Annotated in this window: 47 protein-coding genes and 3 tRNA genes (1 of these 50 cut by a window edge); 34 read left to right on the top strand and 16 right to left on the bottom strand. The window is 65.5% G+C overall.

Annotated elements, in window-relative coordinates:
• Both fdxA and mutS read right to left on the bottom strand, forming a co-directional pair.
• Positions 1 to 75, bottom strand: partial view of a ferredoxin FdxA gene (fdxA, locus tag BUA41_RS04090; RefSeq protein WP_072819963.1) — the start only. The gene continues 249 nt to the left of window position 1, outside the view; the window shows 75 of its 324 coding nt (coding positions 1-75); its start codon is at positions 73 to 75; its stop codon lies off the left edge, out of view.
• Positions 76 to 166: 91 nt separating this feature from the next.
• Positions 167 to 2761, bottom strand: coding sequence for a DNA mismatch repair protein MutS (mutS, locus tag BUA41_RS04085; RefSeq protein WP_072819961.1), 2595 nt, complete (start codon positions 2759 to 2761; stop codon positions 167 to 169).
• 176 nt (positions 2762 to 2937) lie between these two features.
• On the opposite strand from mutS, the gene BUA41_RS04080 reads away from it, so the two are divergent.
• The 10 genes from BUA41_RS04080 to BUA41_RS04035 all read left to right on the top strand — a co-directional run bounded on the left by BUA41_RS04080 (position 2938) and on the right by BUA41_RS04035 (position 12761).
• Entirely contained in the window at positions 2938 to 5550 is a 2613-nt protein-coding gene (locus tag BUA41_RS04080; RefSeq protein ID WP_139249048.1) for an AsmA family protein, read from the top strand.
• Between the two features lie 95 nt (positions 5551 to 5645).
• On the top strand, positions 5646 to 6137 hold the full coding sequence (locus tag BUA41_RS04075; protein ID WP_072819958.1) for a CinA family protein: 492 nt from the start codon (positions 5646 to 5648) through the stop codon (positions 6135 to 6137).
• Between the two features lie 106 nt (positions 6138 to 6243).
• Positions 6244 to 7314, top strand: coding sequence for a recombinase RecA (gene recA, locus BUA41_RS04070; protein ID WP_072819956.1), 1071 nt, complete (start codon positions 6244 to 6246; stop codon positions 7312 to 7314).
• A gap of 3 nt (positions 7315 to 7317) precedes the next feature.
• Positions 7318 to 7800, top strand: coding sequence for a regulatory protein RecX (locus BUA41_RS04065; RefSeq protein ID WP_072819954.1), 483 nt, complete (start codon positions 7318 to 7320; stop codon positions 7798 to 7800).
• 175 nt (positions 7801 to 7975) lie between these two features.
• Entirely contained in the window at positions 7976 to 10579 is a 2604-nt protein-coding gene (gene alaS / locus BUA41_RS04060) for an alanine--tRNA ligase (RefSeq protein WP_072819951.1), read from the top strand.
• Positions 10580 to 10666: 87 nt separating this feature from the next.
• On the top strand, positions 10667 to 11914 hold the full coding sequence (locus tag BUA41_RS04055; protein WP_072819949.1) for an aspartate kinase: 1248 nt from the start codon (positions 10667 to 10669) through the stop codon (positions 11912 to 11914).
• 224 nt (positions 11915 to 12138) lie between these two features.
• Positions 12139 to 12336, top strand: coding sequence for a carbon storage regulator CsrA (gene csrA / locus BUA41_RS04050; RefSeq protein WP_072819947.1), 198 nt, complete (start codon positions 12139 to 12141; stop codon positions 12334 to 12336).
• An 87-nt stretch (positions 12337 to 12423) separates the two neighbouring features.
• Positions 12424 to 12516 (top strand) — tRNA-Ser (locus BUA41_RS04045).
• Between the two features lie 60 nt (positions 12517 to 12576).
• A tRNA-Arg gene (locus BUA41_RS04040) sits at positions 12577 to 12653 on the top strand.
• A gap of 31 nt (positions 12654 to 12684) precedes the next feature.
• Positions 12685 to 12761 (top strand) — tRNA-Arg (locus BUA41_RS04035).
• Positions 12762 to 12781: 20 nt separating this feature from the next.
• On the opposite strand, the gene BUA41_RS04030 is transcribed toward BUA41_RS04035, so the two are convergent.
• Positions 12782 to 13789: a tRNA dihydrouridine synthase gene (locus BUA41_RS04030; RefSeq protein WP_084671119.1), complete on the bottom strand. Its 1008-nt coding sequence runs from the start codon at positions 13787 to 13789 to the stop codon at positions 12782 to 12784.
• A gap of 158 nt (positions 13790 to 13947) precedes the next feature.
• Here BUA41_RS04030 and BUA41_RS04025 point away from each other — a divergent pair, with 158 nt between their 5' ends.
• The 3 genes from BUA41_RS04025 (at position 13948) to BUA41_RS04015 (ending at position 17445) form a co-directional block, all read left to right on the top strand.
• A complete protein-coding gene (locus BUA41_RS04025) occupies positions 13948 to 14199 on the top strand; it encodes an OadG family protein (protein ID WP_072819945.1) in 252 nt (83 codons plus the stop codon).
• Positions 14200 to 14271: 72 nt separating this feature from the next.
• Positions 14272 to 16110, top strand: coding sequence for a sodium-extruding oxaloacetate decarboxylase subunit alpha (gene oadA, locus BUA41_RS04020; RefSeq protein WP_072819943.1), 1839 nt, complete (start codon positions 14272 to 14274; stop codon positions 16108 to 16110).
• A 12-nt stretch (positions 16111 to 16122) separates the two neighbouring features.
• Entirely contained in the window at positions 16123 to 17445 is a 1323-nt protein-coding gene (locus tag BUA41_RS04015; protein ID WP_072819941.1) for a sodium ion-translocating decarboxylase subunit beta, read from the top strand.
• Between the two features lie 132 nt (positions 17446 to 17577).
• On the opposite strand, the gene BUA41_RS04010 is transcribed toward BUA41_RS04015, so the two are convergent.
• A complete protein-coding gene (locus BUA41_RS04010; protein ID WP_072819939.1) occupies positions 17578 to 18192 on the bottom strand; it encodes an IMPACT family protein in 615 nt (204 codons plus the stop codon).
• The gene (lexA, locus tag BUA41_RS04005) at positions 18192 to 18653 is read right to left on the bottom strand and encodes a transcriptional repressor LexA (protein ID WP_139249047.1); all 462 of its coding nucleotides are present in this window, start codon (positions 18651 to 18653) and stop codon (positions 18192 to 18194) included. The genes BUA41_RS04010 and lexA overlap by 1 nt, the downstream gene beginning before the upstream one ends.
• A gap of 174 nt (positions 18654 to 18827) precedes the next feature.
• Here lexA and ccmA point away from each other — a divergent pair, with 174 nt between their 5' ends.
• The 13 genes from ccmA (at position 18828) to BUA41_RS03940 (ending at position 33373) form a co-directional block, all read left to right on the top strand.
• On the top strand, positions 18828 to 19475 hold the full coding sequence (ccmA, locus tag BUA41_RS04000; protein ID WP_072819935.1) for a cytochrome c biogenesis heme-transporting ATPase CcmA: 648 nt from the start codon (positions 18828 to 18830) through the stop codon (positions 19473 to 19475).
• The gene (gene ccmB, locus BUA41_RS03995) at positions 19476 to 20174 is read left to right on the top strand and encodes a heme exporter protein CcmB (RefSeq protein ID WP_072819933.1); all 699 of its coding nucleotides are present in this window, start codon (positions 19476 to 19478) and stop codon (positions 20172 to 20174) included.
• Positions 20175 to 20186: 12 nt separating this feature from the next.
• Positions 20187 to 20936: a heme ABC transporter permease gene (locus tag BUA41_RS03990; RefSeq protein ID WP_072819931.1), complete on the top strand. Its 750-nt coding sequence runs from the start codon at positions 20187 to 20189 to the stop codon at positions 20934 to 20936.
• A gap of 2 nt (positions 20937 to 20938) precedes the next feature.
• Positions 20939 to 21139 carry a heme exporter protein CcmD gene (ccmD, locus tag BUA41_RS03985; RefSeq protein WP_072819929.1) on the top strand — a complete coding sequence of 67 codons (201 nt, stop codon included), beginning with the start codon at positions 20939 to 20941 and terminating at the stop codon, positions 21137 to 21139.
• Positions 21129 to 21572: a cytochrome c maturation protein CcmE gene (ccmE, locus tag BUA41_RS03980; protein ID WP_072819927.1), complete on the top strand. Its 444-nt coding sequence runs from the start codon at positions 21129 to 21131 to the stop codon at positions 21570 to 21572. Before ccmD ends, ccmE begins: the two co-directional genes overlap by 11 nt.
• A 27-nt stretch (positions 21573 to 21599) precedes the next feature.
• On the top strand, positions 21600 to 23603 hold the full coding sequence (locus tag BUA41_RS03975) for a heme lyase CcmF/NrfE family subunit (RefSeq protein WP_072819925.1): 2004 nt from the start codon (positions 21600 to 21602) through the stop codon (positions 23601 to 23603).
• Positions 23600 to 24133, top strand: a complete 534-nt coding sequence (locus BUA41_RS03970; RefSeq protein ID WP_072819923.1) for a DsbE family thiol:disulfide interchange protein — start codon at positions 23600 to 23602, stop codon at positions 24131 to 24133. Before BUA41_RS03975 ends, BUA41_RS03970 begins: the two co-directional genes overlap by 4 nt.
• On the top strand, positions 24118 to 24591 hold the full coding sequence (locus tag BUA41_RS03965) for a cytochrome c-type biogenesis protein (protein ID WP_072819921.1): 474 nt from the start codon (positions 24118 to 24120) through the stop codon (positions 24589 to 24591). The genes BUA41_RS03970 and BUA41_RS03965 overlap by 16 nt, the downstream gene beginning before the upstream one ends.
• The gene (gene ccmI / locus BUA41_RS03960) at positions 24588 to 25835 is read left to right on the top strand and encodes a c-type cytochrome biogenesis protein CcmI (protein WP_072819919.1); all 1248 of its coding nucleotides are present in this window, start codon (positions 24588 to 24590) and stop codon (positions 25833 to 25835) included. The genes BUA41_RS03965 and ccmI overlap by 4 nt, the downstream gene beginning before the upstream one ends.
• Positions 25836 to 25839: 4 nt before the next feature.
• The gene (gene smc, locus BUA41_RS03955; protein ID WP_072819917.1) at positions 25840 to 29334 is read left to right on the top strand and encodes a chromosome segregation protein SMC; all 3495 of its coding nucleotides are present in this window, start codon (positions 25840 to 25842) and stop codon (positions 29332 to 29334) included.
• Positions 29335 to 29529: 195 nt separating this feature from the next.
• Positions 29530 to 30969, top strand: coding sequence for a cell division protein ZipA (gene zipA, locus BUA41_RS03950; protein WP_072819915.1), 1440 nt, complete (start codon positions 29530 to 29532; stop codon positions 30967 to 30969).
• A 98-nt stretch (positions 30970 to 31067) separates the two neighbouring features.
• The gene (gene ligA, locus BUA41_RS03945) at positions 31068 to 33110 is read left to right on the top strand and encodes an NAD-dependent DNA ligase LigA (RefSeq protein WP_072819913.1); all 2043 of its coding nucleotides are present in this window, start codon (positions 31068 to 31070) and stop codon (positions 33108 to 33110) included.
• A complete protein-coding gene (locus BUA41_RS03940) occupies positions 33107 to 33373 on the top strand; it encodes a YheU family protein (RefSeq protein WP_072819911.1) in 267 nt (88 codons plus the stop codon). The genes ligA and BUA41_RS03940 overlap by 4 nt, the downstream gene beginning before the upstream one ends.
• Before the next feature lie 49 nt (positions 33374 to 33422).
• On the opposite strand, the gene mnmC is transcribed toward BUA41_RS03940, so the two are convergent.
• From mnmC to BUA41_RS03900, 8 genes are all read right to left on the bottom strand, one after another.
• Complete coding sequence (gene mnmC, locus BUA41_RS03935; RefSeq protein WP_072819909.1) at positions 33423 to 35477, bottom strand: bifunctional tRNA (5-methylaminomethyl-2-thiouridine)(34)-methyltransferase MnmC2/FAD-dependent 5-carboxymethylaminomethyl-2-thiouridine(34) oxidoreductase MnmC1; 2055 nt, start codon at positions 35475 to 35477, stop codon at positions 33423 to 33425.
• A gap of 111 nt (positions 35478 to 35588) precedes the next feature.
• Positions 35589 to 36806 (bottom strand): acetate/propionate family kinase, encoded by a 1218-nt coding sequence (locus BUA41_RS03930; protein WP_072819907.1) that lies wholly within the window; start codon positions 36804 to 36806, stop codon positions 35589 to 35591.
• 254 nt (positions 36807 to 37060) lie between these two features.
• Positions 37061 to 38248: an acetate/propionate family kinase gene (locus BUA41_RS03925; protein ID WP_072819905.1), complete on the bottom strand. Its 1188-nt coding sequence runs from the start codon at positions 38246 to 38248 to the stop codon at positions 37061 to 37063.
• The gene (locus BUA41_RS03920) at positions 38245 to 39201 is read right to left on the bottom strand and encodes a bifunctional enoyl-CoA hydratase/phosphate acetyltransferase (RefSeq protein ID WP_072819903.1); all 957 of its coding nucleotides are present in this window, start codon (positions 39199 to 39201) and stop codon (positions 38245 to 38247) included. The genes BUA41_RS03925 and BUA41_RS03920 overlap by 4 nt, the downstream gene beginning before the upstream one ends.
• The gene (locus BUA41_RS03915) at positions 39185 to 41929 is read right to left on the bottom strand and encodes a cation-transporting P-type ATPase (RefSeq protein WP_072819901.1); all 2745 of its coding nucleotides are present in this window, start codon (positions 41927 to 41929) and stop codon (positions 39185 to 39187) included. Before BUA41_RS03915 ends, BUA41_RS03920 begins: the two co-directional genes overlap by 17 nt.
• A gap of 61 nt (positions 41930 to 41990) precedes the next feature.
• A complete protein-coding gene (locus BUA41_RS03910) occupies positions 41991 to 43748 on the bottom strand; it encodes a PHA/PHB synthase family protein (protein ID WP_072819899.1) in 1758 nt (585 codons plus the stop codon).
• 124 nt (positions 43749 to 43872) lie between these two features.
• Entirely contained in the window at positions 43873 to 44172 is a 300-nt protein-coding gene (locus BUA41_RS03905) for a YciI family protein (RefSeq protein WP_072819897.1), read from the bottom strand.
• 43 nt (positions 44173 to 44215) lie between these two features.
• On the bottom strand, positions 44216 to 44767 hold the full coding sequence (locus BUA41_RS03900) for a septation protein A (RefSeq protein ID WP_072819895.1): 552 nt from the start codon (positions 44765 to 44767) through the stop codon (positions 44216 to 44218).
• A 99-nt stretch (positions 44768 to 44866) separates the two neighbouring features.
• Here BUA41_RS03900 and BUA41_RS03895 point away from each other — a divergent pair, with 99 nt between their 5' ends.
• On the top strand, positions 44867 to 45748 hold the full coding sequence (locus tag BUA41_RS03895; protein ID WP_072819893.1) for a PHP domain-containing protein: 882 nt from the start codon (positions 44867 to 44869) through the stop codon (positions 45746 to 45748).
• A 335-nt stretch (positions 45749 to 46083) separates the two neighbouring features.
• A complete protein-coding gene (locus BUA41_RS03890; protein ID WP_072819891.1) occupies positions 46084 to 46707 on the top strand; it encodes an L-threonylcarbamoyladenylate synthase in 624 nt (207 codons plus the stop codon).
• A 58-nt stretch (positions 46708 to 46765) separates the two neighbouring features.
• Here the strand turns inward: BUA41_RS03890 and BUA41_RS03885 are convergent, their stop codons facing one another.
• The gene (locus BUA41_RS03885; RefSeq protein WP_072819890.1) at positions 46766 to 47653 is read right to left on the bottom strand and encodes an ion transporter; all 888 of its coding nucleotides are present in this window, start codon (positions 47651 to 47653) and stop codon (positions 46766 to 46768) included.
• A 19-nt stretch (positions 47654 to 47672) separates the two neighbouring features.
• Positions 47673 to 48542, bottom strand: a complete 870-nt coding sequence (locus BUA41_RS03880; protein ID WP_072819889.1) for a CYTH domain-containing protein — start codon at positions 48540 to 48542, stop codon at positions 47673 to 47675.
• A gap of 103 nt (positions 48543 to 48645) precedes the next feature.
• Here BUA41_RS03880 and BUA41_RS03875 point away from each other — a divergent pair, with 103 nt between their 5' ends.
• From BUA41_RS03875 to glrR, 6 genes are all read left to right on the top strand, one after another.
• Positions 48646 to 49326, top strand: coding sequence for a TIGR00153 family protein (locus tag BUA41_RS03875; RefSeq protein WP_072819888.1), 681 nt, complete (start codon positions 48646 to 48648; stop codon positions 49324 to 49326).
• 68 nt (positions 49327 to 49394) lie between these two features.
• On the top strand, positions 49395 to 50666 hold the full coding sequence (locus BUA41_RS03870) for an inorganic phosphate transporter (RefSeq protein ID WP_072819887.1): 1272 nt from the start codon (positions 49395 to 49397) through the stop codon (positions 50664 to 50666).
• Positions 50667 to 50775: 109 nt separating this feature from the next.
• On the top strand, positions 50776 to 52089 hold the full coding sequence (argA, locus tag BUA41_RS03865; RefSeq protein WP_072820169.1) for an amino-acid N-acetyltransferase: 1314 nt from the start codon (positions 50776 to 50778) through the stop codon (positions 52087 to 52089).
• 793 nt (positions 52090 to 52882) lie between these two features.
• On the top strand, positions 52883 to 54388 hold the full coding sequence (locus BUA41_RS03860; protein WP_072819886.1) for a sensor histidine kinase: 1506 nt from the start codon (positions 52883 to 52885) through the stop codon (positions 54386 to 54388).
• Positions 54385 to 54915, top strand: a complete 531-nt coding sequence (locus BUA41_RS03855) for a hypothetical protein (RefSeq protein ID WP_072819885.1) — start codon at positions 54385 to 54387, stop codon at positions 54913 to 54915. The genes BUA41_RS03860 and BUA41_RS03855 overlap by 4 nt, the downstream gene beginning before the upstream one ends.
• A 60-nt stretch (positions 54916 to 54975) precedes the next feature.
• Positions 54976 to 56340, top strand: a complete 1365-nt coding sequence (glrR, locus tag BUA41_RS03850; protein WP_072819884.1) for a two-component system response regulator GlrR — start codon at positions 54976 to 54978, stop codon at positions 56338 to 56340.
• On the opposite strand, the gene xseA is transcribed toward glrR, so the two are convergent.
• Positions 56337 to 57659 (bottom strand): exodeoxyribonuclease VII large subunit, encoded by a 1323-nt coding sequence (gene xseA, locus BUA41_RS03845; RefSeq protein WP_072819883.1) that lies wholly within the window; start codon positions 57657 to 57659, stop codon positions 56337 to 56339. The genes glrR and xseA overlap by 4 nt on opposite strands.
• Positions 57660 to 57671 lie beyond the last annotated feature (12 nt).

Here is a 57671-nt window from a genome sequence, read left to right as displayed (position 1 = left end):
GCAGTCGACCGGGCACACCTCGACGCAATCGGTGTACTTGCAGCGGATGCAGTTTTCGGTGACGACGAATGTCATGGTGGCTTCCTCGATCGTGATGGGCCAGTATCGGTAATCAGGTTATAAATTAACTGAATATTTATAATTATCCGTTCTATCGGGCGGGATTCTAGACACTCTCTTTCCAACGGTAAAGAAGCTCGAGCGCCTGGCGTGGCGAGAGCTCGTCCAGGCTAAGGTCGCTGAGTTCCTCGACCAGGGGGTGCGGCGTGCTGGCGAACAGGTCCGCCTGTTGCGGTACCGCGCTGGGCCCGCTCTCTTGCCGTGAACGCCCGCGCGGGCCCTGGTCGATCTCCTGCTGTTCCAGGCCGGCCAGCTTGTCCCGGGCCCGTGCGATCACCGATTGCGGCACGCCCGCCAGCTGGGCGACCTGCAGGCCATAGCTCTGGCTGGCGGGGCCGTCCTCCACCCGATGCATGAATACGATGCCATCCTTGTGTTCCGCCGCGGTGAGATGCACGTTGGCCACGCCTTCGAGCTGTTCGGCCAGGGCGGTCATCTCGAAGTAGTGGGTGGCAAACAGCGTGAAGGCCTTGACTCGGGCCAGGTGCTCGGCGCTCGCCCAGGCCAGGGACAGGCCGTCGAAGGTGCTGGTGCCGCGTCCGATCTCGTCCATCAGCACCAGGCTTTCGGCGGTCGCATTGTGCAGGATGCTGGCGGTTTCGGTCATCTCCACCATGAAGGTCGAGCGTCCGCCGGCGAGATCGTCGCTCGAGCCGATACGCGTGAAGATGCGATCCAGGGTGCCGATCTCGGCCTGGTCGGCGGGCACGAAGCTGCCGCAGTGGGCGAGTAGCGCGATCAACGCCGCCTGGCGCATGTAGGTGGATTTACCCCCCATGTTGGGGCCGGTGATCACCAGCATGTGGCGCTGGGGGTCGAGGCGCAGATCGTTGGGCACGAAGGGTGCCTCGCTGACCTGTTCGACCACCGGGTGACGCCCGCCGAGGATGCAGAGGCCTGGCGCGTCGAGCAATCGGGGGCGCACGAAATCCAGGGTCTGAGCGCGTTCGGCGAAGGTCGTGAGCACATCGAGCGCGGCCAGGGCCTGGCCCGTCGCTTGCAGGGCGTCGAGGGCGGCGTTCAGGGTGTCGATCAGGTTCTCGTAGAGCAGCTTCTCCCGGGCCAGGGCCTTGGATTTCGCCGACAGCGCCTTGTCCTCGAACTCCTTGAGTTCGGGGATGATGAAGCGCTCGGCATTCTTCAGCGTCTGGCGGCGGATGTAGTCGGCCGGGGCGTCCCGGGCCTGGGCACGGGGAATCTCGATGTAATAGCCGTGCACCCGGTTGTAACCGACCTTGAGGCCTGCCAGGCCGGTACGTTCGCGCTCGCGGGTCTCGAGCTTCACCAGGTAGTCGCCGGCATGCTCGGCCAGGCCGCGGAACTCGTCGAGTTCCTCGTCGAAGCCGGCGGCGATCACCCCGCCATCGCGAATCACTACCGGTGGATTGTCGATCAGGGCGTGGCTCAGGAGATCGGCCAGCTCGGGGTAGGGGCGAATGTGGTGGCGCAGATCGTCAAGGGCGCTGCCATCGTCCAGGGCGGCCAGGCGTTCCTGGAGATCGGGCAGGGCGTTCAGGGCGTCGCGCAGCCGCGCCAGATCCCGAGGGCGGGCACTGCGCAGGGCGACCCGGGCGAGAATGCGCTCGACATCGCCGATCCGCTTGAGCAGGTCGTGCAGCGGCGCATGCGCCTCGTCACCCAGCAGCAGCTGCACCGCACCCTGCCGGGCGGTGATTCGCTCGCGACTGCGCAGCGGCCGGTTGAGCCAGCGCTTGAGCAGGCGCGACCCCATGGCCGTGGCGGTGGTGTCGAGTACGCTGGCCAGGGTGTTGTCGGCGCTGCCGCCCAGGTTGGTGTCGATCTCCAGGTTGCGCCGGCTGGCGGCATCGATGACCACCGCATCGTCGCGGCTCTCCACCCCCAGCGCCGTGACGTGGGGCAGGCGCGAGCGCTGGGTGTCCCGGGCGTAGTCGATGAGCACGCCGGCGGCGGTGACGGCAAGGGCCAGATGGGCACAGCCGAAGCCACGCAGGTCGGCGACGCCGAACTGATCGCACAGCAGCCGGGTTGCCGATTCCAGGTCGAACAGCCACTCGCTCTGGCGCTTGAGCCCGCGGCGTTCCCCGAGGCCAGCGGGCAGTTCCAGCCCGTCGGCGACCAGCAGTTCCGCCGGGTCGAGACGATGTATCTCCCCGAGCATGTCGGCGTCGCTGCCAACTTCCAGCACGCTGAAACGGCCGCTGGAAAGCTCCAGCCAGGCGATGCCCCAGCAGCCATCGTGACGGTGCAGGGTGACCAGCAGATTGTCACGCTTGGCGTCGAGCAGCGCCTCGTCATGCAGCGTGCCCGGGGTGACGATGCGCACCACCTTGCGCTCCACTGGTCCCTTGCTGGTCGCGGGGTCGCCCATCTGCTCGCAGATCGCCACCGACTCGCCGCACCTGACCAGGCGGGCCAGATAGCCCTCGGCGCTGTGGTAGGGCACGCCAGCCATGGGAATCGGCTTGCCGGCGGACTGGCCGCGCTGGGTGAGGGTGATGTCGAGCAGCTGGGCGGCGCGCCGGGCATCGTCGAAGAAGAGCTCGTAGAAATCGCCCATGCGGTAGAAAAGCAGAACGCCCGGATGCTCGCGCTTGATCTTGAGGTATTGCGCCATCATCGGGGTGTGCTGGGGGCTCTTCGTCTCGATCGCGTCTGGCATGGCGTGTCCGGATTCCCTGCATTCATGGGCCCGCCATTCTATCCCAGTCCACCGAGGCTTCGACAGTTCGATCGGTGTCGAGGGCAGCGGCTATGCTGTCAGAGAGCGCTCGGACAGGACGGAAGAGGTGCGAGCCGTCACGTTTCGCACGGCGGTCGGCATGCCAAGGAGGCAGCGTGAGGAAGGTTGCTCGATGGGGCTTGTGGGTGGCGCTGGGGCTCGGGGCAGTGCTGGCCGGCGCCTTGCTGCTGGTCGAGTCGCCCTGGGTGCGGGAGTGGCTGGAAGGCCAGGCCGCCAAGCGTCTGAACGGGCGCGACGTGGAAATCGGTGCGCTGGAAATCGTCTGGGGCTGGCCGCTGACGGTTCGTCTCGAGGAGCTCACCATCGCCAACCCCGACTGGGTCGCTCATTCCCGGATGCTCGATCTCGACGCGCTGACGATCACCCTGGACCTGAGCGCGCTGGTGCAAGGCAGCGTCCCGCTCGAGCGTCTGCATCTGCAGCGCCCCGAACTTCACTTGGCCAGGCGCAGGGATGGCGCCACCAGCTGGACGGGGCTGTTCGAGGACGAAAAGGAGGGCGCCGGCGGCGGGGCGCCCATCGATCCCGAGATGATCAGCATCGATCGAGGACGCCTGACCTATCGTGATGCCGCGTTGGGCCTGGATCTCGCCGCCGATTTTCGTACCCGGAAACCCGATCAGGGCCCACCCCGGCTCCTGCTCGATGGCCAGGGGGCCTATCAGGACGGCAGCGCTGTTAGCGGCTCGGTGAGCGTGACCCTGGAAAAACGACCACGGCTCCACGTCCAGCTCGCCGCCGATCGGCTCGAGCTCGAACCCTGGGGCGTGGGTGAGCCGGGCAGCGCACGGGGGCAGCGAGCAGCGGAGCAGGCCGTCGAACAGAAGGTCGAAAAGCTTGCCTGGGAGAGACGCTGGGCCGAGCGCCTGGCGCCTTTGGCCAAAATCGACGCCCGTATCGAGATGACCGTCGACAGGCTGAGTTACGCGGACACCCGGTTCAGCGACGTGAGCCTCCGAGGCGATCTCGAGCGGGGGCGGCTGACGCTGGAGCGCCTGCACACCGCCCTGGGGGCGGGGGAAATGACGGCCCGGGGTTGGCTGGAAGTGGGCTCCGACACCCTCGATGGCGCTATCGATGCCCGCATGGGGCAGCTGGACCTGGGCCAGGCGTTGGCGCCCCTGGGGTTCTCCGAGCTGGGCACCTTGGACGGGCAGTTGCACGCGCGTCTCGAGCAGGGTGCGCTGGCGCTGGATGATACCTCGCTTGCCTATCGAGCGCCTGAGTCGGATCTCTTGCTGCGCGTAAACGCCGAAAGCACGGCTGTCGGCGAAACGTCCGAAGCGGGCGTACGGCTCCGGGGTAGCGGCAGCCGGCGGGGGGAGCCCTTCGAATACGATCTCAAGGTCGGCCCATTGCTCACCCTGAACGACCCCGACAAGGCCTATCCGGTGCAGGGATGGGCCACCTCCCGGCAATCCCGGCTCGAAGTCGAGGGCAGCCTCGAGCAGCCGCTGAAGATCGCTCGGGTGCAAGGGAAATTCCGGCTGTCCGGCCCCAACCCGGCGCGTCTCAACCGGCTGACCGGCCTGAACCTGCCGGCGTTGCCGCCCTATGACGTGCAGGGCGAACTGCGGGTGAAGGACGAACTGGTGCGTCTGCTCGATCTGGGCGGGCGCTTCGGCAACAGCGATGTCGGTGGTGACGTGCGACTGCGACTGGGCGAGCGCAACAAGCTCTGGGCGACGCTGAATTCCCGGCGCCTGGACCTGGACGACCTGGCCCCTCTGCTGGGGGTGGCGCCGGATACGGAAAGCGGCGAGACCGCTTCCGCCCGGCAGCAGCGCCGTGCGGTCGAGCAGGCGCGCCGGCCGGGCATCTTCCCCGACGCGCAGTGGAATCTGGATGGCTTGCGGCGCATGGATGCCGAGGTGCATTACCGCGCGGCCAATGTCTCGGCGAAGGATATTCCCATGTCGGAATTCGAACTCGATCTGAGTCTGGAAGCGGGTGTGCTGACCCTGGAGCCGCTGCAGGCAGGTATCGGCGGCGGCCGGTTGCGTGCCCAGGTGCGCATGGACGCCCGCGACGAGCCTCTCGACGGCCGCCTCGAACTTTCCTTGCGGCGTATCAACTTGAAGCCCGTGCTACGCAAGGTCGAGCTCTCCGACATCGCCCGAGACACCGCCGGCACCGTGGGTGGTCGGGGGCGGGTGCGCTTTCGCGGCAACTCGCTGGACGAGGCGATGGCGGGGCTGGATGGCACCCTGGCGCTGGCCATGTCTGGCGGGCGCCTGGACATGCTGGTCGTCGAAGCCCTGGGGCTCGATCTGGCCGAAGCACTGACCGCTGCGCTGGTCGACTCGGACGAGGTGGTCATGCGCTGTGCCTTTACGCGACTCGATGCCACGAACGGCATGGCCCGGGTGGAGCAGTTCTTCATCGACACCGCCGATACCAACCTGACCGGCGGCGGGTCGATCGATCTGGGTGACGAAAGACTCGATCTGGTGTTCGAGGCGCACCCCAAGGACCCCAGCCTGCTGGCGTCCGACTCGCCGGTGACGCTCCAGGGAAGGCTCGACGCGCCTCGGGTGGAAGTGGTGTCCCGGGAGCTCGTGGCCCGTGGCGTGCTCTCGGTGCTGGGGGCCGTCCTGGCCCCGCCTCTCGCGATCCTGCCGTGGATCGAGCCCGGGACCGGCGAGAACGTCGGGCCGGGCTGTCGGCAGGTGCTGCGAGAGTTTCGTGAAGGCAAAGGCAGGGAGTGACGATTCCGCCGGCGGCATGACTGCTGCCCGGCTTTAAACGGGGGCAAAAGCCGCTATCCTACGCATACCATTCACTCTCGCAGTAGAGGTGGAGCATGGAGCACGAAGAGGAGTTGCTGGAGTTGAGCGAACGCCTGGGCGATGCCTGCCGTCGCCGGACAGCCAAGGTGACCACGGCGGAGTCCTGCACCGGGGGCGGCGTCGCGGTGGCGATCACCGACATCGCCGGCAGTTCCGACTACTTCGAGACCGGCTACGTGACCTACGCCGATGGGGCCAAGCGGCGCCTGCTGAAGGTCTCGGGGTCGCTGCTCGGGGGCTACGGGGCCGTCAGCCAGGAAGCCGTGGAAGCCATGGTCAAGGGGGCCTGTCTGGACAGCGGTGCCGACATCGGGGTGGCCGTCAGTGGCATTGCCGGACCCGAGGGAGGCAGCGACGAGAAACCGGTGGGCACCGTGTGGTTCGCCTGGGGTGACGCCTCGCGCCAGCAGGCCGAGCGGCACGTCTTCGAGGGCGACCGTCGTGCGGTGCGACGCCAGGCGGTGAAGGTGGCACTTGAAGGATTGATTCGCTGGCTCGAGAAGTAGGTCACGAGCGAAAGGTTCGTTTTGGGTCGGCATCAAGAGTAGGCGGGCGGCGTTTTTTACGGCATAATACTGGTCAATCATACAGTAAGCGTATCGGGAGACATCCATGGCACAGGACGACAACCGTTCCAAGGCCCTCAATGCGGCGCTTTCGCAGATCGAGCGCCAGTTCGGCAAGGGTACCGTGATGCGTCTGGGGGACGCCCCGCGGGTCACCATGCCCTCCGTATCGACCGGTTCCCTGGGGCTGGATATCGCCTTGGGTATCGGCGGGTTGCCGCTGGGCCGGGTCGTCGAGATCTTCGGGCCGGAATCCTCGGGCAAGACGACCCTCACGCTGTCGGTCATCGCCCAGGCCCAGAAGCAGGGCAAGACCTGCGCCTTCATCGATGCCGAGCATGCCCTAGACCCGAGCTATGCCGAGAAGCTGGGCGTCAACCTCGACGACCTGCTGGTCTCCCAGCCGGACACCGGCGAGCAGGCGCTGGAGATCTGCGACATGCTGGTGCGCTCCGGCGGGGTCGACGTGATCATCATCGACTCCGTGGCGGCGCTCACGCCCCGGGCGGAGATCGAAGGCGAGATGGGCGACTCCCACGTCGGCCTGCAGGCGCGCCTGATGTCCCAGGCGCTGCGCAAGATCACCGGCAACATCAAGAACGCCAACTGCATGGTGGTGTTCATCAACCAGATCCGCATGAAGATCGGCGTGATGTTCGGCAGCCCCGAGACCACCACCGGCGGCAACGCGCTGAAGTTCTACTCCAGCGTGCGCCTGGACATTCGCCGCACCGGCTCGGTCAAGCAGGGGGACGAGGTCACCGGCAACGAGACCCGGGTCAAGGTGGTCAAGAACAAGGTGGCGCCGCCGTTCCGCCAGGCCGAGTTCCAGATCCTCTACGGCAAGGGGATCTATCACGCCGGCGAGGTCATCGATCTCGGTGTGCAATGCAAGCTGGTCGACAAGGCCGGTGCCTGGTACAGCTACCAGGGCAACAAGATCGGCCAGGGCAAGGCCAATGCCGCCCAGTTCCTCGAGGACAACCCGGCGATCATGGACGAGATCGAAAGCGGCATTCGAAGCCAGCTGCTCAGTACCCCCGAGCCCAAGGCCAAGGAAGCCGAGCCGGAGGCCACGGCAGCCGCCGGTGAAGACAGCGAAGACAGCCTGCTGTAACCCATGCGCGGTCTCGCCTCTGGCAGCGATGCTGCGACTCCCCGGGACGAGGCCATCCGGCTGCTGGCCCGCCGCGAGTACTCCCGGGCCGAGCTGGAGCGGCGGCTGGCCGCCAAGGGGCATGCGGCCGAGAGCGTCGCCGAGGCGCTCGATGACCTGACCGAGCAAGGCCTGCAGTCCGATGCGCGTTTCGCGGAGATCTTTCTGCGCTCGCGCATCGCCCGGGGGCAAGGGCCGCTCAAGATACGCGCCGAGCTGGGCGAGCGGGGTATCGACCGGGAATTGATCCACTGGGCCTTCGAGGAGGCCAAGGGTGCCGCTGGCACCGACTGGTTTTCCCTTGCCTGCGAGACCCTGGCCAAGCGCTTCGATGGCCCCGGGGCCACGCCCCGGGAGCGCGCCCGCCGCGAACGCTTTTTGGCCGGTCGGGGCTTCGATTTCGAACAGACCCTCCATGCCCTGTCCCATGCCTGGGACGATCGCTGAGCCTTCCTGCCGCGACGCTTTCCTCTTTAGTCGCTTGCCGACTGCGTTATACTGGTGCGCCTTGCGACGGCCCCGGGTGGCGTCTTTTCACGGTACGCCAAGCGATCATCGCCCCTCATGAATGGCCATGACCGCCTGCCCGCAGCGCCTAAACGCTCATTGCCACGGGTTTTCTATGAAAAGCGCAGACATCAGACAGGCCTTTCTCAGCTTTTTCGAGGAGCGGGGGCACACCATCGTGCCGTCGAGCTCCCTGGTGCCGGACAACGACCCGACCCTGCTGTTCACCAACGCCGGCATGGTGCCCTTCAAGGACGTGTTCCTGGGGCGCGATCCGCGTCCCTACGTGCGCGCGACCTCTTCCCAGCGCTGCGTGCGTGCCGGCGGCAAGCACAACGACCTGGACAACGTCGGTTATACCGCGCGCCATCACACCTTCTTCGAGATGCTGGGCAACTTCAGCTTCGGCGACTATTTCAAGCAGGACGCCATTCGCTTCGCCTGGACCTTTCTCACCGAGACCCTGGGCCTGCCTCGGGAGAAGCTGTGGGTCACCGTGCACGTCAGCGACGACGAGGCCGAGCGTATCTGGAAGGAAGAGATCGGCATCGATCCGCAGCGGTTCTCGAAACTCGACGAGGACAATTTCTGGCAGATGGGCGATACCGGCCCTTGCGGCCCCTCCTCGGAGATCTTCTACGATCACGGCCCCGACGTCTGGGGCGGGCCTCCGGGCAGCCCGGAAGAGGACGGCGATCGCTACATCGAGATATGGAACCTGGTGTTCATGCAGTTCGACCGCGACGCCGCCGGCAACATGAACCCGTTGCCCAAGCCGTCCATCGACACCGGCATGGGGCTGGAGCGTATTGCCGCGGTGATGCAGGGGGTGCACTCCAACTACGAGATCGACCTGTTCCAGAACCTGCTGCGTGCCGCTGCCGACGCGACCGGACATGCGGACACCACGGCGCCCTCGCTGCGGGTCATCGCCGACCACATCCGCTCCTGCGCCTTCTTGATCGTGGACGGCGTCCTGCCCTCCAACGAAGGGCGTGGCTACGTGCTGCGCCGGATCATTCGCCGGGCGATCCGTCATGGCCACAAGCTCGGCGCCCGGGAGCCGTTCTTCCATGCCCTGGTGGCGGCCCTGGATGCGGAGATGGGAGGCGCCTATCCCGAGCTGAGAAAGGCACGGCCACAGATAGAGAAGATCCTGCTCAAGGAAGAGGAGCAGTTCGCGCGCACCCTGGATCACGGCATGGGATTGCTCGAGGCGGCCCTTGCCGACCTGAAGGGCGAGGTACTGGCCGGGGAGACGGTGTTCAAGCTCTACGACACCTACGGCTTTCCCTTCGACCTGACGGCGGACATCTGTCGCGAGCGCGGCGTGACCCTGGACGAGGTCGGCTTCCAGCGCGAGCTCGAGGCCCAGCGCGAGCGAGCCCGGGCCGCCAGCCAGTTCGGCGCGGATTACACCGCGGGCCTCGAGCTCGAGGGCGAGACCACCTTCAGCGGCTACGAGCGACTCGAGGATCGATCCCGTGTTACCGCACTGGTCGACGAAGCCGGCAATGCGCTGGCCGAACTCGCGGAGGGCGACAAGGGCGTGGTGGTGCTCGATCGCACGCCTTTCTATGCCGAGTCCGGTGGCCAGGTGGGCGACACCGGTTATCTCGAGGGCGACGGGCAACGCTTCCAGGTGACCGATACCCAGAAGCAGGGGGGGCACCACCTGCACCACGGCGTGATGATCGAAGGCCGTCTGCAGGTGGGAGCGGCGGTGACGCCCCGGGTCGATGCCAGCCTGCGCGTGGCGACCATGCGCAACCACTCCGCGACGCATCTGCTGCACGAGGCCCTCAAGCGCGTGCTGGGCGATCACGTGCAGCAGAAGGGCTCGCTGGTGAGCGCCGAGCGTCTGCGTTTCGACTTCAGTCATTTCGAGGCGATGAGTCGCGAACAGCTTGCCGAGGTCGAGGCCATCGTCAATCAGCAGGTGCTGGCCAATGCGGACACCCGCATTCAGCAGATGACCCTGGACGAGGCCAAGGCCAAGGGAGCGGCGGCGCTGTTCGAGGCCAAGTACAGCGACAGCGTGCGCGTGCTGACCATCGGCACCGACGATTTCTCCATCGAACTGTGCGGGGGCACCCACGTGGCGCGCAGCGGCGACATCGGCTGCTTCCATATTCTCTCCGAGACCGGCATCGCCGCCGGCGTGAGGCGCATCGAGGCCATCACCGGCGAGGCCGCCCTGGACCATTTCCGCGATCAGGAGGCACGGGTGGCGCGTATCGCCGAGCGGCTCAAGGCCAAGCCCGAGCGGGCCGAGGAGCGCGTGGCCGCACTCGTCGAGCGCAATCGCGATCTGGAGAAGGAAGTCGAGCGTCTCAAGGCCAAGCTGACCAGTGCCGCCGGCAGCGACATGCTGAGCGAGGCCCGCGAGGTGGCCGGCGTCAAGGTGCTGGCCAAGCAGATCGAAGGCGTCTCGGGCAAGGAGTTGCGTGGGCTGCTGGATCAGCTCAAGAACAAGCTGGGATCGGGCATTCTGGTGCTGGGAGTGGCCGATGACGACAAGGTAAGCCTGATCGCCGGGGTGACGAACGATCTTACCGATCGGGTGAAGGCCGGTGACCTGGTCAACCATGTCGCCGCCCAGGTCGGTGGCAAGGGGGGTGGCCGTGCCGACATGGCGCAGGCCGGTGGCAACGACCCCGTGGCGCTGCCGAGGGCCCTCGCCAGCGTGCCGACCTGGCTGGAGAATCGATTGGCTTAGGTGACGTGGACTCTGGCCGTGCCGGAACGACGGCCTCGAGTGTCTCCTGAGCTCCTTTGAACTTACGACCACACGGACAGGCAACCCATGGCGCTATACGTACAGAAATTTGGCGGTACCTCGGTAGGTTCGGTAGAACGCATCAAGGCCGTCGCCGAGAAGGTCAAGCGGTTCCGCGACGAGGGCCATCAGGTCGTCGTGGTGGTGTCGGCGATGAGCGGTGAAACCAACCGCCTCATCGAACTGGCCGGACAGATCAACGACGAGCCCACGCCTCGCGAGATGGACATGCTGGTCTCCACCGGCGAGCAGGTGACCATCTCGCTGCTGGCCATGGCCCTGCAGAAAACGGGGGTGCCCGCCACTTCCTACACCGGTGCCCAGGTCGGTATCCGCACCGACAGCGCCCACACCAAGGCGCGCATTCAGCGCATCGAGACCGATGACCTGCGCGAGGACCTCGCCGAGGGTCAGGTGGTGGTGGTCGCCGGTTTCCAGGGCGTCGACGAGGAGGGCAACATCACCACCCTGGGGCGGGGCGGCTCGGACACCACCGGGGTGGCTCTGGCCGCGGCGTTGAAAGCCGACGAGTGCCAGATCTACACCGATGTCGACGGTGTCTACACCACGGACCCCCGGGTCTGCTCCAAGGCCCAGCGCCTGGAAACCATCACCGTCGAGGAGATGCTCGAGCTGGCGAGTCTGGGCTCCAAGGTGCTGCAGATTCGTGCCGTGGAGTTTGCCGGCAAGTACAACGTTCCGCTGCGTGTGCTGTCCAGTTTCGAGGACGGCCCGGGCACCCTGATCATCGCTGACCAAGACGACGAGGATTCCATGGAAGAACCGCTCATTTCCGGTATCGCCTTTACCGCCAACGAAGCCAAGCTGACCCTGCTCAACACGCCGGATGTCCCGGGGGTCGCTTCACGCATTCTTGGCCCGATCGCCGACGCCAATATCGAAGTCGACATGATCGTGCAGAACGTGGCACCGGCCGGCGACTATACCGACTTCACCTTCACCGTCGCCAAGGGCGATTACAAGCAGACCATGAGAATCCTCAAGGAGCAGGTGCTGCCTGATCTGGGGGAGGGGGAATTGCGTGGTGACGATAACATAGCTAAGGTTTCGCTTGTGGGCGTCGGCATGCGTTCCCATGCGGGCGTCGCCTCCAGGATGTTCCGCACCCTGGCCGAAGAGAACATCAACATCCGGATGGTTTCGACCTCCGAAATCAAGATTTCCGTGGTGATCGACGAAAAGCAGATGGAATTGGCCGTTCGCGCGCTGCACCGAGCCTTTGGCCTGGACAAGGAAGACGTTGAAAGCGAGTAGGCCCTTTCCCGGAACCCAAACGATCCGAATCTGGATTAAATTGGTCAGAAAGGCTAGTCTTCGTGCGCTTTTCATCCAATCCAATCTGATCGGATGTTGTAATGTCGTCACAAGGCTTGTCTAGCGGTGAATCACGGTGCGCAAGAATACAAGGTACTGCACTGCACGAGCCGTCCGCGCTGCAGCGTACGTACCCTTTGGAAGAAGTCTGAAAGGAGATCAGCATGCTCATCTTGACTCGCCGTGTAGGCGAAACATTAATGATCGGTGACGACATAACCGTGACGGTGCTAGGCGTGAAGGGCAATCAGGTGCGCATTGGTGTCAATGCCCCCCGGGATGTTGCCGTTCACCGCGAGGAGATCTACCAGCGTATCCAGCGCGAGAAGATCGATGGCGACGAGGGTGACTCCGAGGTTTGAGGGAAGGTCCGCGCCTCCCCGGAAAATTCCCGTCCAAGGGTGGACAGGAAAAGCCAGAATCGGTAACCTACGCGCCGTGTTGATGAGGGAGAGATGGCCGAGTGGCTGAAGGCGCTCCCCTGCTAAGGGAGTATAGGGTTTATAGCCCTATCGAGGGTTCGAATCCCTCTCTCTCCGCCATTCACCTTGGTCTGCGAAGCACCAGGCGAGATATCATCGGCACGTTGCCACACGAGACAAGCGCCCGTAGCTCAGCTGGATAGAGTACCTGACTACGAATCAGGTGGTCGGAGGTTCGAATCCTCCCGGGCGTGCCATCTCTGTTGCAAGCTATTGAAGCAAGTCCTTGCGCCCGTAGCTCAGCTGGATAGAGTACCTGACTACGAATCAGGTGGTCGGAGGTTCGAATCCTCCCGGGCGTGCCAGATTTCGTCGCCCGCCTCCCTCAGGGGGCGGGCGATTCTGTGTGCGTGCGATCTCGAGATCGATGCACGGACGCGGTTCGTCCGGAACCCGCCGGACCCTCGACACTGGCCAATCCTCTCAGAAACGCGTCCAGACCTGTCTCGCGCCGCAGCAGCGCGAAACGTGCCCTGGCCTCCTCGTGCCGGTCACGCATGTGGTTCAACCATTGTTTAAGTAGCGCAACCACCACGCGTTCGGGTAGTGTGGTGCGTTGCAGTGCAGCATAGTCGGCCAGGATCGCCCCACGCACCGCCCAGGGGGTCTCGGGCAGGCGCTCTCCGGTACGTTGCCAGTGGCGAATGCGTGCAGGCAGGTCGGGGTCGGCGAGCGCGCCGCGACCGAGCATGACATCGGTGCACCCCGACAGGCTGCGGGCTCGCCAGTAGTCCTCGAGGGTCCAGATGTCGCCATTGGCGATCACCGGAATTGCCACGCGATGGCGAATTCGAGCGATCCATTCCCAGTGGGCGGGCGGTCGGTAGCCTTCGTTGCGAGTGCGGGCATGCACGACCAGGTGATTGGCGCCGCCTGCCTCGGCGGCCTGGGCGCAGGCTCGGGCCAGACGATAGTCGGCGTACCCCAGGCGCAGCTTGGCCGTCACCGGGATGGCGCCGTCGACGGCGTGGGTGACCGCCTCGACGGCACGCTGGACCCGGGCGGGGTCACGCAGCAGGGAGGCGCCGCCATCGTGGCGGTTGACGGTCTTGGCCGGGCAGCCGAAATTGAGGTCGATGCTCGTGGCCCCCAGCCTCAGGGCCTGGCGCGCGTTGGCGGCGAGGGCCCGGGGGTCGGAACCGAGCAATTGCAGATGTACCGGTATACCATTGGAGGTCGTCACCTGCGGTGACAGCAGTTCGGGGCAGTGCTTGTGAAAGACGCGGGGAGGCAGCCGCGTATCCACCACGCGCACGAATTCTGTCACGGCCCAGTCGATGCCGCCGCGATTGGCGAGCAGTTCGCGGGTCACGGCATCGATCACGCCCTCCATGGGCGCTAGGCCGATCCGCCCTTTATGTAGTAAGTTAACCACGTAAGCTCCACATAGAAATCGTCAACACTCGATAGCCCGCGACAAGTTTACCAGTCACATCCTGTCCGTCGTGACCGCTGCATGGAACCATTCTTCGAAGAGGGAGGGGGTATCGAATGGACAACACTTCACTGATGCAGGAAGGCTTGAGCCTGATGGCCTTCGGCATGGGCTTCGTCTTCGTCTTCCTGACCCTGCTGGTGATGGCAACGACGCTGATGTCGCGATTGGTGATGCGTTTCGAGCCGGCCCCGGCCACTGAAGACGACGCATCCCCGTCGTCACCATCCGACAACGGCACGGACGAGCAGCTGATCGCGGTGATCAGCGCGGCGGTACGGCGTTATCGACAGCGCCACCACCGCTGATCGAGCAGGCGCAGGGCCGCACGGGGCCGCCGTACCCGGGTTCAAGGATCAAAATAGGCAAGGGATCTTATCATGACCGATACTCGACGCCCGCTGGGCATAACCGATGTGGTGCTGCGCGATGCGCACCAGTCGCTGTTCGCGACGCGCATGCGGCTGGACGACATGCTGCCGATCGCCGAGAAGCTCGATCGTGTGGGCTTCTGGTCGGTGGAGTCCTGGGGCGGGGCGACCTTCGATGCCTGTATCCGTTACCTGGGGGAGGATCCCTGGGCACGTATCCGCGCGCTCAAGGAGGCCATGCCCAACACCCGTCAACAGATGCTGCTGCGTGCCCAGAACCTGCTCGGTTACCGCCACTATGCCGACGATGTGGTGGACGCCTTCGTCGAGCGGGCGCGCACCAACGGTGTCGATGTCTTCCGGGTCTTCGATGCGATGAACGACCCGCGCAACTTCGAGCGTCCGCTCAAGGCGGTGATCGACAACGGCGGTCATGCCCAGGGGGCGATCTCCTATACCGTCAGCCCGGTGCATACCCTGGAAGGCTGGGTAGAACTGGCCCGGCGCCTCGAGGACATGGGGGCGCACTCCGTGGCGATCAAGGACATGGCCGGACTGCTCACCCCCTACACTGCCTTTGACCTGGTCTCGCGATTGAAGAAGCACCTGTCGATTCCGGTCCACATGCAGTGCCATGCCACCACTGGCCTTTCCACCGCGACCATCCTCAAGGCCGTAGAAGCCGGCATCGACAATGTCGACACCGCGATCTCGTCGATGTCGATGACCTATGGCCACAGCCCCACCGAGTCCGTGGTGGCGATCATGCGGGAGAGTGAGCGGGATACCGGGCTGGACCTGGCGCTGCTCGAGGATATCGCCGCCTACTTTCGGGAGGTGCGCAAGAAGTACGCCGCCTTCGAGGGCTCGCTCAAGGGCATCGACTCGCGCATCCTGCTGGCTCAGGTGCCGGGAGGCATGCTCACCAACATGGAAGGCCAGCTCAAGGAGCAGGGCGCCGGCGACAGGCTCGACGACGTGCTCGAAGAGATTCCCCGGGTGCGCGAGGACCTCGGTTTCATTCCCCTGGTCACGCCGACCTCGCAGATCGTCGGTACCCAGGCGGTGATGAACGTGATGATGGGGGAGCGCTACAAGTCGATCTCCAAGGAGGTTCAGGCGCTGCTCAAGGGCGAATATGGCGCCGCCCCGGCACCGTTCAACAAGGAGCTGCAGGCGCGGGTGCTGGAGGGTGGTGAACCGATCACCTGCCGGCCGGCGGACAATCTCGAACCCGAGATGAATCGGTTGCGCGACGAGCTGCGCACCAAGGCCAGGGAGGAGAGCGTCCGTCTCGAAGAGGGCGAGCGCGAGATCGACGATGTCCTGACCTATGCACTGTTTCCGCAGATCGGCCTGAAATTCCTCAAGCACCGTGACGACCCTGACGCCTTCGAGCCGGCGCCCGGGGCACCGGATGCCCAGTCCTCCGGCGGCGACGGTGCCAAGGCGTCGCCCAGCCAGGCCAGGGCGCCGGAGAATGGCCCCGAGACCTACACCATCACCGTCAACGGTAAGCAGTACGTGGTCGAGGTCGCCGAGGGGGGGGATGTCAGCCAGGTTCAGGCCACGGTGCAGGAGGAGGCTGCCGCGCCGGCCAAGAGCGAGGCACCGGCGGCCGGGAGCGGTGCCCGCATCAGCGCCCGCATCAGCGCGCCGCTGGCCGGCAATATCTTCAAGGTCAACGTCAAGCCCGGCGACAGTGTCGGGGACGGTGACGTGGTGATCATTCTCGAGGCCATGAAGATGGAGACCGAGGTGCGTGCCAGCGAGGCCGGCACGGTCTCCGAGATCAAGGTCAGGGAGGGCGACAGCGTAGCCGTGGGCGATACGCTGATCGTGCTTTAAGGAAGCTGCCGCATGGATAAGCTACTCAGTCTCTGGCAAGGCTCCGGGCTCTACAACATGACCCTGGGCCAGGCGGTGATGATCATTGTCGGTCTGCTGCTGCTCTATCTGGCCATCAACAAGAAGTTCGAGCCCTTGCTGCTGGTACCCATCGGCTTCGGGGGCATCCTCGCCAACATCCCCGAAGCGGGTCTGGCGCTGTCGGCGGCGGAACAGGCGGCCCATCTGGCCCGGCCTGAGGTGCTCGAGCGCCTCTCGGAAACCCTGGAACTGGGAATCGGTGGCTCGGTGGATATCGGCACCTGGCGACAGGCGATCGCCGACACCCTGCACGGCGATATTTCCCCGGCCCTGGTACGCGCGGCCAATGACGCAGCGATGGATGCCGGCTTCAACCACGGCATGCTCTACCAGTTCTACAGCGTGGCCATCGCCTCGGGCATCGCTCCGCTGGTGATCTTCATGGGGGTCGGGGCGATGACCGATTTCGGCCCGCTGCTGGCCAATCCGCGTACCCTGTTCCTGGGGGCCGCGGCGCAGTTCGGCATCTTTGCCACGCTGCTCGGCGCCGTGGGCTTCACGGCCCTGGGCTGGATGGACTTCTCCCTCCAGCAGGCAGCGGCCATCGGTATCATCGGCGGGGCCGATGGGCCGACTTCCATCTATGTGTCGAGCCTGCTGGCCCCGGAGCTGCTGGGCGCGATCGCCGTGGCCTCCTATTCCTACATGGCGCTGGTGCCGCTGATCCAGCCGCCGATCATGCGCGCGCTGACCACCGCCAAGGAACGCCGGATCGTCATGACCCAGCTGCGGCCGGTCTCCAAGGGGGAGAAGATTTTCTTCCCGCTGGTGCTGCTGATCCTGGTGGTATTGTTCCTGCCGGATGCCGCACCGCTGCTGGGCATGTTCTGTTTCGGCAACCTGATGCGCGAGTGCGGCGTGGTCGAGCGGCTGTCGGATACCTCCCAGAACGCCCTGATCAACACCGTCACCATCTTCCTGGGATTGTCGGTGGGCTCCAAGCTGATCGCCGACCGCTTCCTGTCCCTGGAGACGCTGGGCATCCTCGGGCTGGGCATCGTGGCCTTCGCCATCGGTACCGCCTGCGGCATCCTCATGGCCAAGCTGATGAACCTGGTCAGCAAGATGCCGATCAATCCGCTGATCGGCTCGGCCGGGGTGTCGGCGGTGCCCATGGCGGCACGGGTCTCGAACAAGGTGGGACTGGAGTGCAACCCGCACAACTTCCTGCTGATGCACGCCATGGGCCCCAATGTGGCCGGCGTGATCGGATCGGCGGTAGCCGCCGGCGTGATGATCAAGTATCTCGGTTGACGGACTGCTGCGCTCGACGAGGCGTTGTTGAAACGCATCATCAGACTGCTCATTTGCACCAACTCCGCGTCTTCGATGCGTATCGCCTGGCCTCGCCATCGCTCGCGACGACCGCGCAAGCTAGGTGAATATTTAATCGAGCAGCGTCAATTGGCCTTTAAGCCGGGCTGCGAGCGGGGCGAGATCGACGGGGGTGTCGCTCGGCCAGCGGACGGTCAGGGTCACGCCGCCGGCGGTGTAGTCCGCCGCCTCGATGGGCGCGTCATGCTCGGCGAGCCAGGTTCGGGCCTCGGCCTCGCCGGCGAAATCGACCTTGAGGCGAAGCAGGCGGCGTTCGACGAAATCCCTGCGCGGTAGCGTTTCCAGGGCCTTCTGTACCGCCCGGGCATAGGCACGGGCCAGTCCGCCGGTGCCCAGCTTGATGCCGCCGAAGTAGCGGATCACCACGCAGCCGGTCTGGCCCAGTCCCGAGCCTTCCAGCACCTGGAACATCGGCCGCCCGGCGGTGCCGCCGGGCTCGCCATCGTCGGAAAAGCCGATGGCGGTCTGCTCGTCGGGTGGCCCGGCGATGAAGGCGCTGCAGTGATGGCTGGCATCGGGGTAGGCGGTACGGGCTCGGGCGAGCAGTGTCTCGAAACGAGTGGCGCTGGGCGCGTGGCCTACCCAGGCGATGAAGCGGCTGCGCTCGACGTCGAGCTCGGCGACGTGGATGTCCGTGTCGGCGAGATCGGGGATCGGATAGCGCATCAGGCGGCGATGCCGGGTGTTCGCATCACCCCCATGACCAGGCCCAGCACCTGGACATCGTCGTTCCTGAGGAAGATCGGTGGCATGGCTTCGTTCGCCGGCTGCAGACGCACGCCGGAGCGGTCGATGTAGAGCTTCTTCAGGGTCACTTCCTGGTTGTTGATCATCACCACCGCGGTCTCGCCATTCTCGGCGCTCTCGTGGCGTTCGATGATGATCACGTCGCCATCGTGAATGTTGCAGTCGATCATCGAGTCGCCACGGACCCGCAGCGCGTAGGTGTTGCGCCGTACCATGCGGGAGGGGACCTGCACGCTGTCCTGGTCGGGACAGGCCTCGATCGGCAGCCCTGCCGCCACCTGGCCGAGCAGTGGGATCTCGACCAGGTCGGTGGCGTCGACCTCCTCCCAGGCCCCTTCCTGCAATGGAAGATTGGGCAGGCGGTGCAGATAGTGGTGCATGAGCGTCTCCAAGGGCATGGCTAGGGCGATCAGGCGGCATCATAGCAAGCGCCACGGGTCGCGAAAACGTGCCTCGATCCACGCGATGCGACGCGCTGACGCAACATCGCGACTAGTCGCAAAAACGCTTTCCCTGTAAAGTGCGCCGTTGATGTCGACTGGTAGGGGGCATGGGTGACATTTCGTCTTGAAGCACGCGGGTTGGCCTGCGAACGTGACGATCGGCGGTTGTTTCAGGATATCGACCTGGAAGTGGGGCCCGGCGAAGTGCTTCGTGTGGAAGGCCCCAACGGAAGTGGCAAGACGACCCTGCTCAAGATCCTCTCGGGCCAGCTCACCGATTACAGTGGCGAATTGCACTGGTGCGGTCAGCCGATGCGACGTGCGCGTTCGGCGTTTCTTGCCAATCTCCTGTATCTGGGCCATACCCCCGGGGTCAAGGCGGCGCTCTCTCCGCTGGAGAATCTTGCCTGGTACCAGGCACTTTGCGGCGAGCGCGGCGACGAGGCCGAGCGCATGGCGGTGCTGGCGGATGTCGGGCTCCATGGCTTCGAGGACGTGCCCGTCGCCCAGCTCTCCGCCGGCCAGCAGCGGCGGGTGGCCCTGGCGCGACTGACCTTGACGCCACGCCCGCTGTGGGTGCTCGACGAGCCGTTCACCGCCATCGACAAGCATGGGGTCGCCCGGCTGGAGCAGCGTCTTCTGGACCATGCCCAGGCGGGCGGCAGCGTGATCCTCACCACTCACCACGAGTTGGCCCCCCTGGGGGAGTTGCGTCGAATAACGCTGGGGCATCGCGCCTGTAGCGTCGCAGGAGAGTGAATGCAAGTCGTTGAACCCAAAGCGGGACTCGGGGTCGCAATAGCAGCAACCGTCAAGCGTGACCTGACCCTGATGCTGCGCCGGCGCAGCGAGGTGATCAACCCGCTGGTGTTCTTTGCCCTGGTCATCACGCTGTTTCCCCTCGGCATATCACCGGACACCGAACTGTTGGCCGCCATCGCGCCGGGACTGTTGTGGGTGGCAGCGTTGCTGGCAACGCAGCTGTCGCTGGATACGCTGTTTCGCGGCGACTATGACGACGGCAGCCTCGAGCAGCTGCTGCTCTCGCCTCAGCCCTTGCCGGCGCTGGTGTTGTCGAAGGTACTGGTACATTGGTTGCTGACCGGGTTGCCCCTGGCGTTGATGGCCCCGGTACTGGGGCTGATGCTGGCCTTGCCGGTCGGGAGCTTCGCCGTGCTGGCGCTCTCCCTGGCGCTCGGCAGTGCCAGCCTGAGCCTGATCGGCGCCATCGGGGCGGCACTGACGGTGGGGTTGTCGCGGGGCGGGGTGCTGTTGTCGCTGCTGGTGCTGCCCCTGTACATTCCGGTGCTGATCTTCGGGGCCGGCGCGGTGCAGGTGGTGATCCTGGATGGCAACGCCGCCCCGCATCTGGCGATTCTCGGCGCCCAGCTCTGCCTGGCGCTGATGCTGTCGCCCTGGGCCATCGCTGCGGCGTTGCGCATCAGTATCAACGGTTGAGGAAGTAACGGCATGTGGGCCTTCATACACAAGCTGGGTTCGCCCAAGTGGTTCTACGCGATCAGTGCACGACTCCAGCCCTGGTTCTGGGCGCTGGCAATCCTCCTGCTGCTGGTGGGCAGCGTCTGGGGGCTGGTATTCGCCCCGTCGGACTATCAGCAGGGCAACAGCTTCCGCATCATCTACGTGCATGTGCCGGCGGCCATTCTCGCCCAATCCTGCTTCGTCACCATGGCGGTGGCCGGGGTCATCTTCCTGGTCTGGAAGATCAAGATCGCCGACATGGCCGCGGCGGTCATCGCGCCCTTCGGGGCGGCGATGACCTTCGTGGCGCTGTTCTCCGGCGCCGTGTGGGGCATGCCGACCTGGGGCACCTGGTGGGTCTGGGACGCACGCCTGACCTCGATGCTGATCCAGCTGTTCCTGTACCTGGGGGTGATCGCCCTGCGTGGCGCCTTCGCCAGCCGTGACAGCGGCTCCCGGGCGGCGTCGGTGCTGGCGCTGGTGGGCGTGGTCAACATTCCGATCATCAAGTACTCCGTCGACTGGTGGAATACGCTTCACCAGCCGGCGACCTTCACCCTCACGGAGCGCCCGGCGATGCCGGTCGAGATGTGGTTGCCGCTCTTGGTCATGGTGCTGGGCTTCTACTGCTTCTTCATTGCCTTGACCCTGACCCGTACCCGCAACGAGATATTGCGCCGTGAATCCGCCAAGCGCTGGGTGCGCGAGCTTGTCGCTGGCACCGCGAGGAGAGGATAATAATGGCCTTCGATTCGTTCCTGGCATTGCTGGCCATGGAAGGGCACGCGCCCTATGTATGGTCCGCCTGGGGCTTGACCGCCGTGCTGCTGATCGGCAGTGCACTCTATGCGCGAGCAGAGCGTCGTCATCTGCTTCGCGATCTTCAACGACGCCAGCGCCGGGAACGCCATGCCGGTCGGGAGGATGCTCATGAATCCTAAACGCAAGCAGCGCCTGATGATCGTGCTGGGGCTGGCAGCCCTGGCGGCGATCGCCGTGGGGCTGACCCTCTATTCGCTGAGCAGCAACATCAACCTGTTCTTCAGTCCCGAGCAGATCGCCAAGGGCGAGGCGCCTTTGGAGCGTCAGATCCGCGCCGGCGGGATGGTCAAGGAAGGCAGCGTGCAGCGTGACAGCGAGAGCCTGGATGTCACCTTCGTGGTGACGGATTACGAGAATGACCTGAAGGTACGCTACAGCGGCATCCTGCCGGATCTGTTCCGGGAGGGGCAGGGCGTGGTGGTGGTCGGCAAGCTCGAGGAAGAGCGCCTGATGCGGGCCGGTCAGGTCCTGGCCAAGCACGACGAGAACTACATGCCGCCGGAAGTGGCCGAAGTCATGCAGGGCAAGATGCCCACGGACACGCTTGAATAGATCCGGAGCCCGGATCGAGGAGCCCTCATGCTAAGCAAGATCATTCCCGAGCTCGGCCATTTCGCGTTGATCCTGGCGCTGCTCATGGCACTGTTCCAGGCATTGGTGCCGATGGCTGGAACCCTGACTCGCCGGCCGCTGTGGATGGCCTTCGCCAGGCCGCTGGCCGGCGGCCAGTTCCTGTTCCTGGCGATCGCCTACCTGTGCTTGACCGCCAGTTTTCTGCTCGACGATTTCAGCGTGGCCTACGTGGCCAACAACTCCAATTCGATGCTGCCCTGGTACTACAAGACGACGGCGGTATGGGGCAGCCACGAGGGCTCGGTGCTGCTGTGGAGCCTGATCCTGGGGGGCTGGGGGTTCGCGGTCAGCCAGTTCTCGAGTCAATTGCCCCGGGACATGGTCGCCCGGGTGCTGAGCGTGATGGGCATGGTGTGCAGTGGCTTTCTGCTGTTCGTGCTGGTCACTTCCAACCCGTTCGAGCGGCTGCTGCCGAACATGCCCCAGGACGGCGCCGATCTCAATCCGCTGCTCCAGGATTTCGGGCTGGTCATCCATCCACCGATGCTCTACATGGGCTACGTGGGTTTCTCGGTGGTCTTTGCCTTCGCCATCGCCGGCCTGCTCGGCGGACGCCTCGATGCCGCCTGGACCCGCTGGGCGCGGCCCTGGACCAACGTGGCCTGGGCGTTTCTCACCGTGGGCATCGCCCTGGGCAGCTGGTGGGCCTACTACGAGCTCGGCTGGGGCGGCTGGTGGTTCTGGGACCCGGTGGAAAACGCCTCGCTGCTGCCCTGGCTCTCCGGCACGGCATTGATCCACTCCCTGGCAGTGACCGAGAAGCGCGGCAGCTTCAGGAGCTGGACGGTCCTGCTGGCGATCATCACCTTCTCGCTGTCCCTGCTGGGCACCTTCCTGGTGCGCTCCGGCGTACTGACATCGGTGCACGCCTTTGCCAACGACCCGGCGCGGGGCACCTTCATCCTGGTCCTGCTGGGGCTGACGGTGGGGCTGTCGCTGCTGGTCTTTGCGCTGCGCGCCCCGCGCATGAGCCACAGCGTCGGCTTCAACTGGCTCTCCCGGGATGCGCTGCTGCTGGTCAACAATATCCTGCTGGTGATCATGACCGTCACCGTGCTGCTGGGGACGCTCTACCCCCTGTTGCTCGATGCCCTGGGCCTGGGCAAGATCAGCGTCGGCCCGCCGTACTTCAACGCCCTGTTCGTGCCGCTGACGGTCCTGCTGTGCGTGTTCATGGGGCTCGGCCCACTGGCGCGCTGGAAGCAGACGAGCGGGCGCGAACTGTTCAAGCGCCTGGCCGCCGCCGGCGTCGCGGCGCTGGTCATCGGCATGGTGGCGCCGCTGCTCTACGGCGGGGAGTGGGATCTCTGGGTCTCCCTGGGTCTGGTCACGGCGCTGTGGCTGGTACTCTCCCTGGCACGCGATCTCTTCGACAAGCTGCGCAACGCCTCGAGCCCGGGCGCGGGGGTCAAGCGCCTCTCCCTGGCCTACTGGGGCATGGTGGTGGGGCACCTGGGGCTGGCCGTGACCATCGTCGGCGTGACCATGGTGTCCAACTACAATGTCGAGCGGAACATTCGGCTGGCGCCGGGCGAGAGTGCCGAGATCGCCGGCTATACCTTCGCCATGCAGGAGTTGCGTGAGCGCCGCGGCCCCAACTTCATCGCCGATACCGCCACCATCGCGGTCAGCCGCGACGGTGAGCATCGCTTCACCATGTATCCCGAGAAGCGCTTCTATCTGGCCCGGGGCATGCCGATGACCGATGTGGCGCTGCGCCCGGGGTTGTTGCGCGATCTCTATGTCGCCATGGGCGAGGACCTGGGTGACGGCTCCTGGGCAATGCGGGTCCAGTTCAAGCCCTTCGTGCGCTGGCTATGGCTCGGTGCACTCTTGATGGCGGTGGGCGGTGTGCTGGCGGTGGTCGATCGTCGCTACCGGCGCGTGAAGCGCCGCGCGGAACAGGCACGAACGGCGGATGCCGCCGGCCTCGAGGGGGCACGGGCATGAAACGTCGGTTGCTGCTGCTGATTCCGCTGCTGCTGTTCCTCGCGCTGGGCGTGTTCCTCTATCAGGGGCTGGCACTCGATCCCAGCGCCCGGGACTCGGCCCTGCTGGCCCGGGAATTCCCCCGGTTCGAGCTCTCGACGCTGGAAGATCCCGAGAGGCAGGTCGACGAATCCCTGCTCAAGGGCGAGGTGACCCTGGTCAACGTCTGGGGCGAATGGTGCCCGACCTGCAAGCAGGAGATGCCGCAATTGCTGGCACTCGAGGAGCGCGGCGTCCGTCTGGTGGGGGTCGATTACAAGGACACCCGTGCCAAGGGAATGGAGTTCCTCGAGGAGTTCGGCAATCCCTTCGAGGTCAACATCTTCGACCCCGAGGGGACCCTGGGATTCGAGCTCGGAGTCTATGGCGCCCCCGAGACGTTTCTCGTCGATGCCGACGGCATCATCCGTTATCACCACACCGGGTACATCAGACCCGAAGATGTCGAAGAGACGATCGTGCCGGAGGTGGAAAGATGGCGCAACGAATGATCCGGGCCCTGCTGGCGCTGTGTTGCCTGTTGCTCGCCGGCTCGGTGCTGGCGGCCATCGAGGTGCGCGAGTTCGAGGAGCCGGTCCTGAAAGAGCGCTACGAATCCCTCAACAGTGCGCTGCGCTGCCCCAAGTGCGAGAACCAGGCCATCGGCGATTCCGACTCGCCCATCGCCGGCGACATGCGTGAACGAGTCTACCAACTGCTTCAGGACGGGCGCTCCGATCGCGAGATCCAGGACTACATGATCGATCGTTTCGGCGATTACGTACTCTACAATCCGCGTCTCTCCGGTCGTACCTGGCTGCTTTGGGGCCTGCCGGCGGGATTGGTGGTGCTGGGTGCCGTGATCATCGGGTTGCTCGTGCGGGCACGGCGACGCTCCGCCAATCGCAGCCTCAGCCCGGAAGAGCGTGAGCGTATCAATGCGCTGATCAATCGCGAGAGGACCGAATGAATCTACTCTGGATAGCGCTGGGCCTGCTGTTGCTGCCGGCCCTGTGGATCATCGCCCTGCCGCTCAGGCGCGCCCGGGCCGTTCACGAAGCGCAGCATGCCTACGAGGAACAGGACCTCGACGCGGCCCAGAACGTGGCAGTCTACCAGCGCCGCCTGGCGTCCCTGGAGCAGGCCCACGCACGGGGCGACATCGATGCCAAGCGCTTCGAGGAGAGCCGTCTGGAACTCGATCGCAGCCTGCTCGAGGACACCGAGGAAAGCCGCCGTGCCCCCCTGAAGGCCCCCGGGGCCGGGCGCTGGGTCGTGCCTGTGGTGATGGTGCTGGTGGTGGTGGCCAGCCTGCTCTGGTACCAGCGCGAGGGGGCCCAGGACGATCTGGCGCTCTATACCATCCAACGTGAGGTGATGAACGCCCCGAACGGCTCGATGGCGATGCTGATCGAGCGTCTCGAGTCGCAGATCGACCATCAGCCCGAGAATCCCAAGCTGTGGATGGCGCTATTTCCGCTCTATCGCGACAGTGGTCGTCTCGAGGCGGCGATCGATGCCCTGGAGCGGCTCATCGCCCTGGAAGGGCGTCGGGTCGAGCTGCTGGCCCAGCTGGCGCAGATGAAGTTCTTTGCCGCCAACAGAACCCTGACCGCCGAGGTGCAGGGGCTGGTCGACGAGACCCTCGACGAGGACCCGCGGCAGCCGACGGTGCTGGGCATGCTGGGCATCGAGGCCTTCGAGCACGGCCGTTACGAAGAGGCGATCGACCACTGGCGTCGGGCCATCGCGGGCTTCGATGACGAAGAGGCGGCGGGGGTGTTGCGCAATGGCATCGCCATTGCCCAGCAGCGTCTGGGTATCACGCCGGAGCGTCCCAACACGGCGGGAAATGCGGCGACGGGGCCGTCCCTGTCGGTCTCGGTCAGCCTGGCCGAGTCTCTCGTGGAGCGGGCCGACCCGCAGGATACGGTCTTCGTGGTGGCTCGAGACAGCGCCGGCGAACTGCCGCCGTTGGCCCTGGAGCGAGCCACGGTCGCCGACCTGCCCCTCGAGGTGACCCTCGACGACAGCGATGCCATGGCGCCCAGCGCGCGGCTCTCCCAGGTCGACGAGGTACGCCTGACGGTGCGCGTCTCGGCCTCGGGCCAGGCCACGCCGCAACCCGGCGACCTGGCCGGCGAGGCGGGACCGGTCGCCCTGGGCGATCAGACCGGCCCGGTCGACATCGTCATCGACCGGGTCGTCGATTGAGCGCATGCGTCTCAAGTCGATCCGGCTAGCCGGCTTCAAGTCCTTCGTCGATCCGGTCACGGTCCCTTTCGACGGCAACATGACCGCCATCGTCGGCCCCAATGGCTGCGGCAAGTCCAATGTCATCGACGCCGTGCGCTGGGTGATGGGCGAATCCTCGGCCAAGACCCTGCGCGGCGAGTCGATGACCGATGTCATCTTCAACGGTTCCACCGGGCGCAAGCCGGTGGGCCAGGCCTCCATCGAGCTGTTCTTCGACAACCGTGACGGCAGCATGGGCGGGCCCTATGCCCAGTACGCCGAGATCGCCGTCAAGCGCCTGGTCACCCGAGACGGCCAGTCGAGCTACTTCTTCAATAGCCAGAAATGTCGCCGGCGCGACATCGCCGACCTCTTCCTGGGTACCGGCCTGGGGCCGCGCTCCTACGCGATCATCGGCCAGGGCATGATCTCGCGCCTGATCGATGCACGCCCCGAGGAATTGCGCGCGACCCTCGAGGAGGCCGCCGGTATCTCCAAGTACAAGGAGCGGCGTCGCGAGACCGAGAATCGCATGCGCCGCACCCAGGAGAACCTCGAGCGTCTCGACGACATCCGCGAGGAACTCGACAAGCAGCTCGAACGCCTGAAGCGCCAGGCCGAAGCGGCAAAGCGCTATCAGAGCCTGAAGAACGAGGAACACCGTCTCAAGGGCGAACTCGCCGTGTTGCGCGGCCGGGCGTTGCGGGCCCAGCAGACCGAACAGGAAAGCCGGGTGCGCGAGATGGAAACCCAGGTCGAGCGCGAGATCCTGGGGAGCCGGCAGTGCGAGAACCGGCTGGAGGAGTCGCGTCTGGAGCACGATCGCTTGTCCGAACAGCTCGAGGCCCATCAGGCGCGCTTCTACGAGACCGGCGCCGCCATCGCACGTCTCGAGCAGCACCTCGAGCATGCCCGAAGCCAGGAGCAGCGTCTCGCCCGGGAGCTGGAAGCGGCGCGCCGCGAACTGAGCGAACTCGATCGGCTCGGTGACGAGGATGACGCCCGTCTGGCCGAGCTCGACGAACGGCTGGCAGCGTTGCGGCCCGAGCAGGAAGAGACCGCGGCTGCCCTCGCCGAGCTCGATGCGGCCCTGGAAGACGCCGAGCAGGCCTTCGAGGACGCCCGGGAGCGCTGGGAAGCCTTCAGCGAGCAGGATCGCGAGAAGGGGCGTGAGGCCGAACGCGCCCAGGATGCCGTCCGTCATCTGGAGCGGCAACTGGAAGCCCTGGCCGGGGAGAGCCAGCGCCGCCGCCAGCAGCATGACGAGTTGCCCGAGCCGGGCGAACTGCGTGAACGACGCGAGGAGCTCGGCGAACGGCTGGCCGATCTCGATCTGCGGCTCGAGACCCTGGAGACGCGGCGAGTGACGCTGCAGTTCGATCGCGAGCGCCTCCGTGGCACGCTCGGCGACGCCGAGGCGGCGCGGGAAGAGGCGCGTCAGAGGCGCAGCCGGCTGCAGGGCGAGCTGGCCTCGCTGGAAGCGCTGCTTGCGGCCAGTCTCGATGGAGATGGCCGGAATCTCGATGCCCTGCTCGAACGCCACGGCCTGGACGCCGCGCCTCGGCTGGCCGAGCGCATGCGGGTCAGTCCCGAGTGGGAGCGTGTGGTGTCCTGGGTGCTGGCACCCTGGCTCGATGCGCGCCTGGTGTCCGAGCTGCATCGCCAGGCACTCGGCGATACCCCGGGCGGCGACGAACTGGCGTTGCTGGCTGTGGAACCCCACACGGCACCGCCGGGCACCCTTGCCGCTCAGGTCAGTGATGCCGGCGCCGCGGGCCGGATACTGGCGACGATCCATTGTGCCCGGGATCATCACGACGCCTGGGCACGCCTCGACCACCTGGCACCCGACGAGAGTGTGGTGACCTCGGACGGCCTGTGGTTGGGCAGTGGCTGGGCACGACGCCACGGCGCCGGCGAGAGCGCCGACAGTGTCATGACCCAGCAGCGACGCCGCGACGAGGTCGTCAGTGCGCTGGACGATGTCTTGGCGCGGCTCGACGAGCAAGAGCGGACGCTGGCCGAGGCCCAGGCGCGTGAGGCTTCCCTCGAGGAAGCGCTCGAGCAGAGTCGAGGCGAAGAGCGTGATTGCCAGCAGCAGCGCCAGCAGATGGCCTTGCAGGAAGCCAGTCTCGCCTCTCGGCTGGAGCATGCCGATGCCAGGCGTCGCGATCTCGACGCGGAACTGGAAGAACTCGAGGGACGTCGTGAAGCCTGCGCCCTGGAGCTGGAGCAGGCCCGAGAGCGCTGGCAGCAGGCAATGGCCACCCTGGAGCAGAGCAGCCAACGCCGCGAGAGCCTCGAACGGGAGCGTCGCGACACCCAGGAGAGCCTCGCCGGTCTGCGGGGCCGTCAACGACCTCTTCAGGAGCGGGGCCAGCAGCTGGCCCTGGAGCATCAGCGTCTGAGCACGGAACGCACCGGTCTCGATCAGCAGCGCGGCCGCAGCGGCGAGACACGCGCCCGTCTCGAAGAGAAGTGCGCCGAACTCGAGGAGCAGCGTGAGATGCTGCGCGAACCGGAGGAGGAGGAGCGAGAGCAGCTCGATGAGCTCCTGCACCGACGCTCGAAGGAAGAGCAGGCACTCAATGCCTGCCGCGATGAGGCCCATCAACTGGCCGAACGGCTGCGCGAGACCGAAGCCGCTCGCCAGCAGCACGAGCGCAATCTGGAAGGCCTTCGCAGCCGACTCGAGGAAGCGCGCATGCAGGTCCAGGCGCTCCGGCTCAAGGGCGACGCTCAGGACGAGGCGCTGAGCGAGCTGGGCCTCGAGGCCACCGAACTCGAATCGTCCCTCGACCCTGATGCCACGGAGTCCGCCTGGCAGGCGCGTCTCGATGCGATCGGCGACAAGGTGCGGCGCCTGGGCGCCATCAACCTCGCCGCGATCGAAGAATATGACCAGCAGGCGGAACGCCGCGACTACCTCGAGGGTCAACATGCTGAGCTGAGCGAGGCCCTCGAGACGCTGGATCGGGCGATTCGCAAGATCGATCATGAAACGCGAACCCGCTTCAAGCAGACATTCGATCAGGTCAACGACGGTATTTCGCAGCTATTCCCCAAGGTTTTCGGGGGCGGAACCGCCTGGCTGACGCTGACCGGGGAGGATTTGCTGGAGACCGGGGTGGCGATAATGGCGCGCCCCCCCGGCAAGAAGAACAGCACCATTCATCTTCTCTCCGGGGGGGAAAAGGCGCTGACCGCCCTATCCCTGGTGTTCGCAATCTTCCAGCTTAATCCGGCGCCGTTCTGCATGCTTGATGAGGTGGATGCACCACTGGATGATGCCAATGTCGGTCGTTATGCGGCACTGGTGAAAGAGATGTCGGACTCTGTACAATTCATCTATATCACGCATAACAAGATCGCCATGGAAGCGGCGGATCGATTGATGGGGGTGACGATGCAGGAGCCCGGTGTGTCACGCCTCGTGTCGGTGGGTGTAGAGGAAGCGGCGGAGCTGGCCGAGGCATAGAAAACTTGCAGAAAAAGCCCAAAAGGGTTACCAACATCCATTAGTATTGGTATCAGGGACAAATGAAGGGCGATTGCGCTGGGCTGAGGTAAAACTTGACATTTAAAAAAAGTAGCCCTTTTTTTGGCAATCGCGCTATGCTATTGAGCAAATAACTTACAGGCATGGCGCCTTAGCAAACAGGCAAGACGACCCATGGAACTAAGAGAGTGGTTGATTATCCTGGGGCTGGTTCTGGTGACCACCATCGTCGTCGATGGTGTGCGTCGCCTGCAGCGCCAGCGCAAGGTGCCTCGACTCGATCACGCCGATCGAAGCGAGAGCGGTGACAGTGGGGAGCAGGAGGCTCCGGCAGTCGACCCCGAGGCTGCGGCTCGCGAGGCCGAAGTCAACTGGGAGCTACCCAACGGCGGCGCTCGCGTGGTCAAGCCCGCGACGCAACCCACGGTGTCTCCCAAGCCCAAGCTCCAGCGCCAGGATCACCCTGGGCCGTCGAAAGTCTTCTCGCGCATGGCGCAGGAACAGGACAAGCCGACCGCCCGCTCGGGTCGCGATCCGCGAGCCGCCGCGTCCGGCCAGAAGGGCACTCATACTACTGCCACGACTTCCACCTCGCAGGCCGGGTCCACCCGGGAGTCGGTCCCGGCAGCGCGCGAAGCGCGACCCACCCAGGCCAGGGAGGAAACTGCGCGACCGGAACAGGCAGCCTCCTCGAGCCGGGTCGCCTACGAGAAGTTTGCACCGGCGGCCGAGGAATCCGGTCAGAGCACGTTCAGTCGTGCCGGTGTGGCCGCGGCCCTGCGTTCCGGTGGTCAGCGTGTTTCGCAGTCGATGCAGCGGGTCTCCTCCGCATTTCATCGTCACGAAGGAGAGTCGACCCACCCCCATCGGGAACCCTCCCTGGGTGACAGCGCTGATTTTCCGTCGGACTTCCCGGAAAGCCCCACCGAGCGGCACGTCCAGGCGACCCAGGACCGGGAAGAGGCGCCTGCCGCCGCGACAACCGAGCCTCGGTTCGAGCCGGCGGGCGACGGTATCGGTGAGACTCGCGGTTCGGAAGAGTTCGCCGAGTCGCAAGCGACATCCGACCAGGTCAGGGAGCGTCAGGACGACACCGTCACCCCGCATCCGGTCGTCGAGAAGGCACGGCGTCACCATGTGAGTGCCCAGCGCGCCCGTGAAACCCTGGCCCACGCCGAGGAGATCATCGTCATCAGCGTCATGGCACGCAACGATGAGGGTTTCAAGGGGCCGGACCTGCTCAAGTTGATGCTGGCCTGCGGGCTGCGCTACAGCGAAATGGGCATCTTCCTGCGCTACGAGACGGAGGAGCCCGAAAGCGAATTGCAGTTCGCCATGGTCGACGTGATCAAGCCGGGCACCTTCGATCTGGAGGCGATGGATGACTTCGCCACGCCGGGCGTGACCTTCCTGATGCCGTTGCCCGGGGCCGAGGATGCGTCCGCAGCCTTCGAGGCGATGGTGGAAACCGCCATGGTGCTGGTACGTAACCTGGGGGGCGAGCTGAAGGACGAAAACCGCAGCGTCATGACCGCCCAGACCGTCGAGTTCGCTCGCCAGCGCGTGCAGGAGTTTGGTCGTCGGCATCGGTTGCATCGCTACCAGGCCAATTGAACGATCGACCGGCGGGGCCACCAGGCCCCGCCTTTTTTGCGGCAATCGCAGGGCATGCCTACAATGCGGTTTTTGCCGCTTCGAGACCCGCGACTCGCATGAGCCAGAAACCCCCCGAGCTTCACGAGGAGGCAGCGCGCCTGCGCGCCGAACTCGACGACGCCAACTACCGCTATTACGTCCTGGACGACCCCACGCTGACCGACGCCGACTACGATCGTCGGCTGCGCCGTCTTCAGGAGCTCGAGTCGGCGCACCCCAAACTCGTGACGCCGGATTCGCCTACCCAGCGTGTCGGCGCCGCCCCGGCCGAAGGCTTTCCCGAAGTCCGTCATGCGGTGCCGATGCTTTCCCTGGACAACGCCTTCGACGAGGAAGAGCTCGTGGCCTTCGTCCGGCGAGTCAATGAGCGTCTGGAGCGCGATGAAGATGACCTGACGTTCTGCTGCGAGCCCAAGCTCGATGGAGCGGCGGTGTCGCTGGTCTACGAGAACGGCGTGCTGGTCAGCGGTGCGACCCGGGGCGATGGCCGCACCGGTGAGGGCATTACCTCGAATCTGCGCACGCTTCGCTCGGTCCCCCTCAAGCTGCGCGGCGATGCGCTCCCGCAGCTGATCGAGGTGCGCGGCGAGGTCTACATGCGCCACTCGGGGTTCGAGGCGCTCAACGAGCGCGCCCGCAAGGAAGGCAGCAAGGTGTTTGCCAACCCGCGCAATGCGGCCGCCGGCAGCCTGCGCCAGCTCGATCCACGCATCACCGCCCGGCGCCCTCTGGAGTTCTGTGCCTACCAGGTGGCGCGTATCGACGATGGCGAGATGCAGATGACCCATTCGGCCCACATGGCCCGGCTTCGCGAGTTCGGCTTTCGCACCAGTCCCGAGCTCGCTCGGGTCGAGGGCAGCGAGGCGCTCCTTGATTATTGTCGGCGCCTGGGCGAGAAGCGCGAGGGCCTGGACTACGACATCGATGGAGCGGTCATCAAGGTCGACGAGCTGCGCCTGCAGCGCGAGCTGGGGTTCGTCGCCCGGGCACCGCGCTGGGCCATCGCCTACAAGTTTCCGGCCCAGGAACAGACCACCCGACTCAAGGCGGTGGAGTTCCAGGTGGGGCGCACCGGAGCGATCACCCCGGTGGCACGTCTCGAACCGGTCACTGTGGCCGGTGCCCTGGTCTCCAACGCCACGCTGCACAACCAGGACGAGATCGCTCGCCTGGGCGTGATGGTCGGCGACCGGGTGGTCATTCGGCGCGCCGGCGACGTGATCCCTCAGGTGGTCCGGATCGTCGAGGGCGAGCGGCCCGAGGACGCGCGACCCATCGAGTTTCCCACCCATTGCCCGGTCTGCGACTCGAAGGTCGAGCGCATCGAGGGCGAAGCGGTGGTGCGCTGTCCGGCCGGGCTCTACTGTGCGGCCCAGCGCAAGGAGGCGCTCAAGCACTTCGCCAGCCGCCGGGCGCTGGATATCGACGGCCTGGGTACCAAGCTGATCGACCAGCTCATCGAGCGCGAGTGGGTCAAGACCCCGGCGGATCTGTTTCACTTGCAGGCGAGCGAGCTGGAAACCTTGCCGCGCCTGGGCCAGAAATCGGCGGACAACCTCATCGCCGCCTTGGAGAAGTCCAAGCGCACGACGCTGCCCCGCTTCATCTACGCCCTGGGCATCCGCGAGGTCGGCGAGGCGACGGCCGGCAACCTGGCACGGCACTTCGGCACCCTCGAGACACTCATGAAGGCCGGGCTCGAGGACCTCGAGGCTGTCGAGGACGTGGGGCCGGTGGTCGCCGCCCATGTGCACGCCTTCTTCGCCGAGGAGCACAATCGCGACACCGTGGCGCAGTTGATCCAGGCAGGCGTGACCTGGGAAGAAGCGGAAGTGAGTGCTCGGCCACAACCCTTGAGCGGGCAGACCTGGGTGCTCACCGGCACCCTGGAGAGCATGACCCGGGACGAGGGCAAGGCGCGGCTTCAGGCGCTGGGCGCCCGGGTCTCGGGCAGTGTTTCCAGGAAGACCGCCGGGGTGGTCGCCGGGCCGGGGGCAGGCAGCAAGCTTGCCAAGGCCGAGGAACTGGGTGTGGAGGTGCTGGACGAGAAAGCCTTCCTCGCTCGGCTGGCGGATTGGGAAAAAGGAGAGGCATCATGAGCGGTCGCTTCGTGGAGGTTCCTTATCGCATGTTGCCCGGGGAAACCCTCGATGCCCTGCTTGAGACCTTCGTCACCCGCCAAGGGTACGACACCACCGATACCGGCGAGGGCATGCGTGGCTGGGTGGCGCAACTCAAGCGCCAGCTTGAGCGCAGCGAGCTGCTCGTCGTCCACGACCTGCAGACCGAGACGACCGAGATCATGACCCTGGCCCAGTGGCGGGCATTTGGCAGAGACTTGGCCGACGACGAGGAGGATTAGACGTTGCCGAAAAGTGTCTGCGCTTGCCCACTTTTCAAATAAAGCCTGGCTACCGAGCTTGACCGCTGCGGATGATCTCGGCGATCAGCCGGCGACCGGGATGCAGGTGATCGACGAGTTCGCGTTCCAGCGGCATTGGTTCGTCGCAGAGGCGCGAGGCGAGCACCTCGGCGCACAGCGGGGCACTGGCCAGCCCCCGGGAGCCGTGGGCGGCGCTGATCCACAGGCCGGCATGGTGACGGCCCGGCGTGGCGGGCACGTGCCGCGCGTTCTTTTGCAGCATCGCGTAATCCTGGCGCCAGGCCGTCGCATCGGGCACCGGCCCGGCGTAGGGCGACTTGTCGGGGCTGGCTGCCCGCAGCCCGACGCGTCCCTGCAGCTGCGCCGGATCGAGGTCGGCACCGCTGGCGCGCAGCGCCTCGGCGTAGGCGGGCAGCAGGTGTTCGAATTCCGCCAGGTTGGCGGCGTGGTCGATATCGCGCAACTCGCCATCGGTGTCGCCGGGGCCGAAGGTGGCGCCGAAAGTCTGTACGCCTTCCAGTGCCGGCATGGCGTAACCGCCGGCACAGACGACACGGTCCAGAGCCTGCTCGATGCCCCTGGGCAACGTCAGGGCGCTGACCTGGCCGCGTATGGGCTGCAACGGCAGCCAGGAGAGAGGCGCGAAGCTCGGTGCCCGCCAGGCGTTGGCGACCACGACCTGATCGGCAGTCATGATCTCCCCGTTACTCGAGGCCAGCTGCCAGCCTTCCCCGTCGGGGGCCAGCGCCGTCACCTCGGCTCGACGAAAATCGATGCCTTGGTGCTCGGCGAGTCGCTGGCACAGGGCTTCCGGGCGTACCCAGCCCGCGCCCGGATAGTCGAGCCCGCCTTGCGAAAGGGCGACACCGGCGCGACGGCTGGCTTCCCGAGCCGATACCCCCTCGACGATGCCCCGGGGCAGCGGATGGTTGTTCAGGAAGGCCGCTTGACGGCGGGCCTCCTTGGCGCTCAACGCCAGTTGCAGCACGCCGCAATCGCGCCAGAGGCGACGCTGCGGATCGAGACGGGCGAGCAGGCGCCGAGTGTAGAGCAGCCCGGCCAGGTAGAAGCGGCTCTGCAGGTTGGTTTCGGCGGCCAGCTTGACGTAGAGCGCCCCCTGGCGATTGCCCGAAGCCTCGGCGCCCGGTGCCTGCCGGTCCAGCAGGGTGACCCGCACGCCGCGTCGGGCCAACGCCTCGGCGGTGCTGGCGCCGGCCAGCCCCGCACCGATCACCGCGACATGCTGCGTCGGCCGGGAGGGCGGTGGCGTGAACCAGGGAACATGACGGCGCGACCTATCCGCCGGAGAAGCCACGAGATGACCGCGCAGCATCTCGCGCTTGCGCCCGAATCCCGGGGCCTTCTCCCAATGGAAGCCCGCCTCCCCGAGTCCGCGCTTGACGAGGCCCGCGCAGGTGAAGGTGGCGAAGGTGGTGCCGGGGCGGCTTCGGGCCGCCATGGCCTGGAACAGTGCCGGCTGCCACATGGTCGGGTTCTTGGCCGGGGCGAAGCCGTCGAGGAACCAGGCGTCGACCTTCCCTTCGAGGTGCACGAGGCGCTCGGTACTGTCGCCGAAGTGCAGGTCCAGGACGACCCGCGGGTCGAGCACCAGGCGATGTACGCCACTGACGGGCTCGGGCCATTGATCTATCAGGATGCCGGCAGGTCCGGCAAACTCGGGCCAGGCGGCCAGGGCACGCGCCAGATCGTCGCGGGTCAGCGGGTGCTTCTCGGTGGAGATCAGGTGCAGCCGCGCGCCGTCGGCGGCATGGGTGTCGAAACAGGCCCAGGCGCAGAGCACGTTCAAGCCGGTGCCGAAGCCGGTCTCGCCGATCACGAAGGGCCGGCCCTCTCGCCAGGCAGCGAAACGCTCGGCCAGGCGGTTGCCCTGCACGAACACATGCTCGGTCTCGGCCCGGCCGTCCTGGCGCGAGAAGTAGACATCGCCGAAGGCGAGCGAATGCGGGGCTTCCGCGGCATCGTCCGCTTGGGCCCAGGCCAGGCGGGCGGTTTCCAGGGCGGCCAGTGGCGGCAGTGGGGCGGGGCGGTCGTCCAAGAGCGTCGTCTCCGCAGTCGAGGCCATGGTCAAGAATTGAACAGCCCTGCCAGGCTGACACAGGCCGTGGCCTGGCGCCAGCCGTCCGCTGTCTCTTAACAGGCTTGTCCACAGTTGCTGTGAACAAGAAGCGTCCTGCTAGCTACAGGCCAGCGCTTCCCGTTCCCTGCGCTGGGCGCGAGGCGTCGCGCAGGCCAGGGTGCGCGTATGGGCGGCGATGACGCCTTCCTCGTCCGTGGGAATGACGAAGACCGGCAAGGCGCTGTCCGTCGTGCTGATGCAGGATGCGCCCTCGGCGTTGGCCGCCGGGTCGAGGCGCACCCCCAGCCACGCCAGCCTGGCGGCGATGCGCTCGCGGATCGGCGCGGAACGCTCGCCGATGCCCGCCGTGAATACCAGGCCATCCAGGCCGCCGAGCTGAGCGACCAGCGCCCCCAGCTGCGAAACGATGCGATGGACGAAGAGCTCGATGGCCTCCTGGGCCCGCGGGTCGTCGCTCTCCAGCAGATCGCGCATGTCGTTGCTGATGCCGGAAACGCCCAGCAGGCCCGATTCCCGGCGGATGAGGTGATAGACCTCGTCGACGCTCATGCCCCGGTCGCGCAGCAGGTGCATGATCACTCCGGGGTCGAGGTCACCGCAGCGCTTGCCCATCATCAGGCCGTCCAGCGCGGTGAAGCCCATGGTCGTGGCGACGCTGCGGCCTTCCTGCATGGCGCACAGGCTTGCTCCGTTACCCAGATGGGCGACGATGAAACGACCGTTGGCCTGGCTGCCCGCATGGCGTGGCAGCACGCTGGCGATATATTCGTAGGAGAGGCCATGGAAGCCGTAGCGCAAAACGCCTTCGTCGGCGAAGTGGCGCGGCAGGGCGAAGAGTTGGGCGACGCGGGGTTGTGTGCGATGAAAGGCGGTATCGAAACAGGCCACCTGGGGGATCTCGGGCCAGGCCTCGGCGATCGCATGAATGCCGCTCAGGTTGTGGGGCTGGTGGCCCGGAGCGAGATCGCTGAGGCCCTGTATCGTCTCGAGCACCGTGTCGTCGATCAGGGCAGGAGCGTCGAAGTGACGCCCGCCATGCACCACCCGGTGGCCGGCCGCCACGACCCGCAACGAGGGCATCTCCTGGCCAAGGCGCTCGAGCATCCAGTGAATCAGCGAACGGTGGGTCGTCATGTCGGTCGCCAGGGCCATCCTCTCGCCCGCGGCAGTACCGGAAAGGGCCCGGTAGACTGGCGCGCTACCGATACCGGTGATATTTCCCTTCCATACCGGTGCAGGACGTTCCTCGACCGCATAGGCGGCCGCCTTGATGGAGGAGGAGCCGCAGTTGATGACAAGGATAACGTCGGTCATGTGGTGAATCCCATGCTGAAATGAAAATGAAACAGTAAAAGCTGGCGCCTGATGGGTCTGATAAAAGTGAGAGGGAATGTCTGATGCCTATGATAAAACGCTGTGCGCATTATACAAAGGTCGAAAAGGGGGCGTTAAACGAGCCATATCGAAGAACGCGACCCGAAGGCCGCGTATCAGGGAAGTGCACCGCGAAGAGCGTCCATGCCTCGGCCACTTTTCGGTGACTGGTGAGAGGTAGGAAGGTGCTCGCCCTAGGAGAGGGTCATCGCCTGAGTCAATCTGCACGTGTGCCTGGCGATGACCCCTTCCTCATCCGTGGCGATGACATGGACCGGCAGCGCGCTCGTCGGGCTGCTGATGCAGGAGGCGCCGGCGGCATTGGCCGCGGGGTCGAGGCTCGCCCCCAACCACGCCAGACCGGCCACGAGACGCCGGCGAATCTCCGGGGAGTGCTCGCCGATGCCTGCAGTGAACACCAGGCCATCCAGCCCTCCCAGTTGCGCGACGAGCGCGCCCAGCTGGGACAAGGCGCGATAGACGAACAGCTCGATGGCTTCCCGGGCGTGGGGGTCGTCGCTTTCCAGCAGATCCCGCATGTCATCACTGATGCCGGAGACCCCGAGCAAGCCTGACTCATGACTGAGCAGGGCATCGACTTGCTGCATGCTCATTCCGCGATCGCGCAGCAGGTGCAGCACCACGCCGGGATCGAGGGCGCCGCAGCGCTTGCCCATCACAAGACCGTCGAGAGCGGTGAAGCCCATGCTGGTGGCGATGCTGTGCCGGTCGCGCAGGGCGCAGAGGCTGGCCCCATGACCAAGGTGGGCGACGACGATGCGCCCTTCGGCCCGGGTGCCCAGGTAGTCCGGCAGCACACTGGCGATATATTCGTAGGAGAGGCCATGGAAGCCGTAGCGCAGGACCCCCTCGTCGGAGAGCCAGCGGGGCAGCGCGAAGAGTTGCGCGACCCTCGGTTGGCTACGGTGAAAGGCGGTGTCGAAGCAGGCCACCTGTGGGATCTCCGGCCAGGTGTCGGCAACGGCCTGGATGCCCGCCAGGTTGTGGGGCTGGTGGCTGGGGGCCAGCGCGCTCAGGCCGTGCAGTTCTTCCAGCACAGTCTCCGTCACCAGGGCCGGCGCGCTGAAACGACGTCCGCCATGCACCACCCGATGCCCCGCGGCCGCCACCTTCAGCGTTGGCTGTTCCTGCCGAAGGCGCTCGAGCAGCCAGTGAATCAGCGACCTGTGGCCCCGGGCGAACTCGGAAGGCACGGCCTGCTGCGGACCAGGGGCCTTGCCCGAGCGTGATTCGTAGGTCGGCGTACGACCGATGCCGTCGATTTCTCCCTTCCACAGCGGCTCTTCCGGGTCGACCAGCGCATAGGTGGCCACCTTGATGGAGGAGGAGCCGGTGTTGACCACGAGAACCACGTCAGTCATGGGTCAGATCTCATGTGATGATGAACGTAGAGTTGTGCCAGCGCCGCCGAGGCGAGACGAGACAGGACGTCATCCGCGCGGCTGGTGAGCATGATGGGGACGCGTGCCCCCAGGACGATGCCCGCGGACTGTGACTCCGCCAGGTAGATGAGCTGCTTGGCCAGCATGTTGGCTGCCTCGAGATCCGGCGCCACCAGCACATCCGCGTGACCGGCCACGGACGAGTCGATGTGCTTGGCCTTCGCCGCCTCGGGGGAGATCGCGTTGTCGAAGGCCAGCGGGCCCTCCAGTTCGCCACCGGTGATCTGGCCGCGCTCGGCCATCTTGCACAATGCCGCCGCGTCGATGGTCGAGGCGATCTTGCCGTCGACCGTCTCCACGGCGGAAAGGATGGCAACGAGCGGCCGCTCGATGCCCAGGGCATGAGCGAGATCGATGGCGTTCTGCACGATGTCGCGCTTCATCGCCAGGTCCGGGTAGATGTTGATGGCGGCGTCGGTGATGAACAGCGGCTTGGGATAGTGGGGGACATCGAGGGCGAAGACATGACTCATGCGTCGCTCGGTACGCAGCCCCAGGTTTCGATCCACCACGGCTGCCATCACCTCGTCGGTGTGGATGGCGCCTTTCATCAGGGCACTTGCCCGTCCCTCGCGCACCATTGCCACGGCCCGTGCCGCGGCTGCGTGGCTATGGGGGGTATCGACGATTTCCAGGTCGGTGATGTCCAGTGTCGCGTCCCGGGCGGTCTGGCGAATCCTGGCTTCCGGACCGACCAGCAAGGGAGTGATCAAGCCATGCTGGCGTGCCTCGAGCGCGCCCTCCAGGCTGAGGCGGTCACAGGGGTGGACCACCGCGGTGGAGATCGGTTCCAGTTCGCGGGTGGCCTCGAGCAGCTGGCGGTAGCGGGCGCCGGGCTCGTGCCGGTAGGTCGGGTTAATGATGTCGTGCATGAGGTTTCGCCTCGTCTTTCAAGCCAGGAGTCGATGAGCGACGAAAACGGCGCACCAGCAGCTTTTCGAGTTCGACCAGCAGGAACAGGCCGATGGCGAACAAGCCGATCGGCAACCAGGCCCCGGCGTCGAGCGCGGCGGTATCGAACAGCTTCTGCATGGGTGGCAGGTAGGTGAAGAGTAGCTGGAAGCCGACGACCGTGGCGATGGCGATGAGCACCGCGCGGCTGCCGAAGAGGCCATCCAGCGTCCAGGTATTGGCGTGGAGTCGGCGGCTGTTCAACAGGTAGCCGATCTCGCCGGCGACCAGGGCATTCACGGCAATGGTTCGTGCCACGCTCAAGCCGTGTGCCTCGAGATGCATCAAGAACAGCGTAAAGGTTCCCGCCATCAGCAGCACCGAGACGAAGAGGATCCGCCACACCAGGAAGCCGGAGAGAATCGGCTCGTCGGGCTGCCGCGGCGGGCGGCCCATGACATTCTGCTCGGCCGGCTCGAAGGCCAGGGCCAAGGCCAGGGTCACGGCGGTGATCATGTTGACCCAGAGAATCTGTACCGGGGTGATGGGCAGGGTCAGGCCCAGCAGGATCGCCGCCATGATCACCAGGGCCTGGCCGCCATTGGTGGGCAGGATGAACAGCAACGCCTTGCGCAGATTGTCGTAGACCGTGCGCCCTTCCTCGACCGCGTGGGTGATGGAGGCGAAATCGTCGTCCGCGAGCACCATCTCGGCGGCTTCCTTGGCCGCCTCGGTACCCTTGCGGCCCATGGCGACCCCCACGTCGGCACGCTTGAGGGCCGGCGCGTCGTTGACGCCGTCGCCGGTCATGGCCACCACCTGCCCCTCGGCCTGCAGCGCCTCGACCAGGCGCAGCTTGTGTTCGGGGGTGGTGCGGGCAAAGATGTCGATATCGTTGGCGGCCTTGGCGAACCGGGTCGCGTCGAGTCCGTCGAGTTCGTGTCCGGTCATCACGCCGCGATCGTTGCCGATCCCCAGACGATGGCCGATCGCACCCGCGGTGGTGGCATGGTCGCCGGTGATCATCTTGACCCGTATGCCGGCACGCTGGCATTCGGCCACGGCGGCGATGGCCTCTTCTCGCGGCGGATCCAAGAAGCCCAGCAGACCCAGCAGCGTCAGGCCCTCGCGCACGTTCTCGTGAGCGAGGGCGGACTGGTCGGCTTCCGCGGGACGGGAGGCCACCGCCAATACACGCATGCCTTCCTTCGCCATGGCCTCGCTCCGGGTCCGCCACGCCTCCAGGGTGGCGGCATGGTCGAATCGGCACATCTCCAGCACCCGCTCCGGCGCGCCCTTCACATAGGCATGGCTCTGGCCTTCGTCATTCCGGTGCAGGGTGGCCATGAACTTGTGCTCGGACTCGAAGGGAATCATATCGACCCGGGATCGCTGCCGCTCCTGGGCCGGGTCGAGCCCCGCCTTGTACGCTAGGGTGATGATGGCCCCCTCGGTGGGATCGCCATGCACCCGCCACTGGCCCTGCTCCTCGGCGAGTTCGGCGTCGTTGCAGAGGGTGGCCGCCTGGACGAGGGCGTGGAGGTCCGGTTGCTCCGCCAGGGTCACCGGCCGCTCGTCGAGCAGGATGTCGCCTTCCGGCCGGTAGCCGATGCCGCTGGCCTGATAGTCGTGTTCCGGGGTGGCCAGGCGCTGCAGGGTCATCTCGTTGCGGGTCAGGGTGCCGGTCTTGTCGGAGCAGATGACCGAGACCGAACCCAGGGTCTCCACCGCCGGCAAGAGGCGAATGATGGCGTTGCGCCGGGCCATGCGCGTCACCCCGATGGCCAGGGTGATGGTCATGATCGCCGGCAGGCCTTCGGGAATCGCCGCCACCACCAGGCTCACGGCGGCGATGAACATGTCGGCGGCCGAGGCCCCGCCGACCAGGTAGCCGAACAGGAAGGTGACGCTGGCCAGAAACAGGATGGCCAGGGTCAGGTAGCGAGCGAATACCGCGGTCTGGCGCAGCAGCGGCGTCTCGAGCGGCGTGACCTGGGTCAGCAGGGTGCTGATGCGACCGATCTCGGTGTGCTGGCCGGTGTGCACGACGACGCCACGGCCGCGTCCCGAGGTGACCAGGGTGCTGGAAAAGGCCATCGAGGTGCGTTCGGCCAGGTCCGTCGCTTCCGCCACCGGTGCGGCGCTCTTCTCGACCGGTAGCGATTCGCCGGTCAGCGCCGCTTCCTGTATCTGCAGGCCATGGCTGTCGAGCAGGCGCAGGTCCGCCGGCACCCGATCGCCGGACTTGAGCACCACGATATCCCCGGGCACCAGGCTCTGGGCCGGCACGCTACCGCGCTTGCCGTCACGGATCACTGCCGCATAGGGCGAGAGCATCTGCTTGATGGCGTCCAGCGCCTTCTCGGCCTTGCCCTCCTGGAGGAAGCCGACCAGGGCATTGACGATGACCACGCCCAGGATCACCCCGGTGTCCACCCAGTGGCCGAGCAGCGCGGTCACCGCCGCTGCGCCGAGTAGCACGTAGATCAGCACGTTATGAAACTGCTCGAGCAGTCGCCGTAGCGCACTGCGCCCCCTGGCTTGCTCGAGACGGTTGGGGCCGAAGCGTTGCAGGCGCGCCTCGGCGCCTTCCGTGCTCAGCCCCCGATCGTCGCTGTCGAGGGCGGCCAGGGCCTCGCTCGTTTGAAGCGCGTGCCATGCCGCGGGGCGATCCTGGTCGCCGAGGGTCTGAAACTCTTCCATCTGCATCGAATCTTCCTCCCTGGGCATGCCCTTCCGGGCAAATTGTCCTCCCCTGCCTGTGACGAGATCAGGGCTGCAGCACGTAGCTGCCCGGCGCCTCCATCAGCGGCGGATGTGTCTCGCTGCCCATCGCCGGTGGTTCGACCTTCGGGGAGGAACGCTCCGCGAGCCAGGCCTGCCAGGCCGGCCACCAGGACCCTTCTTGCTCCGGAGTCGTCTGGCGCCAGGTGTCGGGGTCGATGTAGCTCTGCTTCTCGTAATGGGTATGCAGTTGATAGCGTCGCCGCGGGTGTCCCGGTTCGCTGACGATGCCTGCGTTGTGCCCGCCGCTGGTGAGCAGGAAGGTCACCTCGTCGGCATCGGTGAGCAGATGGATCTTGTAGACCGAACGCCAGGGTGCGACATGGTCGCGACGGGTGGCCACGGCGAAGATGGGCGCGCGGATGTCGGTGATGGCGATCGGCCGCTCACCGACGAAGAAGCGTCCCGTGGCCAGTTCGTTATCGAGGAAGAGGCGGCGCAGGTATTGCGAGTGCATGGCATGGGGCATACGGGTCAGGTCGGCGTTCCAGGCCATCAGGTCGTTCATCGGCTGGCGCTGCCCGAGCAAGTAGTCGCGGACCATGCGCGACCAGATCAGGTCGTTGGAACGCAGCAACTGGAAGGCGCCGGCCATCTGGTCGCCGGTCAGGTAGCCGCGATCCCACATCATGCTCTCGAGGTAGGCGACCTCGCTCTCGCTGATGAACAGCGTCAACTCGCCGGCCTCGGTGAAATCGACCTGGGCCGCAAGCAGCGTGAGCGAGGCCAGGCGATCGTCGCCGTCCCGGGCCATGGCGGCGGCGGCAATCGACAACAGCGTGCCGCCCAGGCAATAGCCCACGGCATGTACCAGCCTGTCGGGCACGATGTCGGTCACCGCATCCAGAGCCGCCATGATGCCGAGCGTGCGGTAGTCGTCCATGTCCAGGTCGCGATCCTCGGGGCCCGGGTTGCGCCAGGAGATCATGAAGACCGTATGCCCCTGGGCGACCAGGTAGCGCACCAGGGAATTTTCCGGTGACAGGTCGAGTATGTAGTACTTCATGATCCAGGCCGGCGCGATCAGGATAGGCTCCGCGTAGACCTCCTTTGTCGCGGGGGCGTACTGGATCAACTCGATCAGGTGGTTGCGGTAGACGACCTTGCCCGGCGTCACCGCCAGGTTCGCGCCGACCTCGAAGGCCTCGCTGCCGGCGGGCGGCTGTCCGGTCATGCGCCGCTCCCAGTCATCGATGAAGTTGCGCCAGCCGTTGAGGTAGTTCATGCCGCCCTGGTCGAGGGTTGCCTGGGTGACCTCGGGGTTGAGCCACGGGAAGTTGGAGGGCGACCAGCGGTCCAGTACCTGGCGGCCGATGAAGGAGACGACCTCCTCGGTGTCGGGGGAAAGGCCGTCGATGTCGCTGGTCGCCTTCTGCCACCACTGCTCCTGCAGCAGGAACGATTGATAGATCAGGCTGTAGGGCCAGCGCGACCAGGCGTCATTCTCGAAGCGCCTGTCCTGGGCGAGCGGTGCGATGCACGGGCGGGCATCGAGCGCCGGGTTCACCTGGCCGGCATGCTGGGCCAGGCGGATGGCACTGCGCTGGGCCTCGGCAATCAGTTCCAGTTGCTTGCCCGGCGAGAGGGCGAGGTGGGAAAGCCATTCGAAAAGGCTCGTGGCGACCCCCGCCGGGGTGATGCCCAGGGTCGCCTGGGCAAGCCCTGCCTTGAAGGCGCGATCGATGGCCCGGGTCGTGTAGTGGTCGTGCTTCGCGTGTGTCGTACTGCACTGAGCATTGGTCATCACGGTCCACCCCTTGTCTCGAAGGCTGGCGGTGCTCCTGTCGTGTACCGCCGGGAGGCACACCTCATGATGGCAGAATTGCCGTAGGGCAAAGTTGCCTGAACTCAATACTTGGCACGAATCCTCAGGGAAGGACCTTCTTGAACGGCTTGACCGTCACGTCGGCATAGACGCCGGCGCTCACGTAGGGGTCGGTGTCTGCCCAGGCCTGGGCGGCCTCCAGGTCCTCGAATTCGGCGATCACCAGGCTGCCGGTGAAGCCGGCATCCCCCGGGGACTCGGTGTCGATGGCGGGATGCGGACCGGCAATCACCAGGCGGCCCTCGTCGCGCAGCTGTTCGAGGCGAGCCAGATGGTCCGGACGAGCACTCATGCGCTTGTCCAGGCTGTCGTTCACGTCTTCGCTGATGATGGCATAGAGCATGGCGCGTTTTTCCTCATGTGAAAGAACGTCGAGGCGTGTGAAATCAATTGTCGCAAGCGTCGGGCCGGGCCAGCATGTGGCGGCTCAGGTAGACGCCCTGGGCGAGCACGAAGGCCAGGGTCAGGCCGAGCATGCCGAAGAGCTTGAAATTGACCCAGGTAGCCTCGCTGAAGGTCTTGAACACGTAGACGTTGAGCATCGCCAGGACCAGGAAGAAGCCGGCCCAGGCGAGGTTCAGGCGTGTCCAGATGGCCGCCGGCAGGCCGATGACCTGGCCCATCATGCGCTGGGCCAGGGTCTTGCCGCCGAACAGCGGCGAGAGCAGAAAGGCCAGGGCGAACAGGGCATTGACCACCGTGGGTTTCCACTGGATGAAGGCCGCATCGCGAAACAGCACCGTGGCACCGCCCAGCACGACCAACAGCCCAAGGGTAACCAGGTGCATCTTCTCGAGCCGGCGATGGCGCCACCAGATGACACCGACCTGGGCCAGGGTGGCGGGGATCAGCACCAGCGTCGCCAGCACGATGTCGCCACTCAGGTGATAGGCCGCGAAGAAGATCGCGATGGGAAGAAAGTCCAGCAGCAGCTTCATGAAAGGATCCTGTGGTGATCGGGACGCCATTGACCCGCGTCGGCGGGGCGCGCACCATGGCGCTCCTATTCTGACAAAGACGCCGAGCGGCGTCATGCGATGATGCCACTTCCCGATACGCTCGAGTCGGCTGCCGGTCTCGATCTGCACATGCACTCCACTGCCTCGGATGGCGCCCTGTCACCCAGGGCCCTGGTGGCTCTTTGCCACGCGCGGGGCGTGACCCACATGGCGCTGACCGATCACGATACCGTGGCGGGTCTCGCCGAGGCGAGTGTCGAGGCGCAGCGACTGGGTGTTCGGCTGCTGCCGGCCACGGAGCTCTCCGTCCAGTGGCAGGGCATGACGCTTCATGTGGTGGCGCTGTTGCCCGAAGGGGCCAGCACCGCCATGCGGGAGGCCCTGGCCGCCCAGGCCAGGGCACGCATTGCTCGCGGCGAGGAGATCGCGCGACGCCTCGAACAGATCGGGCTCGATGACGCGCTGTCTCGCGCCCGGGCCCAGGCAGATAGCGAGCGCCCACTGGGGCGGCCGGATTTCGCTCGCGCCCTGGTGGAGGCGAAGCTGGTGCCGGACATGGCGACGGCCTTCAAGAAGCATCTCGGCGCCGGCAAGCGTGGTGACGTCAAGGCGCACTGGCCTTACTTGAGCACCGCCCTCGGCTGGATTCACGAGAGCGGTGGCGTGGCCGTACTGGCGCATCCCTTGCGCTACGGGCTGACCCGGCGCAAGCGCGGCCTGCTGCTCGATGCCTTCGCCACGGCGGGAGGGGAGTCGGCCGAGCTGATCAGCGGTTTCCAGAACCCGGACATGACCCGCGACCTGGCGCGCCAGCTCCAGGAACGCGGGCTGCATGGTTCCCTGGGCAGCGATTTCCATTTCCCCGGCGGTCACCTGGCGCCGGGCAGCATGAGCCCGGCGCCGCGCGGCGCGCCATCCCCGGTCTGGTGTCATCCCGCTCTTGCCGCCTTTGCTGGCTGAAATCGCATAACGAGATAAGCTAAACAACTAGGTTATGTCTGAAAAGTCGACGAGCGACGGCCAGCGCTAAGCCCGCTCCTGCGGGCTAACGCATTTCCCACATCCATGTGGGTCACAAGGCAAAAATCGACGACAAATCGGCAGGATAGCCGATTTGGGCAGCATGGCTGCTCGAAGAGCAAGCGACATGGATGTCGCGAGCCCAAAGACGGAGTTTACGCGGTGTAAATGAGTACTTTGAGTCGATTTTTAACGCCGTATGGGCGAGCGCAGGCACTTTTCGGATAAAGCCTAGCAACAAGAAGAAGCCGCAACGCACGATGCCAGGAGACGACATGACCCAGTTTTTCCAGATCCATCCCGAGAATCCTCAGAAGCGCCTGATCGACCAGGCGGTATCCATCATTCGCCAGGGCGGTGTGATCGCTTACCCTACCGATTCGGGATATGCCCTGGGATGCCATCTGGGCGACAAGAAGGCCATCGAGAGGATCAAGTGGCTGCGCTCGTTGGACGACAAGCACAACTTCACCCTGGTCTGCTCGGACCTGTCCGAGATCGGTACCTATGCCAAGGTCGACAACGCGGCCTTCCGCTTGCTCAAGAACAATACTCCCGGGCCCTACACCTTCATTCTCGATGCCACCAACGAGGTGCCACGCCTGCTGCTGCATCCCAAGCGCCGCTCCATCGGCGTGCGCGTGCCGGATCATCGCATCACCCACGACCTGCTGGACGCCCTGGGCGGCCCACTGATGAGCGTGACGCTGATTCCGGTGGGCGAGGAGCTGCCGATGACCGACGCCGAGGAGATTCGCGAGCGCTTCGGCGCCCACCTGGACCTGGTCGTCGACGGTGGCGCCTGCTCCCTGGAGCCGACCAGCGTGATCGACCTGCGGGACATCCCGCCGGTGATCCTGCGAGAAGGGCGTGGCGATACCTCGCCGTTTCGCGGTTGAGTGCATCACCGCCAGCCCCCGAAAGCCGCATCGAATGCGGCTTTTTAGTCGTCAGTGGCTATTGGGTAGCGGTTTGCTCGTCGCCGCGCTTTTCTCCATGTGGGTCGGGAGTTTCTTCGTCGAGCCAGGTGCCGCAGCGCCTGCAGTAGCGGGCGTCGCGCTCGTGCCCTTCGTGACCGCAGCCGGGGCAGGCCTCGTCGGAATAGCGCTCCTCGCGAATCGAGCGCATCATCTCGGCGGAAAACACCCCGGTGGGCACGGCCAGGATCGCGTAGCCCATGATCATGACCATGGATGACAGGAACTGGCCCAGCGGCGTCAGCGGAGTGATGTCGCCATACCCCACGGTGGTCAGGGTCACGATGGCCCAGTAGACGGCCTTTGGAATGCTCGTGAAGCCGGCCTCCGGCGGCTCGATCAGATAGATCAGCGAGCCGAAGATGACCACCAGCATCAGCACCGTGAACAGGAATAGCAGGATCTTTCGCGAGCTTCGGCGCAGCGATTGCAGCAGGATCTTGCCTTCGCCCAGAAACTCCATGAGACGCAGCACGCGAAAGACGCGCAGCACGCGCAGTATCCGCACCACCAATAGCGACTGCGCGCCGGGGATCAGCAGGCTCAGCCAGGTGGGCAGGATCGACAGCAAATCGATGATCCCGTAGAAGCTTTTCAGATAGCGCAGCGGTCGGTCGAGGCAGTAGAGCCGCAGTGCCAGCTCGAGGGTGAATATCAGGGTGAAGCCCCACTCCATCACGTAGAACAATTCCCCATGGCGGGCGCGCAGGAGGGCCACGCTGTCGAGCATGACGACCGTGACGCTGACCAGGATCAGGCTGATCAGGGCAATATCGAAGCTCTTGGCGAGCCGGGTGTCCGATTCGAAGATCAGCTGGAACAGCCAGGTACGCAGGCCGATGCCGCCGGGACGAAGCGAGGATGACAAGGGGGGACTCCTTATGGGGTTACAGCGCCTGATACAGGGCGAGGCTATGCTGGCCGAAGGCAGCGGTCAGCCACGCTGGGTGCGCCAGTGCCGCGGCCAGGGCATGGGCGTGGTGGCGAACGGCGGCGTCGAGAAGGTGATCGTCGGCCAGACGGCGATAGGTGTCGGCGGCCTTCTGCAGGTGGCCCGGTCGCCGGGTGTCGGTGAAGGCGTCGAGCAGGTACGTGGCATGGTCGGCTCGTGCCCGGGCGTCTTCCGGCAACGCGGGAAGCTGCCAGTGGCCCCGGTCCAGGGCCGCACCGCGGGCCGCCTTGCTGACGTTGGCCGGGCGCAGCGGCACCTGCTCGGCAAGCTCCCGGGCGAGTCGCCATAATGTTTCGGGGTCGCCGGCCTTGAGTTCCAGCTCCAGTTCCTCGATGGCCACGCAATGCTCGCCGGCTCGGATCTCGCCCCGGTCCAGGGCGACCTCGATGGTGGCATCCGGATGCTCGACCAACCAGCGCAAGCGTTCGAAATCCGTGGTGAAGCGGGGAGCGAGCGTCTCCAGGAGGGTGTCGTCCAGCGCCTGCATCGGGGGCAGGTCCCTCAGGCTCTCCCGGTCCAGGCCGTCGCCGTCGATCTCCCACTCCCACTCGCCGCGAGTGGAGAGCCCGCCGGAGCCGCTGCCGGCGGTCTTCAGCGTCTGCAGCGTGTGTTCCGTCGTGCGGCGAATGCGCAGGGCGACCCGGGCGGCTTCCAGGGCCCCATCGGGCGTGTCGTAGTAGGTGTTGGTCAGCCTTTCGCGGCGTTGCGGCAGGGCATCGAGGGCCGGGTGCCGGAGCAGCTGCGCGGCGCCGTGACTTCCCAGCGCAAGCTTGAGTTCGACTTCCTCGGGCAGGGTCTCTGACATGCAGCGTTTCCCGTCGATGACGTTTCGGTGAATTTTTCATGACGTTGGATGGCCCAGTCACTATACTATCGACGCCATTCTCAACACATGACAGTCTTCTATTATGGTGACGTCCAATCCCTTTTCGGCTCTGTTCGGGCGCTCGCCCTTTCAGCCGCTCCTGGCCCACATCGTCAAGACCAGCGAGTGTGCCGACCAGTTGCTGCCTTTCTTCGATGCCACCCTGGCGGACGACTGGGAAGAAGCCGCTCGCTATCGCGAGAAGGTGACCATTCTCGAGAACGAGGCCGACGAGCTGAAGACCCAGTTGCGTCTCAACCTGCCCAACACCCTGTTTCTGCCGGTCTCCCGCTCGGATCTGCTGGAGCTGATCAGCGTCCAGGACAAGATCGCCAATCGGGCCCGGGACATCACCGGCATCATGATGGGCCGCTCCATGCACATTCCCGAGCCATTGGCCACGCCGATGCGCGACTACCTGGGCATCGCGATCGCCGCCGTGGCCCAGGCGCGCAAGGCGCTGGAAGAGCTCGAGGTGCTTCTCGAATCCGGCTTCGGACGCAATGTGGCGGAGCTCATGGAGAACCTGATTCGCGACCTCCACGACCTGGAGCACCAGGCGGATGCCCAGGAAATCGCCATTCGCCGTCAGCTCTTCGATCTCGAGGAGGAGCTGCCCCCGGTGGACGTGATGTTCCTCTACAAGATCATCGACTGGATCGGCGACCTGGCGGATCGCGCCGAGCGCGTCGGTAGCCGTCTTCAGATTCTCACTGCCCGCTGAATCCATCGCCGTGTCGAAGGCGCGACAGGGTTCGATAAACGCACGCCATCCATAAAGAACTGCTGCCTATGTCAATCATTGCGCAATACGGTGACGTATTCATCATTCTTGCCTGCGTCTTCGGTTTCTTCATGGCCTGGGGGGTCGGCGCCAACGATGTGGCCAACGCCATGGGGACATCGGTCGGCTCCAAGGCCATCACCATCAAGCAGGCGATCATGATCGCCGTGGTCTTCGAGTTCCTCGGCGCCTGGCTGGCCGGGGGGCAGGTGACCCAGACCATCCGCAAGGGCATCATCAATCCGCAACTGCTGAGCGACGACCCGCAGCTGCTGGTCTACGGCATGCTGGCCGCCCTGCTGGCGGCGGGACTGTGGCTGCTGATCGCCTCGGCCCGGGGGTGGCCGGTGTCGACGACCCACTCCATCGTCGGGGCCATCGTCGGCTTCTCCGTGGCCGGGTTGGGTGTCGATTCCGTCGCCTGGACCAAGGTCAGCCAGATCGCTGCCAGCTGGGTGGTCTCTCCCGTGCTGGCCGGCACCGTCGGTTTCGTGCTGTTCAAGTCGGTCCAGATGCTGATCTTCGAAAGCAACGATCCCTTCTCGGCGGCCAAGCGCTATGTGCCGGTCTACATCTTCCTGGTCGGCTTCATCGTCGCCATGGTGACCCTCGTCAAGGGGCTCTCCCACGTGGGCCTGGAACTGGGGTTCGGCGAAAGCCTGATGATCGCCATCGGCATCGGGCTGGTGGTCATGGCCCTGGGCATCAAGCTCGAAGGGCGCGTCAATCGGGAAAAGGGCAACAAGAACGGCGACTTCCAGTTCACCAGCGTCGAACGCATCTTCGGCGTGCTGATGATGTTCACCGCCTGCGCCATGGCCTTTGCCCATGGCTCCAACGATGTCGCCAATGCCGTCGGGCCGTTGGCAGCGGTGATCAGCGTGGTGAACTCCCAGGGGCAGGTCGGTGGCGCGGCGGCCCTCCCCTGGTGGGTGCTGGTGCTGGGGGGCGGCGGTATCGTCGTGGGTCTCGTGACCTATGGCCATCGCGTGATCGCCACCGTGGGCACCGGGATCACCGAACTGACACCGAGTCGCGGCTTCGCCGCCACCCTGGCGGCAGCGACCACGGTGGTGCTGGCCTCGGGGACCGGCCTGCCTGTCTCCACCACCCACACCCTGGTCGGCGCGGTACTCGGGGTGGGGCTGGCCCGGGGCATGGCGGCGCTCAACCTGCGCGTGCTCGGCACCATCATCCTCTCCTGGCTGATCACCCTGCCGGCCGGCGCGCTGCTGTCAATCCTGTTCTTCTTCATGTTCAAGGGGATGTTCGGCAGCTGACCCAGCGGAAGAAGACGTTGCAGAAGCGGGGCCTGAAGCGGTGCCCCGCTTTTTGCCGGCTCTGATATAGTCCTCCTTGACTCAGTTTCCTGCTACCGGGGTGCAGGCCTTGAATACGCGCTTTCCCTTCGTCGACTGGTTCCGCAATTCGTCGCCCTACATCAACACCCACCGGGGTCGCACCTTCGTCATCCTGATCGAGGGCGAGGCCATGGCCGATGGGCGCGGCGAACAGCTGATCCAGGATCTCGCCCTGCTGCATACCCTCGGGGTGCGCCTGGTCCTGGTCTACGGCATTCGGCCCCAGGTCAGCCGGGCGCTCGGCGAGGCGGGTATCGACCCTCAGCGCCACGACGGGCGCTGGGTCGCCGATCAGGCGATCATGCGCTGCGTGGAGCGCATCGCCGCGGAACAGCGCCTATGGCTGGAAGCCCGGCTCTCCCTCGGCTTGCCCAATACCCCCTTGCATGGCGTCGAGCTGACCGCGGTGTCCGGCAACCTCGTCATGGCCAAGCCGCTGGGGGTGCGTCGCGGCATCGATTTCGATCACAGTGGGGAGGTGCGCCGGGTGCGGGTCGGTTCCATCGAGTCCCTGCTGGATCGCGGCGCCCTGGTGGTGCTGCCACCGCTGGGCTTCTCGAGTACCGGCGAGGTCTTCGATCTGGAGGCTTCCGAAGTGGCGCGGCACGCGGCCACTGCACTCAAGGCCGACAAGCTCATCCTGCTCGGTGAAGCGGATGGCCTGTACGACGACAGTGGACGGCTGCAGAGGCAGTTGACGCCCATCGAGGCGGAACCGCTGCGCCGTGCCGCCATCCCGGGCAGCGAACTGGCGCGGCACTTGAGCGCGGCCTGCGAGGCGGCCCGCCACGGGGTCGGGCGTACCCATCTGCTGTCCTGGCACGACCATGACGCCCTGCTGGGCGAGCTGTTCACCCGGGACGGGGTGGGCACGATGATCACCCAGCATCGCTACGAACAGCTGCGCCCCGCCGAACTGGGAGACATCGCCGGCCTGCTCGAACTGCTGCGCCCCCTCGAGGAGCATGGAATGCTGGTCGAGCGCCCACGGGAGCGGCTCGAACAGGAGATCGACGACTATCTGGTCATCGATCGCGACGGCATGATCATCGGCTGTGCCGCCCTGCATCTCTTCCCCGACGCCGGCATGGGGGAGCTCGCCTGCGTGGCCATTCACGACGACTATCGTGGCAACGCGAGGGCGGAACTGCTTCTGGCCGAGGTGGAACGGCGTGCCCGGCGTCGCGATATCAAGGCACTGTTCGCCCTGACCACCCACACCGCCCACTGGTTCATCGAGCATGGCTTCGGGCCCGTGCGCATCGATGCCTTGCCTGCGCTCCGCCGGGACGCCTACAACCATGCCCGCAAGTCGAAGATCCTGCTCAAGCCACTGAGCTGAGGGGTGCGGCCCGGTTCTGTCTCCATGTCGCCAGTCAGATACTCCTCAAGTTTTTGTTTTTATTAGGATCGTCGAGTAAGGATGAATGACCGTTGCCGTTTGGAGACGAAACCGGCGGCCTTTTGGGCCCCTTCTGTTCCCCGATCTTGGTCGAGTGATAATTGGCCTATCCTTTTTGTTTTCAAGGTATTGTTTTTTAAGGAATAAGCTAGATATTGGCACGCCTGTCGCAATATATGGGATGAGCAAAGGAAATGGCTCAAACGGCTCGAACCATTTCCAGTCTGGTCGCTCCAGGTTCATGACGTTGTGCTTGAACCGCCATGGTTGCCAGTAGCGTTTGCTCCACGCGATGTGTGACTTAGGTTGCGATGAGAAGGTACCGCCGAACGGCATGGAAGGGTACCTAGTGGGCAAGGATGCCCGGCATGGATGCCACTCCCCCGCAAGGGGGACCAATTTCGATGCGCTGCCCAGGCAACGCATCCCAGGAACGAAGCACGGCGGTTCGCCGCCGGACATGGAGTCGCGAGTCCCTGTCTGACGTTGACGCGATTGCATGGCTTCGGGCCCCTCAGGGGCCGACCCCGAGTACTCGGCGGGTGTCTAGTCAGGTAGGCATTTGGTGAGCACTCACTTGACCCTTCAGTTCCCTGCGTACCTTGGGCCGGCAAATGCCGGCCCTCTTTTTTTGCGTCGAGCAAGCCCGCGCGATTTTGCCGGGCGGCAACTCTGTTATGCTATGCAAGCAATACTCATGATTTCGATCCTTTTTCTGCATAGAACGGTTGCCATGACCTCACAGGTCTCACGCCGCTGGCGTCCCCGATCTCTACTTCAGCTGGTGCTGCTGGCCTTTCTCGTGGTGATGCTCCCCATTGCCGTATTGATGTTCCAGGCGGGTCAGGCGCTTTCCGAACTCTCCTACCTCGCGGACATCAGCGCTCGTCAGGCCGTCGAACAGACTCGGCGTGCCCGGGCGTTGTCCAACCTGGCGCTGGAAATGGAGCGCAGCGCGCGGCAGTACGCCGTCGTCGAGCAACCCGGTCTGATGGAGATCTATGCCTCCAAGCTCGAGGAGTACACCGCCCTGCTCGAGGCCCAGGATCGCTTGTTGCCCGATAACCCCGATATTGCGGCCCTCACCGAACAGATCCAGACCCTGGAAGCGTTGCCGACCATGACGGCCGAGGAAATCAGCGAGAACCTGGATGCCTTCGTCAGCTTCGGGGAGCACACCAGCGCGGTGCGCGAGGCGACCAACCGCTACATCGACAACCGCATCGAGGGCATCAGCGCCCAGGCCGAAGAAGTGCAGCACCGACTGTGGCTGCAGACGGCGGCCCTGGTCTCGGCGAGTCTCGCCCTGATGCTGCTGTTCACCTGGTTGATCATTCGTCCGATTCGCCAGATCGAGCGCCGCATCCTTACCCTCGGCAGCGGCAGGGAACCTGCGGCGTCGTATTTGATCCAAGGACCAGCGGAACTCGTCAATCTGGGCGAACGACTGGACTGGCTGTCGGTGCGCCTGAACGAACTCGAGGCGCAGAAGCAGCAGTTCCTGCGTCACATGTCCCACGAGCTCAAGACCCCGCTGGCCAGCATCCGGGAAGGCACGGGACTGCTCTCCGATGGCATCGTCGGGCAGCTGACCCCGCGCCAGCTCGAGATCGTCGAATTGATTGATACCAGTGGCCTGGAATTGCAGCGACTGATCGAGCAGCTATTGGACTACAACCTGTTGCAGCACAATCAGACCGCCGACAGCGAATGTTTCAATGTGGCCGCATTGATTCAGGAGGTATTGAACAAGCACCAGCTGGCTCTGGACAAGAAGGGCATGCAGGTCAGCATTTCCCGGCAGCCCATCGAGTGGATGGCGGATCGCGACCGCACGGCCAGGGTGCTCGACAATCTGATTTCCAATGCCATCGCCTACGGAGAGGACGCAGGCAGGCTCGAGGTGCGAGCGCGTCATCACGGCCCCACCCTGATCATCGAGGTTGCCAATAGCGGTGAGCCGATCGACAGCGCCGACCGGGAACGGCTCTTCGAGGCCTTCTACCAGGGGCGCGCCCGCCGCAAGGGACCGATCAAGGGGTCGGGCATCGGGTTGTCCGTGGCCGCGGACTGCGCCCGTGCCCAGCAGGGTCAGCTGGCCCTGGTCGACGACGATGAACTGGCGGTGTGTTTTCGCCTGACGCTGCCCTGGAATGGCGACGGCATCCTCGATAACGATAAACAAGCTCAGCACTCGATGTTGAAGCTTGATTCAGACGCAAGGAATCGACAGGTATGAAAAGAATGTCATTCATGGCCGGGCTGTTGGCGACGACGCTATTGGCGGGTTGCAACATCGTGCCCGAGATGACCGGGGCCGACTCGCCCCCGGAAGCCGATCAGTGCCTGTCCGATGTGCCCAGCCTGACCGCCAGCGACTGCATGCTGAGCGCCTGGGTCGACTTTGGGCTGGCCGCCCAGCGCGCCGACAGGGAGTGGCGCGAGCATATCCTCGAACAGGTGGAAGGCGATACCAAGAACGAGCGACTGGCTCGCGCGGTGGTCTATTCCTGGTCGAGCCAGAACCAGTGGGAAGAGGCCGCCGAACTGTTCAAGGCCGACCTGGCCGCCGCGCCCAGCGATCTGCAGCCGCTGTTGCGCCAGTGGCTGAACGGGCTGGAAGCACGCCGGAAACTGATGCGGGATCTCTACAGCAGCGAAGCCTCGCGCCGACAGGTGATCAGTGAGCGCGACGAGCTTGCCGAGAAACTCGATGCCTTGACGGCGATCGAAGAAAGTATCAATTCGCGCAACCAGACGCCCTGATGTCGACGTGTTCCACCGGCGGGTACAGGGCTTGTCGTTGCGCTCTCAAGGAGTCGAACAGTGAAGCATGCCGCCCACATTCTATTGGTGGATGACGACGCCAGCCTGCTCAAGTTGCTGGGAATGCGCCTGGAGAGCCGTGGCTATCGGGTCACGACGGCAGAGAGCGGCCGCCAGGCACTGGACAGCCTGAATCAGGCGCGCCCGGACCTGGTGCTGTCCGACCTGCGCATGGACGAAATGGATGGCATGGCGCTGTTTCATCAGGTACAGAAACTCGCGCCGGGCTTGCCGGTCATCATTCTCACCGCCCATGGCTCGATCCCCGATGCGGTCAGTGCCACGCGCCAGGGGGTATTCAGCTTCCTGACCAAGCCCGTGGATCGCGACGAGCTGTTCGCCGCCATCGAGGATGCCCTGAGCCAGACCGCGGGCACTTCCGGCGATGGCGACAGCGCCTGGCGTGCCGCCATCATTACCCGCAGTCCGCACATGGAGCGGGTGCTCGAGCAGGCACGCATGGTGGCCGGCTCCGATGTCAGCGTGCTGCTGACCGGCCCCAGCGGCAGCGGCAAGGAGTTGCTGGCCAAGGCCATTCATCAGGCCAGCTCCCGGGCCGACAAGCCCTTCATCGCCATCAACTGCGGGGCCTTGCCCGAGCAACTGCTGGAAAGCGAGCTCTTCGGCCACGCCAAGGGCGCCTTCACCGGCGCGGTCAGTCAGCACGAAGGCCTTTTCCAGGCTGCCGACGGGGGCACGCTGTTCCTGGACGAGATCGGCGACATGCCATTGCCGCTCCAGGTCAAGCTGCTGCGCGTGCTGCAGGACCGCCAGGTGCGCCCCTTGGGCTCGACGACCTCGATCCCCGTCGACGTGCGCATCATCTCGGCGACCCATCGGGATCTCGACCGTGCCATGGGTGAGGGCGACTTTCGCGAGGATCTTTACTACCGCCTGAACGTGGTCAACCTGCGCCTGCCGCCGCTCAAGGACCGTGCCGAGGACGTGCCGCTGCTGGCCAAGCACCTGGTGACCCAGGCAGCCGCGCGACACAAGCCCTTCGTCAAGGGCTTCTCCTCGGAAGCCTTGAACCTGCTTGCCTCCAGCGCCTGGCCGGGCAATGTGCGCCAGCTGGTCAACGTGGTCGAGCAGTGCGTGGCCCTGACCAGCTCGCCGATCATCCCCGAGGCGCTGGTCTCCCAGGCGCTGATGGCCGAGGAGAACGCGCTGCCGTCCTTCAACGATGCCCGGGCCAGCTTCGAGCGCAGCTACCTGATCAAGGTGCTCAAGATCACCGAGGGCAACGTGACCCAGGCGGCGCGCATCGCCGGACGCAATCGCACCGATTTCTACAAACTGCTGGGCCGCCATGACCTGGAGCCCAGCGTGTTCAAGCCGGGCGCGACCGCGGAAGAGGTCGATTAGCGTCGATAGCGCCTCTTCACTTCCAGCGTGAGCCTGCCTTCGGCCAGCCGTGCGCTGAGCCGCTCGCCCGGGCGGGTGTCCTCGGCGCGCTTGATCACCTGGCCTTGCGCGTTCTCGACAATCGCGTAGCCTCGCTCCAGAACCGCCAACGGGCTGACGGCGTTCAACTCACGCATCAGGGCCGCGAGTCGCCGGCGCTCCTCCTGCAAGCGTCGGGGCAATGCCACGTGCAGGCGCTCCCGTGCCCGGGCCAGGCGACGTTGGGCCTCGATGACCTGCTGGGCGGGGTCGAAACGCGAAAGGCTCCGATCTATCAGGCGATGGTGCTGACGGGCATCGATCAGGCGCTGCTGCATGGCCCGCTTCAGGCGTGCCTCGAGCTGATCGAGGTGCTGGCGTTGCCGAGCCAGACGCTCGCCGGGATGACGCAACCGGGCGCGCAGATGGTCGAGCCGCTGGGCTTCCTGGTCGAGGCGCAAGCCTTGAGCGCGGATCAGCTGCTGCATTCCGGCGTTCAGGCGGCGTTGCAGCTCGCGGCGATCCGGCACCAGCTGTTCCGCGGCGGCGGAGGGGGTGGGTGCGCGCACATCGGCGGCGAAATCCGCCAGGGTCACATCCACCTCGTGACCTACCGCGGACATCACCGGCAATCGCGAATGAAAGATCGCCCGGGCCAGGTGTTCGTCGTTGAAGGCCCACAGATCCTCGAGACTCCCGCCGCCGCGGGTGATCAGCAGGGCATCGAAGTGCTCGGAACGGTTGGCGACGGCAATCGCGCGGATGAGCGCCGGCACCGCCTCGCGCCCCTGCACCGGCACCGGCAGCAGCGTCACCTGCAATAGCGGCCAGCGCGCCGCCAGCACCGCGAGCACATCGCGCACCGCCGCGCCGGTGGCCGAGGTGATCAGCGCCAGGTGGCGCGGCGGGTAGGGCAGGGGGCGGGCATTGGCGAACACGCCTTCGGCGGACAACTGGTGCTTCAGACGCTCGAAGGCCGCCAGCAGGGCGCCCTGACCGGCGGGCTGCACCGCCTCGACGATCAGCTGATAGTCGCCTCTGGGCTCGAAGATCGACACCCGACCGCGCAGTCGCACGTGATCACCATTGGCGAAGGGCGCGGCGAAGCGGGCCCGGGTGCGGAACAGCGCGCAGCGCACCTGGGCCCGGTCGTCCTTCAGGGTGAAATAGCAGTGCCCCGAGGCCGGCCTGGCCAGCCCCGAGATTTCGCCTTCCACCCAGCAGTCGCCGAAGCCGCGTTCGAGCATCAGTCTGGCCTGGCGATTGAGATCGCTGACGGAAAGGGTTGTGGGATCAGCCATGAAGAGGGCTCC

This window comes from Modicisalibacter ilicicola DSM 19980 (genome assembly GCF_900128925.1).
Classification (GTDB): Bacteria; Pseudomonadota; Gammaproteobacteria; order Pseudomonadales; family Halomonadaceae; genus Modicisalibacter; species Modicisalibacter ilicicola.
Note: the sequence above shows the minus strand (reverse complement) of the source record. Positions and strands in the feature narration are given on the sequence as shown.

Excerpts from the sequence above, each read along its gene's own strand:
- csrA (WP_072819947.1), top strand. The coding sequence starts at position 12,139 with ATGCTCATCTTGACTCGCCGTGTAGGCGAAACATTAATGATCGGTGAC.
- BUA41_RS03965 (WP_072819921.1), top strand. The coding sequence starts at position 24,118 with ATGGCGCAACGAATGATCCGGGCCCTGCTGGCGCTGTGTTGCCTGTTG.
- xseA (WP_072819883.1), bottom strand. The coding sequence starts at position 57,659 with ATGGCTGATCCCACAACCCTTTCCGTCAGCGATCTCAATCGCCAGGCC.
- BUA41_RS03940 (WP_072819911.1), top strand. The coding sequence starts at position 33,107 with ATGAGCGGTCGCTTCGTGGAGGTTCCTTATCGCATGTTGCCCGGGGAA.
- BUA41_RS03910 (WP_072819899.1), bottom strand. The coding sequence starts at position 43,748 with ATGACCAATGCTCAGTGCAGTACGACACACGCGAAGCACGACCACTAC.
- BUA41_RS03990 (WP_072819931.1), top strand. The coding sequence starts at position 20,187 with ATGTGGGCCTTCATACACAAGCTGGGTTCGCCCAAGTGGTTCTACGCG.
- BUA41_RS03900 (WP_072819895.1), bottom strand. The coding sequence starts at position 44,767 with ATGAAGCTGCTGCTGGACTTTCTTCCCATCGCGATCTTCTTCGCGGCC.
- BUA41_RS04065 (WP_072819954.1), top strand. The coding sequence starts at position 7,318 with ATGCGCGGTCTCGCCTCTGGCAGCGATGCTGCGACTCCCCGGGACGAG.
- BUA41_RS04015 (WP_072819941.1), top strand. The coding sequence starts at position 16,123 with ATGGATAAGCTACTCAGTCTCTGGCAAGGCTCCGGGCTCTACAACATG.
- BUA41_RS04055 (WP_072819949.1), top strand. The coding sequence starts at position 10,667 with ATGGCGCTATACGTACAGAAATTTGGCGGTACCTCGGTAGGTTCGGTA.
- BUA41_RS03925 (WP_072819905.1), bottom strand. The coding sequence starts at position 38,248 with ATGACTGACGTGGTTCTCGTGGTCAACACCGGCTCCTCCTCCATCAAG.
- BUA41_RS03970 (WP_072819923.1), top strand. The coding sequence starts at position 23,600 with ATGAAACGTCGGTTGCTGCTGCTGATTCCGCTGCTGCTGTTCCTCGCG.
- BUA41_RS03890 (WP_072819891.1), top strand. The coding sequence starts at position 46,084 with ATGACCCAGTTTTTCCAGATCCATCCCGAGAATCCTCAGAAGCGCCTG.
- BUA41_RS03920 (WP_072819903.1), bottom strand. The coding sequence starts at position 39,201 with ATGCACGACATCATTAACCCGACCTACCGGCACGAGCCCGGCGCCCGC.
- ccmD (WP_072819929.1), top strand. The coding sequence starts at position 20,939 with ATGGCCTTCGATTCGTTCCTGGCATTGCTGGCCATGGAAGGGCACGCG.
- zipA (WP_072819915.1), top strand. The coding sequence starts at position 29,530 with ATGGAACTAAGAGAGTGGTTGATTATCCTGGGGCTGGTTCTGGTGACC.
- BUA41_RS03875 (WP_072819888.1), top strand. The coding sequence starts at position 48,646 with ATGGTGACGTCCAATCCCTTTTCGGCTCTGTTCGGGCGCTCGCCCTTT.
- BUA41_RS04075 (WP_072819958.1), top strand. The coding sequence starts at position 5,646 with ATGGAGCACGAAGAGGAGTTGCTGGAGTTGAGCGAACGCCTGGGCGAT.
- BUA41_RS04025 (WP_072819945.1), top strand. The coding sequence starts at position 13,948 with ATGGACAACACTTCACTGATGCAGGAAGGCTTGAGCCTGATGGCCTTC.
- recA (WP_072819956.1), top strand. The coding sequence starts at position 6,244 with ATGGCACAGGACGACAACCGTTCCAAGGCCCTCAATGCGGCGCTTTCG.
- oadA (WP_072819943.1), top strand. The coding sequence starts at position 14,272 with ATGACCGATACTCGACGCCCGCTGGGCATAACCGATGTGGTGCTGCGC.
- BUA41_RS03930 (WP_072819907.1), bottom strand. The coding sequence starts at position 36,806 with ATGACCGACGTTATCCTTGTCATCAACTGCGGCTCCTCCTCCATCAAG.
- BUA41_RS03915 (WP_072819901.1), bottom strand. The coding sequence starts at position 41,929 with ATGCAGATGGAAGAGTTTCAGACCCTCGGCGACCAGGATCGCCCCGCG.
- smc (WP_072819917.1), top strand. The coding sequence starts at position 25,840 with ATGCGTCTCAAGTCGATCCGGCTAGCCGGCTTCAAGTCCTTCGTCGAT.
- BUA41_RS03870 (WP_072819887.1), top strand. The coding sequence starts at position 49,395 with ATGTCAATCATTGCGCAATACGGTGACGTATTCATCATTCTTGCCTGC.
- lexA (WP_139249047.1), bottom strand. The coding sequence starts at position 18,653 with ATGCACCACTATCTGCACCGCCTGCCCAATCTTCCATTGCAGGAAGGG.
- ccmI (WP_072819919.1), top strand. The coding sequence starts at position 24,588 with ATGAATCTACTCTGGATAGCGCTGGGCCTGCTGTTGCTGCCGGCCCTG.
- BUA41_RS03905 (WP_072819897.1), bottom strand. The coding sequence starts at position 44,172 with ATGCTCTATGCCATCATCAGCGAAGACGTGAACGACAGCCTGGACAAG.
- BUA41_RS04030 (WP_084671119.1), bottom strand. The coding sequence starts at position 13,789 with ATGGAGGGCGTGATCGATGCCGTGACCCGCGAACTGCTCGCCAATCGC.
- BUA41_RS03975 (WP_072819925.1), top strand. The coding sequence starts at position 21,600 with ATGCTAAGCAAGATCATTCCCGAGCTCGGCCATTTCGCGTTGATCCTG.
- mutS (WP_072819961.1), bottom strand. The coding sequence starts at position 2,761 with ATGCCAGACGCGATCGAGACGAAGAGCCCCCAGCACACCCCGATGATG.
- BUA41_RS03855 (WP_072819885.1), top strand. The coding sequence starts at position 54,385 with ATGAAAAGAATGTCATTCATGGCCGGGCTGTTGGCGACGACGCTATTG.
- mnmC (WP_072819909.1), bottom strand. The coding sequence starts at position 35,477 with ATGGCCTCGACTGCGGAGACGACGCTCTTGGACGACCGCCCCGCCCCA.
- ccmE (WP_072819927.1), top strand. The coding sequence starts at position 21,129 with ATGAATCCTAAACGCAAGCAGCGCCTGATGATCGTGCTGGGGCTGGCA.
- BUA41_RS04010 (WP_072819939.1), bottom strand. The coding sequence starts at position 18,192 with ATGCGCTATCCGATCCCCGATCTCGCCGACACGGACATCCACGTCGCC.
- BUA41_RS03860 (WP_072819886.1), top strand. The coding sequence starts at position 52,883 with ATGACCTCACAGGTCTCACGCCGCTGGCGTCCCCGATCTCTACTTCAG.
- BUA41_RS03895 (WP_072819893.1), top strand. The coding sequence starts at position 44,867 with ATGATGCCACTTCCCGATACGCTCGAGTCGGCTGCCGGTCTCGATCTG.
- ccmB (WP_072819933.1), top strand. The coding sequence starts at position 19,476 with ATGCAAGTCGTTGAACCCAAAGCGGGACTCGGGGTCGCAATAGCAGCA.
- ligA (WP_072819913.1), top strand. The coding sequence starts at position 31,068 with ATGAGCCAGAAACCCCCCGAGCTTCACGAGGAGGCAGCGCGCCTGCGC.
- BUA41_RS03880 (WP_072819889.1), bottom strand. The coding sequence starts at position 48,542 with ATGTCAGAGACCCTGCCCGAGGAAGTCGAACTCAAGCTTGCGCTGGGA.
- alaS (WP_072819951.1), top strand. The coding sequence starts at position 7,976 with ATGAAAAGCGCAGACATCAGACAGGCCTTTCTCAGCTTTTTCGAGGAG.